Here is a 57,671-nt window from a genome sequence, read left to right as displayed (position 1 = left end):
GCTGGCAATTCGCAAGAACTATTGCAATCAAAAAAAGGGATGCGATTGATTGCGGGAGAAAAAGTCCCGATGGTGAGTGATAAGTTGTTTCTTCAACAGATGCAATCGGCTTGGGAGGCTTGCCAGGGTGCAGAAGTAATCATCTACACGCCGTTGACGAACTGGGGATATCACATCGCGGAGAAATTAGGTGTCCCCTGTTTCTTTGCATCAGTTGTGCCGTTAACTCCAACCGGGATGTTCCCATTTTTGAAATTCGCTCGACCAACAAAAAATCTCCTCAAGAAAATTATCAACTACACCAGCTACTTCATTGCAGAGTTCCTGTACTGGCAGAAACATCGGAAGCTACTGAATGAGTTTAGAACCGAAACGTTGAAATTGCCGCCACTGCCGTTCTTGGGCAGTCGGTTTAGGAGAAAGACCCCGGCTAACGTATCCCGAATCCCTGTTTTGTATGGGTTTAGTTCGCACGTTATCCCAAGACCAACAGACTGTCCAGAGTGGGCTTCGGTGACTGGTTTCTGGTTTATTGACTGTGCCGACGAATACGAAGATGAAGCCCCTAATGAACTGTGGGATTTTCTAGGATTCAAACAAGCACCCTTGTGTTTTGGATTCGGCAGTATGACTATGCCCAATCCAGAATACCTGACCTACTATATTGTGGAAGCCCTAAAGAAAACCCATCAAGGCGGCATTATATTGTCAGGCTGGGGTCAGGTGGGCAAAATAGTCAATCCCAAAGATTCAATGCGTGTGTTTGTGATTCCCGATGTTCCACATGACTGGCTTTTACCACAAGTGAAAGCAATGGGACATCATGGCGGTGCAGGGACAACGGCGGCGGTGTTAAAAGCAGGGATACCCTCAATCGTCGTACCCTTTGTTGCGGATCAGCCAATGTGGGGTGAGATGCTAATGCGGCTGGGACTTAGCCCCAAACCGATACCGTACAAGGAAGTATCAGAAAAAACTCTAGCGGCAGCGATTGAAGCTGTACTGGGTGATGAGGGAATGCAGTTAAAAGCCCAGGAGTTAGGCGAGAAAATTAGGGCTGAGGATGGTGTGGCAAATGCGGTTGAAGCATTTCATCGGCATTTGGGGTTGATGGGGTAGGTAGTGGCAACGTAAACCAGGAAATGATGGAAGAGAAATTGGAATACCGTTCTGGGATGAACATCCCGAAACCTGCTCAAAAATTCGCCATAGAGCAAAGTCTGGTGACACTTTATCTGAAAGCAGGTACAAAGATTGAGCTTTCAACCGATCCGAACTATTTATATATTCACCAGCCAGAGAATAATAGCTGTGCGGCATTGAAGACAATCAGATCGCTCGTGACAGTCGAACCAGTAGCAATTGAGCCGCAAGCGTTATCCACAATCATGAATTATCAAATCCCAGTAGTGATATTTTCACAAACTGGTTCCTTTATGGGAAAGATTGCTGTGACAAGCTCAATAGAAGAGAAGATTGACCTTGCCCAAGCCAACATGAGCCAGGAAATGAAGTTAAAGATAATGCGTCCCTCTGTGTGGGGAAACCTGCGGCGATGCCGTCGTTATCTGATGCGTTTGCGTGGTGAATCTAATAGTGCTGTTGATATTGCCTGTGAACAAATGGAACAAGTTATCAATCGGGTTTATCAACAAGAAAGCATTGCTGCACTTCTAGAAACGTTTCAACAAGGACAACAACTGTACTACAGTGTTTTTGGGCATTTGCTCAAACATGAGTGGGGTTTAAAATGCCATGAACCAAATTCAGTTGTCAGCAGGATGTTAGATTTTAGCTATAGATTGCTAGAAGAATCGGTAAAAATAGCAGTTGAAAATACCGGACTAAACCCCACAATCGGATTTTGGCATACGAATCGTCATCAACAACAAGCCTTGATTGCCGATTTAGCGAATGAGTTTAAGCTCTACAGTGAGTTAGTGGTGATCAGAGTTTTAAATAAGCAAGTGATTGTTAGGGAAGATTTTGATGGACATGGAGATAAATCGGGATTACCGCTTTCTGTAGTTCATGCGCTTCAATACTCATATATGCAAAAGATGAACGAGCAATTTACCTATCCAGGGACAAAAATCAAATGCTCTTATGAAGAACTGTTGTACTTGCAAGCCAAACAAATTGCTATGCTGTTATGCGGTAAAATTAATGAATACTACTCGCCGGATTTGCGTTGAATAGTGTAGGAATTAGCTAGAGAATTAATAGTCACCTGATAGGGATTAAGAGAAATTGCAATACTTGGCGATAATTGGCATCATTCCGAGTCACTAGTTTCAATCCCTGATAGGGATTAAGAGAAATTGCAATTTCAAGCCCCCTCAGCGAGCAAAGGCTCCCACTCCGCGATCGCGTTTCAATCCCTGATAGGGATTAAGAGAAATTGCAATCTTTGGGAAATTCCTACTTTAATCGTTGACTCTTGGCTAGTTTCAATCCCTGATAGGGATTAAGAGAAATTGCAATTTCACATCAATGCCTTGTTTCCGCGATCGCATTCTCATGTTTCAATCCCTGATAGGGATTAAGAGAAATTGCAATGTTAATATTGGCCCGTTGCATAAATCAGAGCTTGTTGTTTCAATCCCTGATAGGGATTAAGAGAAATTGCAATTCATAAGTTACATTAGCCATATCTAAATAAGCTCAAGATGTTTCAATCCCTGATAGGGATTAAGAGAAATTGCAATATTCCTGAAAATACTTTTTTTATCAGCCATTAATTAGTTTCAATCCCTGATAGGGATTAAGAGAAATTGCAATTTGGTTAGCAAAAAATATAGCAATGGCTTTTGTTGTTTCAATCCCTGATAGGGATTAAGAGAAATTGCAATGACAAGTTCACCATTGTATAAACTGCACTCGTACGTTTCAATCCCTGATAGGGATTAAGAGAAATTGCAATAAAAGCGGAGAACAAAATGAGAGTTACTTTTGCTAGTTTCAATCCCTGATAGGGATTAAGAGAAATTGCAATTGATTTTGGAGACAACTTTGCAAGGCTAAAGCTTGGTTTCAATCCCTGATAGGGATTAAGAGAAATTGCAATTTTTCATCAGATAGATTACCATCATCTATCATTTTTTTGTTTCAATCCCTGATAGGGATTAAGAGAAATTGCAATTGCGGGAGTCGGAAAGCTAATGTATATTCGGTTTTCAAGGTTCGATTCCGCCAGTGGCTCAATTGTAACACTCCTAAATTGCAATTGACTGACACAAAAATGCTGGAATGCAGACAGGAAAAGAGGCGCGGACTATTTTGCTCTATCACAAGCTCAAAAGCTTGCACCGAGAAGAACACAGCGATTTTTGGGAAAACCTAATTTTGTACACCTACCCATCCGCGCATTGAGCCGAAAAATTTTGTTGTGTTTGGGTGATGTTCACTTGGCATTATAACCGCACAAGATAACTGATGCTTTTTAAACTGGCATTGGTGCGATCGCTTCAACACCCGTTAAGACCGATCTTTCTCAACCGTACCAAGATAGCCTATAGAGCAACGTGATTCTGTGCGTTGGCGTTCATGAGAGCCGCGTCATTCAAATAGTACAATCAACCGCGTAGACGCGCTTCGCGGCTGATCGTCAGACATCGCGCTTATTGTGGGTTTGGGTTTAGACTAGTGCAGCAAGTGTAGAAAACAAGTGGCTCAAGCATCGAAATCGATGACTAGCCTTGTTTGTAGACATTGCAGAGCAAAATATTCCCTAAAACCATATTTTGCATAGTAATATTTTGATAAGTAATCCACAGCCATATTAGCAAAACACCCACGTTCACCCCAATAAGCAATGCTTGACAGCCCTGGTGATGAGCGTAAATATTAAGCTACAAGAAAAACTTAAAATTTGTCTGATTTCCTCTTCTTCATCGAAGACAATTGCAGATAACTCAACTTCACACTCACAAATGTCCCACATCAAAGTTGATACAGTTGTTTGCATCAACAACAGCGTCCTCATGGTTTATTACACGCCCGGCCAGTGCTGGCAGTTTCGCATCATCAGCAGCACAGGTGGCATATTTGGCGAAACGAAAATCTATTACAGTTCAGAAGCGGCACGGAGGACTGGGCTGGAATGGCTGAGGGATGAGGGGTAATGTGCGACTCTCCCATTTCCTTACCCTGCACCCAAAGCAAAACCTCACCGCAGTACAGAGGTATTGCAAGTTACGTAAATTAAACCCCACAAAATAGATTTCATGCTACAGTCCGTAAAAGCGCGGATTGTGAGAAATTCCACAGTGATTCAGTAGCAGGACTCTTGAGGGGATGAGGTAGTGGTAAAACTCAAGCAAGTTTGGCAACGGTGGTTTTCTGATAGGCAAGAGAGAGTGTCCATGCGAAGTACGGCTTGATTAGTTGGTTGAGTAGTGTTTCTAGCAATTGTTTAAAAAGGATGCCAATATGCGAGAACTAACGTATTTTGTGGCTTGCAGCGTTGATGGATATATTGCTCAGAGCGACGGTTCACATAACGGCTTTTCCTCAGATGCTAAATATTTTGCTTGTTTATCTGCCGACTTTCCGGAAATCTTTCCATCACAGTTTCGTGAGGTAATGGGTATTCATGCTGAGAACAAGTGGTTTGACGTTGTTCTCATGGGGCGAAAGACCTACGAGGTAGGATTGAAGGATGGCATCACAAATCCTTACTCACACATGAAACAGTATGTCTTTTCATGCAGTATGCTCTCTAGTCCAGATGAGAATGTTGAACTTGTTAGGGAAAATGCTGTTGAGTTAGTTACAAGTTTAAAGAATGAAACAGGTAAAGGCATTTGGCTGTGTGGTGGGGCGGATTTAGCCACAACGCTTTTTGCTCACAAATTAATTGATCAGTTAATCCTGAAAATCAATCCATTTTTGATGGGTTCAGGCATTCCACTGTTTTCAGGAGTAATCGAGCAAACTGCTTTAGAAGTTGTCAATAGCAATATTTATGAAAACGGAGTAGTGTTACTTGACTACAGGGTGAAGTAATTAAGTTATTGAGTCTCGATAGTTCTGTTGAGCCAGTAAAACTCCAGTAGCCTCAGCCGTCAATAATCTGTCGCTGCATCACATAACGCCGATGAACTTTATTTCCAAATTGTTGAGGTGGTGCTATGTGTACCACTTCAAAACCCAACTTCTGCCAAAAAGCAAAACCTAACTGATTTTCTTCCAGAACAGCTAAAAATACGAATTGGGCTTTTTGTTGAGCCACCCATTTTTCGTATGCTTTGTAAAATTGCGAACCATACCCTTTGGCTCTTTCGTCTGGAGCCAACATCATTAATCCTATCCACCAACTTTTCTCATTAGGATAATGCCGAATAGTTTCGAGAACTCCGCTCAGGAAATTATGTGAATCAAACAGACCAAAAATAAATTTATCTTCTAGATTTTTACCATTAGGTAAAGCGAGAAACTCATCAGCAGCAGCAGAGGCAACAGGCGGATGGCCATCGGATAAAAAGGCGTAATCAGTACATTGTTCGTAAAGATGCTGAAGAAGTGTTGCATCGCTGGGATTGAGTTTTTTTACTATGTACTCAGAATTTGGCAGTTCAAATTGTATGGAATTACTCATGGTATAGCATTTCACTAAAATAACCATGCTCTCGGTTTCAAGGGGCGATGAACGTGGGATTGGGAAGCATTGTCAATTAAGGATTTTAGCTGTTTTGAGCAACGAGTTGGTGGGATTATTTCAACTTCACTAAGTTGAAGCCCAGTCTATAATTTGTAATCTCCATCGCCACACCAAATTCACCACCGCAGAACATACGGAGCGCAAGTAAAGTAATGTAACCCCCACAAAATAGATTTCGTGCTACAGTCCGTAAAAGCGCATACTTTGTATAAAAAATCTACAGTGTTTTAGTAGCAGGACTTTTGAGGGGATGAGTCAGTGGTAAAAATCAGGGAGATTTGGCAGAGATTGTTTTCTAATGACGAGCAGTTAGAAAAAACTAAAGACAGCGTAGAACAGGGAACTTACTTTCCCAATTAACAGCACAATGTTATGTCCTGCGGTTTTTTCTTTTGGCGATTCACCCAGAGTTCAATAATTTGCTGCCGGGACGCTAGAATTTCCCTAAACTGCTGCTTGTATTCTTGTTGGGCTGAGGCATCTAGGGATGAACATTTCCACCACCGTAACAGTTCGAGAGTGGGGGCGAATACGGGAGAGTGCTTACCTTTCCCGCCCTTCGGTGGGTGGAGGGAAATCGACACAGCCTCGCCTTTGATTTGTCCAGCGTAGTACGAGGTAAAGATAGCCATACTACATTAATAGTTACATTGAGATTAAGGTGTTGATATTCACCATTTACTACAGCAATAAAGTTGTTGAGAAGCACGACTATAAGCCACATACAATAGTTTATTTCGTGTCAACAAATTACGACAGGTAAAAATATTTGAAGTATCAACAAAACAATGAGGAAATGTACCGCCTTGGGATTGATGAACAGTAATAGCATATCCATATTGTAATCGGTGCATTAAGCTGCCTTTGACAACGAGATTATAAGTTTCTAAAAGGGCAGGAGTACCAATCTTCGCTAAAATGCTCTCCATTGCTTGGGCAACTCTTCCAGGAGTCAAACTAACCAATAACTTCTGCCAAGGTAGAGGGTTATCTGCAACGATATCACGGGCTAACCACAATTCCCAAGTCATGATGGGCATTAAGTCACTCCAACGCTCACATTGTTTAGGGGTACTTAGTTTGGGAAGAGTCCAGTGTAAGCGTTGCTTCAAAAATCGATACCAATGGTCAACAGTAAAACGACGCAGATAAAGTTGCCAAACTTCTTCTAAAGGCGGCATTTGTTCTCCAAGCCAAGCCAACCACAAAGGTTTTGAAACTCTCAAAGTTCCTTGCTCATTCAAACGTTCAACCCGAATCAGGGACATCGAACGTGTAGCGCATAAGCGAAAGTGTAAATTTGACCACAAGCTCACCTTGATGCGTCCTAGTTTGGCATGGTTTACTTCTATACTTTGAGTGGCTTCACTCCATGTCGAAGCATCATTCAACTTAAATTTATCACCATGCTTCCTCGGTCGTCCCTTGCCAGAATATGGTGGTGGTGCGCCCCACAAACATAAATTTGAACGCAAACGGACGAGAATATCTGCTTTGATATCGGCTGTTTTCAACAGGAAAGGGGCGCAACCGTATTCACTATCCCAAACCGAAATTGGTCTTGTAGGTAAATTTTCACACACCTGTTGTAGTTGCCACGCTGCTTTCTGTATTGGGCTTTCCCAACTGGTAATTCTCTCATGTCTCAAAGGTAATGCCCAACTGCCAGAATCTTCCGGTATCCAAGCAATGGTGCTATAGCCTTGACCAACAGTAATTGGTTTGTCTCCTCCCATTGAGACACTACTGTGTTCAATTGTTCTTTCCTGTAGTGTTACCGCATCTGGCCTTGGCCAAGCTGTATGGTCGCCTGCTAACAATGGGCGACTCTGTAAAGGCATTTGTTTGATGTATAACTGCATCAATTTCTGCCGTTGTGGTCTGCTATCTTGTAATGCTTCGTAGATGCTTGGCCACTTACGCCTAAAGGCTGGTGATAGCGATAAATCTGCCAAACTGTAAGCGTTTCGCGTCAGCAATATTGCATCCATCAGTTCAAATGTTGCATCATGCGCTCTTCCTAGATAGTTATACGCTGCTTGACGAAATTCTTTTAATTTGGCACGGTTCATATTGGCAGATGAGAATTGGTGGTTCTTTTCTCAGATTCTGCTAATAGGGGGCCTGTGTTCAAGCACACCCCCTATTTTTTCTTTGATTGCCTGCCATTTAGTCTAAACTCCAGTTTTAGGCACTCCTACAGAAATCCCATGAGCCACCGTAAGAACTCCGGGTTGATAGCTTCGGACTTCAATAGACTGCCATACTTCCGCCACAGAAATACCGTGATGGCAGAGTCCACCAATGCCGGAGAATAGGGAAAGGACAGATATCATGCGACTGCCTCCAGGTGTTGGGAGTGTAAATCAATCTGGGCATTAAACAAACCTTGCTTGCCAGTGATGGGAATAGCCTGGATAATCCGCTTAATGTTGTCCAATTTCCAAGCAAACCGCCCAACTTGCCAATCCCCAGTATCAAGTTCAGCTTGCGGCTGCTGGTCAATGAAAGCCTGAGTCATCCTAATGCAAGCGGTTAAATCAACCAGAGCAACGGCATAGCCAAAGGGCAAATCATCCCACTCGATATAATTATCAGTGTGAGCTAGTATTTGTTGATACTTGCTAAGAAAGCAGCTATAAGTGAGTTTTTGGTGAATGCTGGTCTTCTTAGCAGCACAAATTAACAACGAGCCTCTGTAGCTGGTAGACCAAGAACGAGTTTCATGCTTTTTCAAACCCATTGGGATAAGAGTTGCCCAGGGCTGATGTAGGCTGATGGCTTTGATTATTTGGGTAGTCACAGTTTCAAAATTCCAATAACTGAATGTATGCGTCCAACGCTGCAATACCCGGATGAAGCTGCGGTTGAGACTGTAGCCCGTTGCAGATAACCGCAGTAACCCCAAGTTCAGTAAAAGTAAACCCGATGCTGGAGTGTCGAGCAGCGCAGTGGTTGATGATGGTCAGTAGAATGAAATTCAGTTGTTGCAGAGTAAAGTCTTGTGTATTCTCTAACCGCCAAGCAAAGTTTTCAGTAGTAATCAGCCGCCAAGCATCGGTTGATTCACACTTTTCAATTGTTGGTAGAATTCGGACTTTAAACTTAAAACTGTGATTAGTCGATTGGCATTCATCAGGGGCAAGAGTAGCCCAAGAGTGAAGCAGTTTTTGGTAAGTTGTACTCATACAGAAATATTGGTTTGAGCCACAATAAAAAACCCAAGAGAAGATGTGACAGAAACTGGTCAATTCACCTCGCTAAGTTCAAAAACCGAGAAGTGGAAAAATCACAAAGCATAGTTGCAGTACCCAGCTTGCCGTAAAGTCGATTTTTCTCAACAATCAACTCAATAGTTTGGTCGCTGGGGTCTTTGGTGTAGACAGCATCGCGGTAAAGCATAATCAACTGGTCGCAAACCTCGAAGATTTCGCCAGAGTTACGGAGTAAATGGCGGTTGGGTCGTTTGTCAGCAGTTGTCTGGTTGCCTCGATTGATTTGACAACCCAAGAAAACAGGGATTTTATGTTCTTTGGCGATCGCGCGAATCTGGCGAGTAATTTTACCGATCTCATGGGCCATATTTCCGCCGGACTCCAAAGGAATTTGCTGTAAGTAATCGACAAACACAGCACCAATCTCTCCTCCACTTTCAGTAATAGAGCGACGAACAGCCGAGGCGATCTCCGTGGGAGTAGGCGTTGAATGCTCAAAAATCTGCCAAGGCATTTGTGCAAGTTGATCGATGCCTTGAATGATTTGCGGCCAGTAGTGTTCGGTGCGGTTTTTGATATGGATGGAATCAACACCAGTAATTCGGGCTAATATTCGATTATTAACTTGAACTCGATCCATTTCGGGGGTGACATAAAGAACACCCTTGCCGAGATTCGTCATGATTTCATAAGCAGTTGAAATCATGAAGTGGGTTTTGCCCATGTGAGACTCAGCAGCCACTACCACCAAACTACTAGGGAAGATACCACCAGTGATTGCTTCCAAGTCATACCAGCCGAATTTTTCGCCTTGCAGTTGTCCCATCTCCAGTTTTTGGTAGAGTTCCATAGCCATGTCAGCAGCCTTGTGAACTTTGTACTGTTCGTCGGAGGAATTTTGGGTGACGCTGAAAACTTTTTGTTCGGCTTGCGAGAAGATTTGTGGTAAGTCGGTTTGGGTTTCGTAACCTAACTGCACAAGTTCATTACCAACTTTAATTAGTTGTCTTCGACGGTATTTTTGCATCACCAAATCAGCCAGAACATCGATGTTGACGGCAGAAACCGTGCGGTCAAATAGAGAAGCTAATTTGTTTCGTCCGCCGATGCGTTCCAGTTGATTGTGATCCTTAAGCCAGTTGGTCAAGCAAAGTAAGTCAGTAGGTTGTCTAGTAGCAGCAAGCCGAGTGAATGCTTGGTAAATAGTTACGTGTGCGCTCACATAAAATGCTTCCGGGACAAGGATATGGCTGATGCGGTCGAATGCTTGTGGGTCAAGCATGATGCCGCCGAGGATGGATTCTTCCGCTTCAATGCTCTGGGGCGGTAAACAATCCACTTCTTTGGGAACTGAAAAAGGAATGACGTTATCTTGATTAGAGTGCATAATTACGCTCCGAGGGCTTGTTTTAATTGGGCTTCGACTTCTAACAAGGCAGCAGCTGAAAGTGCTGAAGAAGTACGAGTTTTTTGAGAATTCACTCTTTGAAAAAGTTTTTCTTTGATGAGGAGTGTTTCACTGGTGTGCTGAGGTAAAGCAGAAGCCGTTTGATTCGCTTGTTCTTGTTGTCGGCGTTGTTCGTCTTGGGCAATGGCCTGTGCCAGGGATATCTGTGGTTTGGGTGCGGTGCGTGGATTTGGGCTAGTTGATGGGGTGGTTTGTTGTTTTTTCAGAAGAGCTTGTTGATAACGCTGCATCAAGTTCGTCCAGCCGCCTTTGGTTTTCTCCCAAGTATTCATCACGGAGACTGCATGGGTAATTTTTTCATCTTTCGTGCATGAGGCAGTGCTGGCTAATTCTTTTGCCACCAAATCCACAACGATCGGGTTGAAATTCTGGTATTGAGGGTGTAATTTCCGTTCCCCAGAATGCCAGGGCAACACCCAGCGATTCCATTTGATTTTTTCTCTGACAACCACTGGTACAAAATCCGAGGCGAAAGTAGTTGGGTCAGTAATCCAAGCCTCGATCAGTTCCTCCACGCTACGTGCGGATTTGTACGGATTATTGTTCGATTGTTCGTTTTTATCGAATGACCCCGCCGCCATAAAGAGTCTACATGAGGGATTGTCTGTGTGTTGCGAAGACTCTGATTGATTTGACAACGAAGTGAGAGATTCGGGAATTAGTTGTTCTTGGTTTGGTTGTGAAAACGAAGAATTGGAAATTGGTTCTTCTTGCTTTGGTTGTAAGTTCAGATCAGTTTTTTCACACACACACACATGAGTAAGAGATGCGTCTTTAATTAGAGGTGCAGTATGTGTAGTAATCTCTGAAGTATTCTTTGTATATATAGATATATTGCCCAAATGCGGCATTACAGTATGCCCATCTGGGGCATTACAGCCTGTCATATTGGGGCATTCTGTATTGGATGATTGGGGCAATATATATTGCTCTGTTAGGTCATTACATATTGCACTATCAGTGCTGTCTATATTGTCCGAATTGGGCATTATGCTGTGTTTTTGAGCAGCGTCATCCTGAGATTTTTTAGCTCTACGAGTCCAAGCTTTTGTAATTTCCGCAATTGGTAGCTCAAGATTGTTCATAAAAGCTGCCCAACGTTGATTTAAAGCATTCTTATCTAACCAAAACTCTAAGCGTCTTGGGCATCCGGTGTATTTTTCTTGGAGTAATCCTCTGGCTTTGAGAAATTTTCGGGCTGTTTCTTGTTCTTTTCGCGTCAGCCCAGTTTCTTTCTCAATCTCGGCTTGAGTTTTATAAATCCAGCCTTCAGGATTTTTTTGTTTACCTAGCCAGTAATACATTTGGCATAAAAACAAATTTGGTAAAACGCCACCAGTTACCGCAACTAATTTTGGATAATAAGCAACAGAATTGCCAATATCTATCAAAAAATCTGTTAATTTCATACAGCCCTCAGAATAAACTTACTAAAGTAATCTTGTTGTTGTAGAACGCCCTTTAAACTTTTAAATTTTCGACCATGAGTAATATTGCACCTCAAACTGAATACGATTCTCCGTGGAAGCAAATACTACAGTTGTATTTTCAAGATTTCATGTTGTTCTTTTTTCCTCAAGCGCACAGTGAAATTGATTGGAGTAGAGGCTTTGAGTTTCTTGACCAGGAATTGCAGCAAGTAGTCCGCGATGCCGAACTAGGAAAGCGACTGATTGATAAATTGGTGAAAATTTACCGTATTGGGGGCGAAGAGGAATGGCTGTTGATTCATATCGAAATCCAAAGCCAAGAAGAAAATGATTTTCCTAGACGTATGTTTGTATACAATTATCGAATTTTCGACCGTTACAATCGCTCTGTTGCATCCTTGGCGATATTGGGGGATGAAAACATCAAGTGGCGACCAAATCAGTTTGGTTATGAATTATTTGGCTGTACGGTTGATTTCCAGTTTCCGATAATTAAGCTGCTAGACTATCAACAAAGGTGGAAAGAGCTTGAAGCCAGTCTTAGCCCTTTAGCTACGGTAGTAATGGCTCACTTGGCAGCAACGCAAACCAGTGGTGACAGAGTACAACGCAAGCGGCAGAAACTAGTTTTAGTCAAAAGATTATACGAACAAGGGTTTGGGCGAGAAGATATCATAAATTTATTCCGGTTTATTGATTGGATGATGACCTTACCAACTCAACTAGAGTCGGAATTTTGGCAAGAATATCGAGACTATGAGGAGTCTAAAAGTATGCAGTATGTTACTTCGGTTGAGCGGTTTGGTATCCAAAAAGGATTGTTGAAAGGCATAGCTTTGGGGCTGAAACTCAAGTTTGGAACCTCTGGACAAAATTTATTACCTGAAATTGAACGAATTGAAGATGTCACTTTACTCGAATCAATCTTGTCAGCAATAGAAACAGCGAATAGTGTTGACGAATTGCGCTCTTTATATCAGTCAGCAACTGACACTCAGCCAGAGAATTAAAGTTTTGAAGAGTATTTAATTTTCAAGGTTCAATTAGTAATTATTCAGTTTTGTTGCTGACTAATAGGATTTAAAATTTGAATGCACAATTATGATCGATAACAGCAATTCATCTCTTCCCCCCAACGTGCGGTCGAAAAGTCAGATTAATTCGTGTACTCATAACCTTATTCGTCTTCGGAACTTGATGCAGATGAGTAGTCTGACAACCCGGAAGCATCACCAGCAAACTGCCGTGTTCCAACCAAAAATCAGTAGGCTTGCCTCCGATGGGTTTAATTTGGAATTTCCTCACCGCGCCGAGACTAATGGAAGCGATCGCCGGGTCAAGTCCCATCGAAGCCTCGTTATCGTTGTGCCACCCGCCCTTCGGGAATTCAAAATGCAAAATGCAAAATGCAAAATTAAAATTTGTCTCTTTCATTTTGAATTCTGAATTTTGAATTTTGAATTGAATACTGTACTGATTGCCAATGACGATGCGGAAACTGTAACCAGTAGTGGCGGTAATTTTATCTCGCAGTTGGGCCAGTGGTTCTGTCCAAGGTAGGGGTTTGAGTAGAACGCTTTTAGAATAAAGGTAGTCACAGCCTTCATCGCCGTAAATACATTCAAGTCGGGGAACAGGCATAGTTTTACCCAGCATTTTTATCTGATTCTGTTGCCATTGCAGTTCTTGGCAATGCTGGTAAAGTTCGTCTGCTTCTTGCTTGTTCAAGAACTCTGGATAATAACTGACTGGTAAAACGCTTGTGGGTTCATCAAATAGTGTCATCTGTTTCATAATTCCCCTATGGCGATCGCCCTTACAATTTCTTCTGCCCGTTCTTGAGAAATAGCCTGTTCAGGATTCTTGTAAAACCCAACAATTTGAGATTTGGGACGCACAATAATGCGCTGTGTGGTTACACGTTTATCCCACACAAAGCAAGAGATGGTGATGTTATCGGTAGCCCAACGAGTACCCCGTTTATCCTTGCGAAAACAAAAGCGGGGCAGAACCAGCACCAGCGAAGGCGGATATTGCATCATAAAATCCGCACGATCATCGCAAGGTTCGAGAAAGCTTGTCAGTAAAAATGCAGCAACACCAACACGGGCTTTGTGGTAAGCATTCTTGATAATAGGTGCAGCAAATTCGGCATAAGGTGGATTTGTGCAGATCCAGTCGCATTCGGGAAATTCTGCCCAGGATTCGGATAGTGTTACATCCAAGTGGTGATTAGCCTGTTTGTTCGGGTCGATGTCATTTGTCCAGATATGTTCTGTATGAGGCCACACGGATAGTAATGATGCGATCGCCCTATGCCCAACACAAGGTTCACCAATTACACCAGATAACGGAACATAGCGCAGGAGTTCGGTAGTGAACCACGATGGAGACTCATAGAAGTTGAGAGGGTGACGGGTAACTGGTTCAGTAACAGTTGTATGAGGTACTAATAATGGTGTGACTGTCATGTCGCTTTGCTCCAATTCAAAATTAAAAATTATTAATTCAAAATTAAAGATCATTAGTGTGAGCTTGTAACCAAGATTTTTAAATTCAAAAAAATTCTTATTCTTCATTTTGAATTTTGCATTTTGCATTTTGAATTCAAAAAGGTCATGCTGCTTCTTCCTCAACATTAAAAGAGTCTTGATTGTGGACAATCGTTGCGCTGATTGATTCAAAATCAACTTGAAAAATATTTAAATCTGGTGTTATTTCGCCGGAATTATATCGGTCTGTAATGATTTGTCTGATGGCTGCTTCTGTCAGTGCATCGGGTATATATAAGTGAGCTTCCTGATAAACTTTTTCTACTACTTGAACTACTATTTTCATGAATTGTTCTCCCAAAATTCAATTTGACTTATCGTTTGAAACTGTGCAGCCAGTGTGCTTAAGTATTCCTGTAGTTCTTCTGTTGCTTCTTTGGGGCTAATTTCTTTTTCAAAAACATAAATTCTCAACTTCTCTAAATAAACTTCCACACGCGTAGTATTTATTGCAGGTGAAGTTAATAGTGTTAAAGTAAATTCCTCATATTTGCAGAAATAGTATTGGAGGTCTTCGCTTAATGGCTGTCCTTGCTGCCAAGTAATAACTTCTTCATCGTCATTACCAGTTAGTTCAAATTCGACTTCTTCAATTGCAACTAACGCCATTGCTACACAGGCTTTTTCTGCCGGATGGGTAGAGTCTTGCATTTGATAGTCTTGTCGAACTACATAGCCTTGAAGTCGGTAGAATGCTTTGGCTAATTTTTCAATGAGTGCATCTGTTTGAAATAATCCGAGTTCTTTCATGTTTAAATCCCAAACTCAAAAACCATATTTCCATCAACATCAACAGGACTGATGTTAATTAATCCACCACCTGAATAGTCACAAGGAATTTTGCGTTTATCCTTGTCATCAAATGCTTCTTTATGCACTTCTAACCATCGCCCTACACAAGAAAATCCAACGCCTGATTCGGGTGCGCCAGCATTTTTATAATCTGCAACAGTGGCAATATGTCCGCAGTAAGGGCATTTAAATTTCCACTGCATCATGTTTTGTCCGAATAGTGTTTGTCCTTGTAAAAGCCATTCATCTTTGGTCATTGTTTTACCTTCTCAAAAGGAGAATAATCAGGGCAGTAATTGTGATTAAATCCATCAGGGTAAATAGCGCATATTAATCTTGCTTTTCCATAAAGCACCCCATGATAATTAATGCAGTTAGAGCAAATGCCTGGGTCAAAGTCATCTATTTGTTCAATCAGGTAATCATCAGAAAAGGATGCAGTACCGATAATTTCTGAAGGGTCAATGAATGAGTTTGCCCCTATAATTTTCACTAACAAACTATTTCGGTGTTTGTCTATCAACTCTAATCGTTGAATATGCCTTTCATTTGATGAATAAAGGAAACTCTCTTGAAATACTAAAAAGGACTTTAAAGAACTCTTGCCTGATAGTTCAAAATCTCGCTGTTCTCGGTATGATTCAAGCTTTGCTATTTCTAAACGGTTCATTTAATTGCCTATAATTTTATTATTTATTAAATAGTGTTTTGTTGTTTCATAGTTAATAATCTTCTTCATCTATAGAACAATCACAAGCAACATAAAGTGCTTCAAGTGGTATTTGATGTGTTCTTTCTGGGAAGATTTGCACGTATAAACTTCTTGTTAAATAGCCCTCGTTATTACAGATATTGCAGAGTGGCTGATTTTCAAAAATAACTTTCGCCATAACTTGAACATCACTATCTGATATTTGCCCTTGCGTTTGAATCAAATGCTGTAATATCCCGCCTTTTAATTTATCTATTTGTTCTGGTGACAAATCAATTCTGATATCGGCTGGTAGTGCTGAATTAATCAAATTAATAATCCAGGCTTCTTGTTCACTAAACTTTCGGTAACTCATTTGAATTTCTCTTGTTTATGAAAGGTTACGCTTGCTAATTAATTATCATTGACTAATGACCGATGACCAATAAACGATGACCATCAAGCCGTAACCACAGCTTTCTTCCGAAAAGCCCCCGCTTGCCTGAGCGCCGCCGCAGGATTTGGGTGGTCGAAAAACTCATCAATCGCTTTCGTTAACCCCACAGCCACCGCAGGGTCATGGCATGGGTACACATAAACTGGCTGTTGAGTGCCGTTCACTAATCGGTTTTCCTGGCGTGAACCCAGGTGTGGGTAGAATGTCCTTATCCAAGTACCTAAATGCCCCCGGCAATGAGAACCGCTAACAGGGACTTGTTTGTTAAGCTCAGACTCCGCAAAGTTCACCACGCCCATCCATTTCTCTTCTGAGCCGGTTAGCATTTTTCGGTTATGTTCCGCCAGCAGATTCGCTGCGAAGTCTTTAAATTGCTGCTCGGTGTACGGGTTGAGTTTACCACCAGTCAGTTCTGCGAGAGTTTTTATGGCTTGGACAAGAGTATGCAATCGCTGTTCAACTGGGGGGAGTGCTGGTGCTGGGGGTTGTTGGGGTGGTTGAGTGGTTGGTATGGCTGCAACTAAATCTAAAATGATGGTGCGTACTTGGGCGGCAATCTCAGATTCAGTCAGCAGCATTGCGATTCTCAAAGCACCCAAAGGACTAAAAACTCTCGCTTTTGGTGTTCTCGAACTTAGACAGAAGGTCTGTCTAACATCCCGTAAGTCTTTGCCAGTAAGGGTTTTGGTTTCCAATCCTCGAAATTCAGCCCCATTAACCCTGTAGAGTTCTTTGACAGCTGATTCGGTAACTCTAAAATACTCAGCGATTTGTGAGGTAGTCGCCCAGCCACTACCACCCCAGACTGCAAAGATAATCGCTTTAGCCTTGGTCAGAATTTCTAAAGCCTTGTCGTCAGAAAAATTGGTGATGGCTGAGGTTCTAAAAGATTTGGATTCGAGCAGTAGCGACTGATTTAAGGGTAAAGACATAGTTTGCTCCTTTTTAAAAGAATTCTTCACGCCTGAGATTTCGTGTGCCAACTATAAATTGTGGCGATTTCAGCTACTAATCTTTGCAAAGAGTTTTCTGAGCAATATTTGACATAATTTCTGACTAGAGTTTCGTAAATAGACCAATCCTTTGTTAAACCGTGATATTGCCTTAACCGAGAATAGTAGAGTGTGCGACAAACAGAAATTCTTAATACTTGCTCTGGTAGACGGCATATAAGTTCAGCGTGTTGATCAATCTGTTCAATAACAGATAGCTCTGTATTGTTAACTAATGGTTGAGCTTGAAAAACGGCATCTACCCCAAATAATTCACATATTTGAGATATTTCAAGATGAGCATGATTGTATACGTATGCAGCCATAGCAACTACGCAATCATCTTCTGTTCCGCCTGAACCAAGGATGAGTGAGTTAATTCCAAATACTTCTGCTAGGCGGTTATTTCTCTCCTGTTCAGGTTCTTGATCATCAAGACAATCAAAAAATCTTCTGGTTGCTTCATTTAGTGAAATTATCATTTTGACTCCTGATTAAAAAACGCTACACACTTAGTAAATACCAATATCACTGCTTGCAGTTAGCGGTGAGAGTTGTCACCAGAGGAATAAGCGATCGCAGTTAATTGCTGTTGAATATTTGTGATGCGCTGTTGATACTGCTCAAGTTCTTCTTGTAGTACTTTCTGAAGTTTGGATGTAGATAGTGGTTTGAGTTCGTCATCAAAGTAGTGGTGAAGTTCTTCAGAATTTTTGTTAGGAAGCACGATGTAGCGCCAACCAAAACAATTCAAAATTAAGAATTCAAAATTCAAAATTGAAGAGTAAGATAATTTTGCATTTTGAATTTTGCATTTTGAATTGGAGCAAAGCGACTTTCCGTATTCTTCGGCTAGTAGTGTGTCGGGAGGGCAGTATTCAACACCGACAATTAAACCTTGTTCTGTCCGTTGCCCTAGCCAGAATTTAGGTAATTCCCAGCCCTGGGGGATTGATGTATTGAATTGCATAACTGTCTTGATGTATTGATGACTTTGACAAAATTACGGAAGTTTATTCCCAGTTGGATAGTTATATTTGAAACTGGTACGCTATTGGTTTCGGTCTAGTGGGCATCAAAGCCCACTGTTTCCCTACACTGCGACTAACGCCGTAGCCTCAAACAACCCCTGCAATTCCCTCGGCGACAGTTGCTCCAACGGATGATATTGCAAGTATTCGTTAGCCGTTGGTAAATCATCTGGTATTTGTAGCAGCCACATGGCATCCTCAACAGAATCGCAAAAGGTTTGTTTTTGATTAACTCGCGCAAACCACCAGAGTCGATTGATAAAACCAACTTCGCCCAGCTTCTCGCCATCGCTGGTGTAAATCCCATCATCCAGCAATTCCAAACCATATTTGTCGCACTCACAGGCAATCTGCACCATGATTTCATTTCCTGTGGTGCATGGTTCCTCAAATGCCCGTTGCACTGGTAATGTTCCTTGCTGGTACTGCTGCTTGACATAACTGTGGCATCGAGCAGGTGTAGTGTCCCGGAAAATCTCAATGTCATTTACCAGCACTCGCCAGTACAAATCTTGGTAATTGTCTTGGTCAAAGCTCACACTTGCCACCAATTGACCGTCAACAGAGGCTTCTTGGTCGTAGAAGGAGATTTCTGTAACTGTCGGGAGTTCTGGAAATTGGGCTGATGCAGGTAAGGGTAATGGGAGTGTCCCGTCTTTGTAATGCCATTCGATGTAACGGAAGCATCGAGCTTGGGTGTTGTGTCGGAAGATTTCGTTACCATTTACCATCACTAACCAAGGCTGGGTGACGAACTCGGCGTTATCGTAGCTGATGTATGCGATTAGCTGTTTACCAGCAAAAATCTCGAAATGGTGGGGGTTGATTTCTTTGATTGTTAATTCTTCGGGTGCGATCGCATTGGCTTGATCTGCGATGTACTGGTTGAATTCGCCTTGAGCTATGTCCTGCTCGTCAATCTTCTGAAACTGGGCGGATTGATATTCTGCGATCGCGCTTCTCCATTCATCCTTGCAGCGTCTGTCGTTTACTTCGAGGGTGCAGCCGATTTCGCTGTAGATGCGCTTTAGCTGGGGTAGGGATTTGGAGCGCAGCTGTTGTTGTGAGTATATGGCATGGGTCATAATAAAGATTCCTTGAATATAAGGGCAGAGAAAGCACTTTAGATTCGCAGTCGGGGTGCTTTCTCTCTTTCTATGGTAGCACTACTTTAATGCTACTACAACATTTTTATTACGCTAAGGTAGCGTTACCCTCGTGTTACAATGAAGGGAGTATAGTTTTGGAGTAGCGTTATGGTGTTATCGGTGGTTACAGCCAAAAAGCGAATCTCGCTTTATTTGGATGAAGCATTAAAGTCTGACTTGGAACGGTTAGCCAAGATTCGGAAGCGTTCTCTATCTAATTTGATAGAAGTTATTTGCGAAGAAGAAGTAGAACGCGCCAAGAAGAGTGGAGAACTAAAGGATGCGTAACCTTCAACCATCGGTTTTAACGCTTTACCTTCATTTCAAAGTTAAATTCGGTGTCTACTTCAAAATCAAGTTTGATTCTCTCGCTCTGGGTTTCTAGCTTTTAATAAAAATTGATTGCAACGATCTGCAAAGCTTGGAATCTATTGGACTTAACTCTAAGCAAATACCAATAAACGGAAAGAGGTGGAATGATGAACACCCCACCCAATAAGCGCAAAAAAGCCACCTCTACCTCACCACTCAACTCAGACATTACCCCTTCAGAAAATCCAGCTTCAGCAACCATCGACGTTTCTGCCGTTGAAGTCCCAGAACTTACCGAAGATGAACAACGCGATCGCCTGCACCTGGAGCGAAAGGTAGAACGGGCATTTTTTGAGGCTGGCAAGGCTTTAATGGAATTGCGCGATCGCAAACTTTATCGTTCAACACACAAAACCTTCGAGGAATATTGCCGTGATAGATTTGGCCACAACCGTCGTCAGTCTTATCTTTTAATAGATGCGGCTGTTGTATTTGATAATCTGGCTGAAAAATGTGATCGTTCCGATCACATTTTGCCGACTAACGAGTGGCAAGTTAGACCGCTAACAAAACTAGATCCAGACATTCAGCCCGAAGCATGGCAACAAGCTGTAGAATCTGCCAAGGGTAAAGTACTATCTCATCGTATCGTCAAAGATGCGGTGCAGCGAATAATGGAACGTACCCAAGTACCCAATAGCTACCAGATTGGGGAGGTGTGCCAGATTTTAGTCAAAGACAATCCCGAACTCAGGGGTAAAGGTGGTTGTTGGGCGATTGTCACTCAAGTGAATGACTTTAGCTGTACTGTGAGAACCTGGGATGGCGAAGTGACGGTTGGGGTGCAGCATTTGAAGTCTTATGAATACTTGCCTCAAGAATGCGAACAGATGCAGCAGATTTGCGATCGCATCAATGCGGTGTATTCGAGTGGGCTGGAGGAGTCGGTGCAGAGATTTTTGGAGTCGTTGGGGAAGTTGAATCGGGCTTATTTGACGGACTTGGAGGAAAAAGTGTTGAGTGTGTTGGAGTTGGAAACTGGTAGCTTTTGAGTTATAGCTTAATTATCCCGTAGTTTTACTGTGAACAAATAAGTAATATTGAATACAATAATAGAAGTATAAGTCATATATACATAGAGTTTTAGCTTTTTACTTACGTTAATGGGTAAGAAGATAGCCAATATTTTTTGATAATCATACATGAGCATAAAAGAATATCAAATTAGTATTCTCTCTCAAGGTATTCGTATAGGACACGTAGATCCAGAAGATGCTTTTCCAAGAATTATTATTCCTCAAGAAAAGGTGTTAGATATTCCTGAGAGAACTTGGCTAGAAATAGCTGAGATGGCTAATTATACAAAATCTCGTAATTTTATAGTAGACCTATCAGACGAGCAGATAAATGAAATTAAGCAAAAGAATATTTTAACAAATAACTATCGTCCGCCTATTGAAAACGCGCCTGAAAGTCTAAAATGTTTAACTACTCATGCTCCTTTTGCTTATGCAATTGTAATGGGTAAAGAAGATATGGAGATTCGACGAAAAAACACCAATCACCGTGGATGGACATTAATCCAAGCTGGACTGTCAATGGACAGTGATGAAGCTTTTAAAGAATATAATATTTCACCTAATGTACAAAGAGGATGTATTATTGGCGCAGCTGAATTAGTTGATTGCCGATATAGTGAACCTTGTTATGTATATACATTTATTAACCCTACATTTTTTAAAAATTTTATTCCAATTAAAGGTAAGCAGTGTCCCTTGTGGGGTGCAAGCAGTTCTGTTGAAAAAGCTGCATTTACTCAGGCTTGGAATCAAATAGAGAGATAAATTAAAAAGAAAATGTGAATATTATTCTTCAATACTATTATTTAGTGTTTATTAAGATATAAGAAAAATTGATTGGGGTAAAATGGGACAAACAAACTATGCAATTGCTTTAGCACCAGACCAAGCCTACTATATAATGGTTGGGAGAATACCAACAATAATACTTAATACTTCCTATAACGATGCTAATTTTTTTCTAATTCATTCTGCTTTGTATATTGATGAATTAGACCAAGAAAGAGGAGAAAATAGACTTATTGCAGGTGGTGTAGCAAAAGATGTTGTTCCTGTAAATTCTATTCTTGCTACAGCAAAGGCTGAAATATTTGAATATGACGAAAGCCAATTTAAGGCAGATGCTAATAAGCACTACCTAGGTACAGACTTGTCTTTTTTCAAAGCTCAGAATGAATGGGGCGATGATCCTGTTGTTGGGTATGAATTTAAAGAAATATTTAAGCTACCTAAGCCAATACTAGGGATAGCAGATGACATAGAGGAATTTACGGTATGGGAACCGGAATCTCCATTTGAGGAACTGTGTTTTAAAGTTGCTTTAAATGCAAGATTAGTCAGACATTTAGTTAAGCAATAGTTTTGTAAATACGGAGATTTTGAAGAATACTGGAGTGAGCGTTTTGGCTTCGAGTAATATTAGCTGTATAGGTGAATAAAAATTCTGCAATCGCATCAGCCAGGTATATTTCAATAGGCTGGAGTAGCAGTACAGAGGTTTCTGAAGTCTTTGGGAATTTTAACCGGGCTTATCTTATGCTTTGAGAAAAGAAGCTCTTAGTTTGATAGAGAAAGAATACAAGATCATAGATGAAGTAGCATTCTCAATAAACTAAAGATTAAAAGAAAACACTAATACAGAGTGTTAAGTTATATTCTTATGTTGTTGACTGGAGTTACTAGGAAAACTATTCCTAACTGTATTTTTCGTCAAATTATGCTTTCACCGAAGCAATTGCGCTTAAACGGGTTACTTAATGCGCTCGCAGCAAAATTATGATGCGGTTTGCTGCTGTACTCATTAGTCTCTATGTAAATCTAACATTGACCGCCAGTTAGTAGTGGGTTATTACAGGTATAACCTATTACTTATATTATTTATTATTAATGCTTAATATTCTGCCCTTAGCCCCTGGAATGCGGGTTTTATGTCGTGATGCTGAATGGCTTGTACAGCGTATAAATGCCTCTAACGATGCAGGTACACAACATGCAGTGCAAGTAGTTGGAGTTGATGAACTGGTTCGAGGATATCAGGCAATTTTCTTGACTCAGCTTGACAAAATTGAGTCAGTAGATCCACGTAAGACTAGATTAATTGCTGATAATTCAAATGGTTTCCGTCGCTCCAAACTGTTCCTAGAAGCACAATTGCGGCAGATGCCTGCGGCGGGGGAAGAAGCTGATCTGGAAGGGTTAGGTGCATTTGACCCTATGCCTTTTCAGATTATCGCAGTCAAGCGATCGCTGGAACAACTTCGACCTAGATTGCTACTGGCGGATGCGGTTGGATTGGGCAAGACTATACAGGTTGGCATGATCCTGACAGAGTTAATCCGTCGGGGACGGGCAAATCGGATTTTAGTGTTAACCAAAAAATCCATGCTGACACAGTTTCAAGCAGAGCTTTGGAACCGTTTCAGTATTCCTCTGGTAAGGTTAGACTCTCAAGGCATTGCTAAATTAAGGTTACAGATTCCCACTAATAAGAACCCCTTTGAGGTTTATCATCGAGTCATTATCAGCATTGACACACTCAAGGATGTTGGACGCTATCGCCATTTCTTAGAAGATACTCGCTGGGATGTGGTGGTAATTGATGAAGCGCACAACGTTGCTGGGGCTAGTATTCCTGAGAATCATCAAGCCCATAAGTTAGCACGGTTGCTGTCAAGGCGCACAGATAGTATGTTGCTGACCACAGCAACACCTCATAATGGTAAAAGAGAAACTTTTGGGCGTTTAATTTCCTTACTAGATCCATCAGCAATCCCTGATCCTCGTTATCGAGAGTATGATGCAGATGATATTCGTGGCTTCTACTTGATGCGCTTTAAAGAAGATGTGCGTCATCAAGTTGGGCTGCAACTTACTGAACGACTTGTTGTACCCCTTCAGGAAACCACGGCGGAGGCGACAAGTGCAGAAGAAACTGCATATAGGATTTTGGGCGAACTGCGACAGGCAATCCAGAACCAAAAGGAGGAGTATTCAGAGTGGAGAAATCAGCGTTTAATTCAATATGGACTCTACAAACAGTTTCTTTCTAGCCCGGAATCTTGCGCTAGTACTGTTTCCAAACGACTGAAAAAACTGCAAGCTGAAAACCCTCAAAGTCCAGAAATACCTTATTTAAAAGGGCTAGAAACAGCCCTGAGAAAACTTGCATTAACTGATTCCTCCCGTTTTCAACTGTTGCTGAAACAACTGCAAGAAATTGGCTGGAATGGACAAGAGCGTTGTCCGCGTGTTTTGATTTTTACCGAGTATGTAGAAACTCAGAAGGCGTTAACTGCTGCGATCGCTCAAGCATTTAATCTTCAACACAGCGAAAAATTTGAAGACCAACCGCATCAGGCGATCGCTTCCATTAGTGGGGCTTTTCCAGATGTGCATTTAATGGCAGCAGTAGAAGCTTTTGGGACAAAATCTTCACCTGTGCGGATGATGATTGCCACTGATGTAGCATCCGAGGGAATTAACCTGCATCACCAATGCCATCACGTTATTCACTATGACTTGCCCTGGTCGATTATCACGCTAATTCAACGCAACGGGCGAGTTGACCGCATTGGGCAAACCCAAACGTCGATTCTTCGGTATTTGATGGTTGAGACAAAAAACGGACTGCTAAAGGGAGATTCAGCTATTTTTGAACGGCTGATAGACAAGGTAGAAGAAATTAACCGCAGTACTAGGTCTGGAGAGAGTTTGCTTCAGCTTTATGATCCGCAAAAGGAAGAAGAGTACATTGCCCAACAGGGCTTGTTGAAAGCAGATAGCAATGTTTTAGACAAGCGAGTGGGGCAGAGTGCAACTACATCCACAGAAGCCAACGACTTAGAATTAATCATTTCCGCAGGTAATCTCAAGGATGATGATGATTTGGTGGCGTTGTTGCTGGGCGGAGAAGAGAGCAGAGGAAGCAGGGGGAATAATGTTTCCTCTAAACAAGTAGAGTCTGTGGAGGCTAATAACGGACGTATTCGTTTTTACAAAGATTTTGATTTCTTAGTTGCAGCTTACCGATTATTGCAGGAATCAAATCAAGAGTATTTACCTCTGGAAGTTGAGGGGCGAATGCTGACACTGACAGCCCCTCCCGATTTGAAGCGGCGTTTGGGTGCGCCTTCACAGAAAAATGACATCATTTTTGGTGGAACGGCAATTCCTCAAGAGGCATGGCAGGAAGGCGACCAGTTTCGGCTGACAGACGATGTGGAACGGGTGAAGCTGGCAATTACGGCTGCTCGTAATACTTCTGGTTACTGGTCTAAGGAATTGTTGTGTAGTGAAACTCACCCGATTATGCAGTGGCTAGTAGAACGCTTGCTGATGCAGTTTGCACGGGGAGAAGCCCCTATAGTCACTTCTAGAGAACTCCAAGAAGGGGAATTAGCATTTTGTTTTATTGGACAAGTGCCATCCAAAGCAGGTACGCCGTTGGTTGTGGATACCCATTCCATCCGCATTCGCCCTGGTGGTCGTTGTGAAATGGCTCCTCTGCGGAATACTTTGGCATCTGCGGGATTTGAGCGACTGGCAAATAGCAAGACCCCAGCGCGAGTTGCTGCGGCTGAACTGTTAATACCTGCGGCAGTAGAAGCTAGTTTAGAACATTTGCGATCGCTCGAAAAACAGCGTCAGGAAAAGGTCAAACCTCTACTGCAACAAGAAGAACAACGGCTGCAACAGTGGAGTCAGAAACGGCGAGAAATTATTGACCAGCACCTTGCAGAAATTGACCCCAACAGCGCGTCGGCTAAACGCTTGCAGCGAGAGCGCGACGAAATGGACAAATATCTCAAAGACCGTCAGCAACATTGGCGCGATATGCACTTGCTACCAGGGGAATCGCCCATTACTCGGTTAGTTTTGGTTATCGAAGGAGTGAAATAATGGCTTTAGATTTTGCGATTCACAATGTTGGTGAATACTATTCATCTCACTACCTCGATACTACGTTTTCCAAAGACGCACAGAAGTTTACTTCTTCGTGGAAGGAAGCAGGCGCAGCCGCATCACCCCGGCAATTGCAGAAGTTAGCACAGCGATACTTTAAAGCCAAAGCCCAAGCTATTGAAGAATTGGACTGGAATCAGCGACGCAATGCTGGTGTAGAAATTCAATCTTGGCATTCCTACTTATTACAGGCAATTGGCTACAGCGACTTAGACGCGATGGATTTGCCTGTAGAAAGTGGCGATGTCTACATTCCGATTTTGGGACTATTACAGCGATTTGGACAACCTTGGTTGGTTGTCTGCGAGAGTGTGTTTTGCATTCCCGATGGCAGTTTGCCAGATGGCGCAGCCAGTGAAGACCCCCTAGAAGGAAAGCCATTATTAGAACAATTGGTTGATTCTAACCACAAACTGATACAAGGTGATTGGGGCCGGGCAATTGGTGAGATTTTTAAAACTGAAGAACCACCGCGTTGGGTGATGATTCTGGCAGGAAGTCGAATACTGTTAATTGACCGCAAAACTTATGCTAACGGACGCTGGTTGGCTTTTGATTTAGATGAAGCTTTTGGTCGCAACGAGAAAGCGACCTTTGAGCAAATCGCTACTTTCTTATCACGGGAGACGCTGGCTCCAGATAGTGAGTCTGTGGAATTATTGCATGATACCTTGGGAGAACAAAGCCACAAGCTGGCTCATGGGGTGACAGAAAACCTTCAGGTCGCAGTACGAGAAGCAATTGAGTTACTAGCAAATGAATGGGTGAGCGATCGCCGTCGTCGCAGTTTAGGTATGATTAACCTGCGCCCAGAGGAAGCTTTACCTGATGGTTCAACTACTGTCACCGCCGAGCAACTACGTCATGAAGCTTTGACCTTTGTGTATCGCCTAATATTCTGCTTCTACGCGGAGGCGCATGGGGCGGAATTGGGTGTTTTACCAATCAATGATGATGCTTACCGTTTGGGCTACAGCTTGGAAGCATTGCGCGATTTAGAGTTAGTCCCACTTTCTGAACAGTCTGCCGAAGGAACTTACTTTCAGACACATTTAAATAGACTGTTCACCTTAGTCCACGAAGGATTTCACCCTCTGCAACAGGAAGAAAATCCCGACCAGTTGCAATTGCAACTTGCCCAACAACAACGGACTTTTGAGTTACCACCTTTAACCGCCACACTTTTTGACCCGAAAGCTACCCCATTGTTGAGTCGGGCGCAACTTTCCAACCGATGTTTGCAACAGGTTATCCGTCTGTTGTCTCTCAGCTACGACGAAAAAACCAAAACTACCGGACGGGTAAACTACGCAGACTTGGGGATTAACCAACTAGGTGCAGTCTACGAAGGGCTTTTATCTTACAAGGGGATGTTTGCCGAGCAAGATTTTATCCAAGTAAAACGCGCTCAGGATGAATTTAGCAAGTCTAAAACCCAAACTTGGTTTGTCCCTAAAGAACGATTGGAAGAGTTTAAGAAAGATGAAGTAGAACGCCTCAATGATGGCAAACCCCGGATTTATGCTAAAGGCTCATTTATTTTGCACCTGTCGGGATTAGATAGAGAGCAGAGTGCTTCTTATTACACGCCGGAAGTGTTAACAAAATGCTTAGTTGAAGAAACTTTGCGACCATTGCTGCAAGGCTATACTCCAGAAGATGCCGACAAAATTCTGCAATTAACAGTCTGTGAACCAGCAATGGGAAGCGGTGCATTCTTAAATGAGGCAGCAAACCAACTGGCGCAAAAATACCTGGAATTGAAGCAGAAACAACTGAATCAATCGATTGAACCTGCGGATTTTCCTGATGAATTGCGTCGCGTTAGACACTACATCACTACCCGCAATCTTTACGGCGTAGACCTCAACCCCACGGCGGTAGAATTGGGCGCACTGTCCCTGTGGCTCAACTCCATGCACCGGGCGAAGTTAACTCATGAGGATGGTACGGAAGAATGGGTAAGGGGAGCAACGCCTTGGTTTGGCTTACGACTGCGAGCAGGTAACAGTTTAATTGGCGCACGCCGCGCCGTCTGGACAAAGGCGCAATTATTGGCAGGAGTGCATCTCAAAAGCGGTAATGAAGCCTTGGAACCCCGTCAACTCCAGCCAGGAGAACAGCGAGGCAAAAACGAAGTTTATCACTACCTAGTGTTTGACCCTGATATGGTTCCCACTGCTGGGGATGCTTTGGTCAAGCAGTTTCACCCCCAAGAGGTGCAGCAAGCTAAGGAATGGTTGAGAAAAGAAGTCAAAAGCAAATGGACAGAAGCAGAGGTAAACTTAGCCCTGGCTGTTAGCGATTTAATTGACCAACACGAACAGCAATATGCCAAGGAACGGTTAGCAGCATTAGAGAAAACAGCTTGTCCTGGTAGTGTGTGGCCTCAACCCCCAGCAACAGAACCCGGCCCCAGTTTGGCGTTACAGGAAGAGGTGAAGGCAAAACTAGAATCTACCTCTGGCAGTTTTCAACGGTTGAAGTTGTTAATGGACTCTTGGTGTGCGTTATTTTTCTGGTCGATGGATGAAGTGGAAGCATTGCCAAGGCGAGAAGATTATTTAGAAGCAGCGCAGATATTGTTAGCCCGGTCAGGAGATTTAAGTATTAAAGCCTTTCGCTGCAATTTTGATGGCGCGAATTTGCTTAAAGCTACTGCACAGACTGATTTAGATACAGATTTGCTGTGTGCGGCGGTGTCTTGGTATCGCGTGAGTCGGGATGTTGCAGAACAGGAGAGGTTTCAGCATTGGGAGTTGGCATTTTCTGAGGTTTTGGGGTGTGATGCAAGTCAGTCGAAAGGGTTTGATGTGATTTTAGGAAACCCGCCTTGGTTAAAAGTGTCTTGGGCAGATGCAGCATTATTGTGTGATTTCAATCCAATTTTAGGAGTTCGGGAAGTTAGAAGTGCAGAGTTTAATAAAGAACACCCTCAACTTTTAAAAGATGAATTCAACAGAAGAATTTATTTAAATGCTCAAAAATCTAGTTTGGGAACCGTTGCATTTTTAAATTGTCACCGACTTTATGAAGATTTGCGAGGAAGCCGAACGAATTTATATAAAAATTTTATTGTTAAAAGTTGGAGTTTATTAGGTAAAGAAGGCTTTGGAGGGTTGTTGCATCAGGAAAGCCCTTATGATGATGGAACTCATGGAAGATTAAGAAATACTTATTATCGTAGGTTGGTTGGACATTATCATTTTAAGAATGAGATGAAGTTATTTTCTGAGGTTGATAATAAAACAAATTTTAGCCTCAATATTTTTTCAGTTCTAAAAGAAAATGTAAATTTTGCACATTTAGCTAATCTTTATCTTCCTATAACTATAACAGCCTGTTACAATCACAAGGCTAAAGAAGAACCTGTTCCTGGACTCAAAACAGATAATGAAAGCTGGGAAACTAAAGGTCATTGTGATCGTATTGTTTACGTAACAGAAAAAACCTTAGAAACTTTTCATAACTTACTTGAAGATTTTTCTGTACCAATTATTGAGGCTCGTTTACCACAAGTTCATGCTCGTCAGCTAGTAACTGTTATAAACAAGATTAACAAAGCCTTAAAATTTCTTCCTGAATTGGGGGAAAAATACTTTTCTACAGTCATGTTTGACGAAACATCATCTCAACGGGATGGTATAATTACGCGACAAGATAACCCAAGCTTTCAACCACAACATACAAGCGATTGGGTTATTAGTGGCCCTCATTTTTATGTAGGAACACCTTTAAATAAAAATCCAAGAAATCACTGTAATCATAATAAGGCTTATGATGATGTTGACTTAACTACATTACCAGAACATTATTTACCAAGAGCAGTTTATAGACCTGGGAATAAAAAGAGCGATAGAGCTAATTACTATGCAGAAATTACTCAATCCAAAGATTTTAATCATATTAGAAATACATATAGATTTGTCAACAGAATTATGGCAAGTCTTAGCAATGAAAGAACATTAATTAGTGCTATCATACCACCTGAAGTAACTCATATAAATGCAATTTCTTCTATAGCTTTTGAGCAGGTTTATAACCTTGTAGCTTTCGCTTCTGTTTGTACAACAGTTATTTTTGATTTCTTAATTCGTGCAGCAGGTCGAACCAATATTTTAGAATCTGACCTGAAAATTCTCCCCAAAATCTCAGACCCCCACATCACCCCCATCATGCACCGAGGCTTACGCCTCAACGCCCTCACCAAACACTACGCCGACCTCTGGACATCCGTCGCCCTCACCCAAATCACTCAAGACAATTGGGCAGTAGAAAATCCAATGCTAGACTCCTTCGAGTCTTCCTGGCACGAACTCGACCCTCATCAATGGTCATGGCATTCACCCCTCCGCAGCGACTACTCCCGCCGCCAAGCCCTCCTCGAAATTGATGTCCTGGTAGCCCTCGCCCTCGGTTTATCCCTCGACGAACTCACCACTATCTACCGCGTACAGTTCCCCGTCATGCGGCAATACGAACTTGGCGATGAATACGACGCAAAAGGTCAACGCCTCCCCAGCACTAACCGTAAAGCCCCTGGAGGTAAAGAAGTCCGCGAAGCCCTCAAAAACTGGAACGGCACTTCACCTCTCACCGTAAGTTGGCAAATAAACGATGGTTTAGAAACAGTCACCAAAACCTTCTATCCGCCTTTTACCAAAGTTGACCGCGAAGCCGACTATGCCCAAGCTTACGAAGTCTTGCAGAAACGCTACGGAGGCGGAGTTTAATTATGCTACCAGCCCATATTGCCGAAAACATCCGCCGCCAGGTGCTTTATTACCTGCAATCTACTTTTGATTTTCGCGATCGCTCCGTCAGTCGTGCCTTTGAACAATTCCTCCAAGACCCAGAACGAGGACTGTTTAAAGGCCCGTGGGTACAGTTGCGCCGCCCTTTCCGGTTGGTAAATCAACCTTATACCCCTCCTTTTGACCTCAACGTTCTCTTCCTTCCCTTTCGCCATCAAGCTGTCGCCTGGAGACGGTTAAGTAGCAAAAACCACAAGCCAGAACCCACCCTCGTCACTACTGGCACAGGTTCCGGTAAAACTGAGTGCTTTCTCTACCCCTTACTCGATCACTGTCTGCGAGCCAAACAAGCCGGACAGCTTGGGATTAAAGCAATTGTCCTCTACCCGATGAATGCCCTGGCTGCCGACCAAGAACGCCGCTTCGCCAAATCTATTTGGGATGACCCAGCACTGAAAAAAGCAGGTGTTCGCGTCGGTACTTACACCGGACGTTACGACCCTGGCGATCCCACCTCCCAAGATTCTGGTACAACCAGCATGGGCAAAGACCACGGCATTACCAACCACGAAGCCCAACTAGAAAACCCGCCAGACATCCTGCTGACTAACTACAAAATGCTGGATTTTCTGCTGCTACGACCACAAGACCAGCATCTTTGGCGTTTCAACCAATCGGACACCCTGCAATATCTTGTCCTTGATGAACTTCATACTTACGATGGCGCACAAGGTGCAGATGTCGCCTGTTTGATTCGCCGACTCAAAGAAAGACTGAGTATTCCCAAAGGGAAACTCTGCGTTGTAGGTACAAGTGCCACAATGGACGACCGCGACCGCAGCGATCGCGCTCTTGGTTTAACAATATCAGTAGATACAGTCGAGACAGGAGGCGATCGCCTAGCTCGGTTTGCCAGCACTTTGTTTGAAGAAGAAATTCCCACAGAAGCCGTAATTGTCGAGGATCGGCTGACAGTTGAGGAAATTGTCAAACCAGAACAAGACCTGATTTCCCTAGATTTACCAACTTCTGAAGACTGCGAACCCCAAGCAGACGAAGATGCTACAGCCTACGCTATTCGCCAAGCAAAGATTTGGGGCGGGCCAGAATTTGCTGAACCAACAGCAGGCAATCGCAATACTGCTGTTGAGTGTTGGTCAGTTGCTTTAGGAGATTGGTTAAAAGGTACGCAACTATTCAAGCACCTGCTGGAACTTTTCGACGCTGCTGAACGTTCTTTGGAAGGCCCCTTGACTTGGACAAAGTTAGTAGAAAGGTTAGCAGCCAAAGATTTTTCCTTTATTGCTGTCGCTAACTTAGAAGACCGGAAGCGGATTATTACAGCCTTCTTTGCCCTTGTTGCCCACGCCAAAGAAATTCGCAGCAAACGTGCCTTTCCTCTAGTCCCTACTCAAGTGCAGCTTTGGGTACGAGAATTAGCGCGGATTGGTCGAGTCGTGGCAGAACAGCCGATTTTTGGTTGGCTAGATGAACCTTCGCCAGAACAGACCTTACTTCCCGCCTTCCAATGTAACGAGTGCGGTGCTTCTGGCTGGATTGGTATGCAAAATCGTCAATCCGATACCGCCGTTAATGCCAGAGGCGTTCAAGGTTTTAAGCTGACTAATGATATCAGTGCTATTTACCGGGGCTGGTTTGGTCGCAATGGTAGCCACGACCAACGCATTGTGCTAATTGTCCCAGATAGCGATGGCTCAATCAATTCAGGAGATTTGTTTGGAGCTTGGTATCTCCATCCCTCCAGTCTAGTCCTGCGCCAAGGACAGGGGGCTTGTCCTTTAACTAATGACACACGCCGCTTGCGGGTTGCCTTCAACCAAGATGGTGAAAAACTAGAAAATGGTTCCATGCGCGGAGTTCAGGCTTGCCCTTGTTGCGGTTCGCGGGAGAGCATTTTTATTATTGGTTCCCGTTCCGCTACCCTTTCAAGCGTTATGGTGGATGAGTTATTTGGATCTATGCTCAACAACGATCCAAAACTGCTGGCTTTCACGGATAGCGTTCAGGATGCTTCCCATCGTGCCGGGTTTCTCTCAGCCCGGACTTATAACTTCACCTTTCGCACTGCCCTGCAAGGGGTAATTAATGATGCTGGTATAGCAGGTTTACCCTTAACAGAAGTAGGAAAACGCTTATTGGAATGGTGGAGTCAGCCCGGAATTGGCAAACCAGGGACGATGAAAAAAGCGATTGCTGCTTTGTTGCCACCAGATTTACATGATTACCAAGATTACCTTAATTATCGCAACAATCCTAAACTCACAAATCCCCCAACTGCCCTAGCATCGGATATCGAAACAAGGCTAACTTGGCAAGCCACCAGCGAGTTTGGAGTCATGCTACTGCGGGGACGCACGATAGAAGCGAGTGGTTCAGCCTGTGTTGCCTGGGATTGGCAGAAGATAGATGAGACTGTGAAGCAAATTAGCGATCGCATCGAGTCTGTAGATACGCAACTGAAAAAAATTAGCGAAGACAACCTGCGTCGCTGGCTACTGGGAATACTGTATCGTTATCGATTACGCGGCGCATTGGGACATTCTTACCTAGAAGACTTAGCCCGCAAAAGCTACTGGGGGAAAGCTCCCTTTGGACGTGCAATTTTGAGCCGAGAAGTTCATCCGCCGATGAGTCGTTATCGACCTAAATTGATGGTTACTGTGAGCGATCGCAATCACGATTTTATCTTTGGCAACACTTCAGGGAATACCCAGCCTTGGCATATCCGGTGGACACATCGGGTACTGAACTATCCGATGAGTGAAGCAGAGACAGTAGACTTGCTCAGACTGTTATATCAAGCAGCAGAAACGACAAAACTTTTAATAAGGCTGCATACAGATGGTAATAAAGCTTACTACGCGATTAATCCCAAAGCCGTAAGTTTAGTACCAAACGGAGTCCGGTTAATTTGCTCGGAAACAGGCAGACAAATAATTCGTCCAGAACAGGAAGCAATTTTCTGGAATGGCGCGCCTAGCTTAGAATACAGTGCGAGGGCAGGCGCGTATCGTCGTGAAGACTTTACCAAAAGACAAATATACTACCAAGACCGCTATCGCAAAGGTGCTTTACGTCGAGTTGTCGCCAACGAACATACAGGACTTTTAGCGACAGACGAAAGAGAAACCCTAGAACGTACCTTTGCGCGGAACGAACATACAGACGACCCCAACGTGCTGACCTGCACCAGTACTCTAGAAATGGGGATTGATATCGGCGATTTATCCAGCACCATGTTATGTTCCATACCGCCCACCACAGCTAGTTATCTTCAGCGAATTGGTCGAGCAGGACGGGCAACAGGTACAGCATTAATTGTCTCAGTTATCAAGCATCAACCCCATGACCTTTTCTTTTATGCCCGACCTGTGGAAATGCTACGTGGTAAAGTTGACCCGCCTGGGTGTTGGGTGGATGCTTCAGCTGTCCTAGTACGTCAGTATCTTGCCTACTGTTTTGACTCGGCGGTAAAAACTGGAAATTTGTCAGAATTACCCCGGACTGGCACATTATTGATTCGGGATATCGAGAATTCCAAAGGCCATATTCCGCAAATGTTGCAATGGATGGGCCAAAATGAGACGCAATTGCAAGAGTCTTTCTTAGCACGTTTTCTGGATGTAATTCGAGACGATACAAGAACAAGATTTTGTAGCGAGACTATAACCGAACTACTCCAGCAACGGATTCGCAAAGTTGTTAACGAGTTTGACCGTCAGCGACGGGAAATAGAAAATGCCCGAAGAAGATTGCAGAATCAAAAGTCTCAGATTGAAGAACATGAGGAAGATGCACTGCGAGAAATTGAAGATGAACTGCGTGTCCTGAAAGGACGACAAAACAGCCTATCTCGCATCACCACCCTAGAGTTACTGACTGACCACGGACTATTACCAAATTATGCCTTTCCTGAATCTGGTGTGCGCTTTTATGGTTCAGTTTATAATCGCCACCGAGTTAGAGAAAATCCCGTTCCCCCAATTGAAGTTGTCAGACCTGCTGCTACTGCACTCAGAGAATTAGCTCCCCACAATCACTTTTACACGCATAAACGCCAGTTTGAGATTCAGCAAATTTCCATTGGTAGTAAAGAGGAACCGCTAACAGAAACCTGGGCAATTTGCGGACAATGTGGACATATGCGCTTGACCAGCAACATCAACCAAGAACCAGCTTGTCCTCAATGCGGTCATGACGGTGGTGATGATAGTCAAGCAGATATTGGTCAACACCGTTCCTTCATTGAATTTTCGCGGTCGGAAGCTATCTCGGTGATGGAACAATATGATAGTCTTTCAAGCGATCGCTCTGATGAACGAGAACATACTATTTATCAGAGGCGACGGAGTTTTGACCTCACTGTTGACGAGCCAACAGGAGCAGTAGGCGAAGAAACCCTACCCTTTGGGGTTGAATATCGTGCTGCTGTAGTCTTGCGTGAAATTAACGTCGGCTATTTTGATGAAGCTGGCACAGTGGCTTTCGGCCCAGAGGGACACGCCCCTGAGCGTGGCTTTCAAGTTTGTGCAGATTGTGGCGTAGTTGCCACACCAGGAAAATTCATCGACCAGGTAACACACCGCCGCAGTTGTTCTGCTCGTCGGCGACAAGAAAAAGCCAAAACAGAAGGTCGTTCTAGCAATCCTTTTAAAGCAGAGTCGGTGTACCTGTATCGTGAGATTCGTTCAGAGGCAATTCGGATTCTTGTTCCATCTTGGATTGATGACGACATCCCGACTTTGGAAGCCTGTATATTGTTGGGATTGCGGCTGCGATTTGAGGGCGATCCTAGTCACCTAACTATCTTTCCCCAGCGACTGCCCGATGGAGCAAAGAATGTACAACGCGATTATTTAATCATCTTGGATCGGGTTCCTGGTGGTACAGGCTACCTCAAAACCCTATTTCAAGAAACCGATGCTGCGGGAAGGACAGGGGAAGGCATCATGACAGTGATGCGCCGTGCCTTAGATGCTTTAGAAACCTGCCGTTGTGGGCGGCTGAGTGAAAAAGAAAGCGATCGCGATACAGATGGCTGCTATCGTTGCATCCGCACTTATGCTCAACAATACAGTGCTACATCCATCAGCCGAGAACGGGGCATTAAACTGCTAAAGCAACTAATTGCCGCAGGCGAACGGCGAGTGGAACACAAAGCCCTCACTGAAATTCCTGATAATTCCTTGCTTGGCAGTGTTTTAGAGCGCAAGTTTGTCAGCAAGCTGGAAGAATGGGTGAATGAGCATAACGGCATTTGGGAGAAAACCTTAGTACATGGTAAGGCAGGTTTTCGCTTTAATTTACCCAACGCCAGCCGCACCTGGGAGCTTGAGCTACAGCCGCAGTTGGGATTAGCCCAAGGGGTTGCGATCGCCTGTCAACCAGACTTCCTGCTTAGGTGTGCTGATGACGAGTCGATTAAACCAGTCGCTATCTTCACTGATGGCTTTGAGTTTCATGTAGAAATTAATCGACTAGCCGATGACATGGCAAAGCGACGAGCTATTCTCGCTTCTGGTCGTTATCACATTTGGAATCTAACATGGGATGATTTGACAGCAACAAAGTTAGAAGACTTTTTGGTTGTTCCTCAAGCAATAGCAACAAAAGTAGAGATTTTTGCGAATGCAGGCATTCACCAAGGCATACCTTCAGGAAGATTAGCAATTGGTAACGCTTGGCAACAAATCACAGGATTTATCCAATGTCCTCAAGCTAGTGGTTGGCGACGTTTAGCAGAGTTTACAGCCGCATTTCCTTTAGAAATACTAGCCGAGAAATATGCTTATGCTGAATCTGCTTTGCGTATTGCCTTGAATAATTGGCGCAGTGGTCAGAATTTTATTGTTCCCACCAGCATCGATAATGGCGAGTGGATCTGCTACGACAAAATTAGCGGTGGAACAGATGTTATCGCCCTTTCAACCATTGCTGATTGCTTGACAAATAGACGCGATCGCGTGCGGGTAACTGCCCGCTTAGATGACAGTGAAACTGAGCGATTAGCCACCCAAACCTATCGTCCTCGCTGGCGCAAGTTTCTGTCTTGCCTCAACCTGTTGCAGTTTTGTGGAGCGTTCAGCTTCTTCACTACCTCAGAGGTAGAAACTGGTACTGCACCGGATGTACTTCCTGATACCAGCTTTGCCCAAGCAAGTGGAGAATGGGTGCAAGTGCGATCTGAGGTAATTTCATCACTGCGATATGTCGTTGACGAACTGGCAGCAGCAGGAGTGCCAGTACCGCAAGCTGCTTATGAAGATGAGGCAATTGATGAAAACGCCGTAGCAGAGTTGGCATGGTTAGAGACTCGAATTGCAGTTTTAGGGGGAGACCAAGCCTTGTTGGTTTCGGCTTGGCAAGCCACTGGTTGGACTGTTGTCACTGCGAATGAAATACAAGCAAAAGGTACTGCTTTTTTAATTGAACTAATTGCAACCAGGGAGAATAATTGATGGCTTACCTCATGATGCACGCCCAAGTGCTGAAGCATTTTCACAAACTGCCCAAAAAAGTGCAAAAAAAAGTTCCAGAACTAATTGAGAAGTTTCAAAATAATCCTTGGGACACAGCAATTGGATTGCATGGGCTAAAAGAATCCATGCTCGATCCCAAAGTTCGCGGAGCAGACTTACCAGATGGCTATCGGGCTATTGTCATTGCCCCAGAACAAGGCGATACCTTTCTGCTAGTTCATATTGATTCCCACGACCGTGCTTATGCTTGGGCAAAAAACAAGCGTTTTGAAGTACATAGCAGCACTGGGGCGTTCCAAATCTTTGACGTTCAAGAAACCACAGCAGCATTGCAAGATGCTGTAACTCCAACACCAACAGTTCATGATTATCCCCTGCAAAATCTTGCCGATGATGAACTATTCCATGCTGGAGTACCGCAGCTACTGATCCCAGCAGTTCGACAAATTAAGAGTGACCAAGAGTTAGAAGTGTTGAGCGAATATCTCCCACCAGAATGCTATGAAGTTCTTGTAGGGGTTATAGCTGGTTTATCTTTAGACGAAGCCCTAGCCCTAGCACTAGGAACCCATGTAGAAAATGAGCAACCTGTAACTATTCTTGGCCCCGGAGATTTCTCAGGGCTTACCCAGCGACCAAACCGAGATTTAGTAGTAGTTGAAGGGGAAGAAACCCTCAAAGCAATGCTGGAAGGTGGCTCGTTAGAAGAGTGGCGAATTTTTCTCCATCCCCAACAACGGAAGATTGTTGAGTGGCGAACTAATGGAGCTATGAGTATTACAGGTGCGGCAGGGACTGGTAAAACTGTTGCTTTAATGCACCGCGCTGTTTACCTTGCCAAGCATCTCAAAAATCCCAAGGAACGGATACTGCTAACTACTTTTACAACTAACCTATCTGTGACTATCAAAAGTTACTTACGCCGCCTCGACCCAATAGCAGCAGAACACATTGAAGTTACTAATTTAAATCAGCTTGCCCGCACTATTTGTTCTCGCAGTGGATGGAAAGGGCGAATTGCTTCACCTGAAGAACTCAAAGAGCTTTGGGATGAGGTTTGGGCAGATCCAACTATAGTTAATTTACCAATGTCCAAAGCAGAACTCCAGAAGGAGTTTGAGCTTGTAATTGATGCTAATGGAGTTGATTCTGAGGAAGCTTATTTAACTACCGTCCGTACAGGTCGGCCTCGCATGGGAAGAAAAGAACGACGTGAGGCATGGCCAATATTTCAGGCTTTCAGGCGTTTACTGCTCAAGCGAAATCTATTAACTTTTGAAGGTGCAATTCATCAAGCACGATTTGCTGTTGAGCAAGGTAATTTTCCCCCTTTTAGACACGTATTAGCAGACGAAGTGCAGGATTTCAGCCTGGAAGCTTTAAAATTAATTGCCGCTCTGAGTCAGGTAGATCGGGGACTTTCAGATCCTCTATGCGTTGCAGGAGACGGACATCAACGTATTTATCGGGGAAAAGTACCTTTAAATTTAGCTGGTATATATGTCAAAGGACGTTCCAGACAATTAAAAGTAAATTATCGTACCAGTGAACAAATTCGGCTTTTTGCTCAATCAATCCTCGAAGGCACTATCATTGACGATTTAGATCAAGGACAAACCACAATTGTAGGCGATCGCTCTGTGTTTACAGGCCCAAAACCAGAGATTGTACAGTGCGCGGATGAAAAAGAAGAGGCAAAGCGTATTGCTAATTGGGCAAAGGAATTGATTGAGCAACATGGTTTTGCTTCCCATGAAATCTGCGTCACACCTTATAAACCAGCAATCCGCGCAGCAATTAAAGCAGAGAATATTCTGACTGTTGAACTCATGCCTAGACGAGAAGATCAAGGCCCAGAGGAACCTGGGGTTCGTCTAGGAACAATGAAGCGAATTAAGGGCTTAGAATTTCGGGCGATCGCAATGGCGTGTAGCAATGAATCTGATGCAATGAATAATCTGGCAAACGCTGAACTACTTGAACGCTGTGAGCGATATGTTGCTGCTACACGTGCTAGGGAACGTCTTCTAGTTTGTATTTTATGACCCAAGCATTATCGTACTTAATGATCCTTGAAAGATATTGGACTATATTTTGCAAAATCTGGGCATTAAGTGAATTAATTTTTATTTAATTGTTAGTAAGCAAAAACTCCAAAAATCATGGATATTAACTACCCAGTTAAACTAAAAGCGATGTCAGTTCACCCGCCTTATGCTTATGCAATTGTGCGTGGTTTGAAAGATGAAGAGTACAGAAGTAAACCTACCAATCGGAAGGGATGGATACTAATTCATGCCTCAAAATCAACTACCAGCGATGAATGTTTTGCGGAGTATGGTATCCATCCAGGCAGTATTAAACGTGGTGCAATCATCGGGGCCTGTAAGATTACGGGCTGTAGACAAGCTGGATATAACAACTATATTTATCAATTAGCAGAGGCTTTTGAATTTCAAACTCCGATAGATTGTGCAGGTTCACAATCAGTTTTTTGGGGTGCAACTAACGAACAGAGAAAAGTCGTGTTTACATTGGCCAGCAATCAAATCAGAGAATATTTATTAAATTAAAGTTATGTCTACATTCGATTCTACAAAAACAAGACTGCAAACTCTGTTAAATAGTATTGTAGCGGGTGAAATTCAACTGCCTGATTTTCAAAGAGGTTGGGTTTGGGATGATGAACACATCCGTTCGCTGTTAGTTAGTATTGCGCGTGCTTTCCCTGTGGGAGCAATTATGTTACTTGAAGCTGGTGGCGATGCTAAGTTTAAAGCTAGACCTGTTGAGGGAGTAGAGCCAACACAAGCAACAATTGATAAATTGAAAAAGCTGCTTCTTGACGGGCAACAAAGGCTGACTTCATTAACTCAAGTATTAATATTTCAGCAACCTGTACAAACTCGTGATTTTAAAAAGAAGGTAGTACAGCGTTATTACTATATCGATATTGAAACAGCCTTACTGGGGGCAGAACATTACGAAAGCGCGATTATTAGCATTGATGCAGATCGCATTCAAAAGGAAAACTTTGGGCGTGATGTCAAGCTTGACCTTAGTACGCCAGAGAAAGAATACGAACACTTTTATTTCCCTTGTAATCAAATACTTAATGCAGGTGCTTGGGAAGTAGGATTAAACCAGTACGACTTCACTCATAAGTCAAATAAATTGAATCGCTATATGGACTTTCGTACCCAAGTTCTTGATGCGTTTCGTTATTATGAATTACCAATCATCGAGCTTAACCGCAACAACACAAAAGAGGCAGTATGTCTTGTATTTGAAAAAGTAAATACAGGAGGCGAACCATTAACAGTCTTTGAACTAGTGACAGCCAGCTATGCTGCTGATAATGTTAACTTGCGGGATGAATGGTTTGGTAATAGTCAAGAAGGGATTGAAGGTATTCAGTCACATCTGAAAAAGCAGCGTTTGTTACGTGAAGTCCAGCCTACGGAGTTTTTACAAGGGCTGACACTGCTGTACACTTTGGAGAAACGCCAGCAAGACTTAAAAGCAGGTAAAACAGGTAAACAAGTAACAGGTGTGACTGCCAAGCGCGAAGCTGTTCTGTCTTTGCCCCTAGATGCTTTCCAAAAATGGAAACAACCTCTTATGCAAGGTTTTTGGAAAGCAGCTAAATTGTTGCGTCAGGAATCGTTTTTCTCAACTGGCGATTTGCCTTACCGCACGCAACTTATTCCTCTTGCCGCAGTCATGGCATTGTTAGGCGATCGCTGGCTAGAACCGAAAGTTTATGAAAAAATTGCTCGTTGGTTTTGGTGCGGTATCCTCGGTGAATTGTACGGCGGGGCAGTTGAAACTCGTATGGCTTTAGATATTCAACAGCTTATCGACTGGATTGAGGATGGCAAGGAAGAACCTAATACGGTTCGGGATGCCAATTTTCAACCTGCGCGTTTAGGCAGTTTGCGTTCTCGAACCAGTGCTGCATATAAAGGTGTTAATGCTTTAATTCAGCGTGAAGGAGCTAAAGACTTTTTCTGGAAGTCCACTATTCAGGAGCTAGATGAAAGCGATTGGGAAGAACGCAAGCTTGACATCCATCATATCTTCCCGAAGAGTTGGTGTGACAAGCAAGGGATTCCCGCATCTCGTTATAACTCTATTCTCAACAAAACTCCCATATCCTATAAAGCAAACCGGATGATTGGCGGTAAAGCTCCGAGTGAGTATCTAATTCAGCTTCAACAGCAGAAAAATGTTCAGCTTGATGATGCAGGTATGGATGCAATTTTGGCGACACACCAAATTGATCCGATAACACTGCGAAAGGATGACTTTGAGGGGTTTATGGTATCGCGTCAGCGCATGATACTTACCAAAATTGAGGCTGCTATGGGCAAGCCAGTATTAGTGGTAGACGATTCGGCATTTAGCGATGTTGTAGATGAAGACGAGTAATCAAAAATTAATTTAACAACATGACATATTGGCTATTTCAAGGAAACCCCAAGTATTACCGCATCATTGATAGCATCCGCGACTTTGAGCAGATGCCCTGGCTGGCCACACGCTATGCCAAAGAAATGGCTGCTGGTGACGGAGTGCTGATCTGGAAATCTGGGGAGCAATCAGGGATATATGCGATCGCAGAGATTACCGAACCACCTAAGATTATCGCTAGTCCACCTGACATTGGTTATTGGATTGATACAAGTCGTGTTGGTATTAAACCCTGTGCCAGGATTCGATTCACTAGCAAGTTGTTAGAAAAACCTTTGCTACGGGAAAACTTAAAACAAGACCTTGTGTTGAAAAATCTGATTGTTATTCGTCAGCCGAATGCTACCAATTACAAGATTACTCAGCAGGAATGGCAGCGTGTACATGAGTTGAAAGGTAATTAATTCATGAGTGAACCTATTTCCTTAATGACCCTTTTTGGAGCTTCTAAAGGGATCATTGATATTTCTATAAAGTTTGCTAAAGTTTTAAAACTAATAGAAAGTATTGAAAGTAAACTTGATATTTTGCTGCAAGTAGAATTTAATGCTGCTTGGAAAACACTTATTCAGGGGTGTAATTCTAGCTCTTCTTATGAACAGCAGTTATTTCTAATTAACGATGCCAGAAATGGTTTTACTAAAGCTACTTGTATTGAAAAGTGTGAACGACTTTTTTATGCTTACCTAGGGTTAGCAATTTGCCACTATTTGCTTGATGATTTAAATAACGTCAAAATATGCTTAATAGAAATTGCCAAAATTAGTATATATAAGGATATTTATCAACGCAACATAGAATTAAATTTAGGGTTCAATAGATATGGTATGAGTTCAGTTATAAATTGTTACAATCCTATCAATATACTAAATCTTGCAAAAGCTGTTCTTACATATCCATCACTTTTATTACATAAAGCAGCAATTCAAAAATACAATAAATATAGAAGTGATTTAATTGACGATATTTTAAACAAAATAGATGCTGAAGAAAAAATAATTACTATGGTTACAAAAACTAATCAGCCAAGTCTTACATTTAAAAAATTAGAATCTAAATCCTTAGAATTAATAGATTTACAAAAACAGTCTTTAGAAGTATTAACTGCTATTTAACCTCATTAGCTTTTATTATACTGATTGCTTTATTTAATAAGAAAGGAATTCTTATAATTATATGAGTGTTGCAACCCAAAATATACAAAATAAATTTGACCCATCAGGAGAAGAAAAAAGCCTTGATAGGACTGCTCTTGTATCGACAAATTCAGTCTTAAATTACTTTATAGAGTTACGAACCTCTTCCCTAATTGATTATATCTCAAAGCTATATTCAAATAATGGGCATAAATATACAAGGCAAAGTATTAATGATTGGCTGTTTATAAGAACTAAGACAGGGTTTTATAAAGAACTATCTTCTGGCTTACATTTAGCTTATGCAGATCAACGAGATGGACATAAAACTCAACATTGGTGGACATTATTTTTTAATGACGATTACAAGCAAGATATATTGCGTTGTATAAAAATTGAGATTGGATTGGTTAAAAGTAAAACTTCACCCAATGAGAGTAATTCAACACATCAATGGGGTGGGTTGAATTTTAGATCGAAAACAGAAGTAAGAATAGCACACGCTTTACATAGCCAACCTGTTCTATTCTTTGCTAATAGTCGTGCTTTTATGGATTTAACCGATCTACCTATTTCTAATATTGATAATAGATTAAAAGAAAGAATAGAAGTAGATTTTTTAGTATTCTACAAACAAAAATGTATGATTTTGGAAGTTGACGGTGAACATCATCAGCAAGCAGCACAACAAGCTAGAGATTATAGGAGAGACAGAGTTTTATTGCGTGATGGTATTCAGACTGTTAGATTTAATGCAAATGAGTGTTACAGCCGTCCTTTAGAAGTTGTTGCTGAATTCTTGAATCTTTTTTAAGGTATAAAATTAGCTGATTTTGGTATTCATAGTTGCGATCGCCAAACTCAAGCGTAATATCCCGTTAACCGATGCCGATCTACTGTCCCTAGAAGAATTGCTGTTCAACGCCGAAGCAGTCGAAAGCCGGGAGAGATTTGAGGAGGTCTGCGGGAAGAACCTTAACCTTAAGCTGTTCATTCGCCAGTTGGTTGGGCTGGACAGAAATGCAGCGAAACAAGCATTTGGTAGATATTTGGAGGGCAGTAGTTTCAATGCTACTCATTTGACGTGATTGGGTCTGAATAACCTGATGCTTCCTTTGCAGGGATCGGCTGCATCTGCTCAGAATTATCTATGGACTGATTCTTTTTTAGTTTTTTATTTAACACATCAGTTCTACAGGTTAACATATATAGGTTTTTATATTGCTTTAAGTCGTTATTTCCCTTGAGAATTTTTAGAAGATCATTAATTAATATATAGTTATTAAATACATTTTCAGTTTCATTTTTAAGTTTTAACGTGTAATTTTCTGATGGTACAAAACCAGCTAGGACAGCAATCGATCCAATGCCAATAGATGTTTTAACAATTTTACCAGCTCTTTCCTCATAATCTTTATTACTCCATTCCTCATGAGCTCCTAAAACCATATTAGGTATTTTAGAAGTTTTATATGGATTGTCTTCATTGTCTTCATTTACTTGATTTTTAAACTTTACAAGTGATTCACTAGCATTTTTTGCAACGCTGTCTGAATTGACAAATGAGAGATTTTCACCTTTTTTAACTGCAAAAGAAAGCCCCATTTCCTTATCTAATTTATCTTCTTTTTCCAGATCAATCTCTGGTTTATCTCTAAGCCAAACTCCATGAGACATCCAGGCTAAAACATTATCTTCGCTCTCTTCATTGACTGTTTTAAAGAGTAATATTTGTATTTTTCCGATATCAGGTATATTCAATAAAATTTCTTGGGGTTTAATTTCCTTTTCATCTTCTGTCTTAACCATCTCTATAGGTGGACGATAGAAAATTGGCATCATCTCGTCATCGATGTATTCTTTAGCCAGTTCTGCTAGGCGCTTAATTAATGCTATGTCTTCCGAGTTATATAGTTTCTTTCTTTCCGTATCATCTTCTAGAAATTCGTTATAATTATTGTATTCAATAAAATTTTCTTCATTAATTGTCAAATTTGGCTTGGTCAATGGGCGAAATTGTGAATTATAATTGAATTGAGTTGCTTTTGGGCGTTCTTTTGGCCTTTGTCCAAAAGGAATTTTTTGATAATTTCTTTCTGCTTCTTCAAATTTTGCCTTTGCTAGTTCATTTTCTTTGTACTTTGTTAACGATAAATTATATTGATCCCATTGTTCCTTTATTTTCTTAAATTGTTTTTGTCCTATTAAATTTGCCTGTTTTAGTGCATCTTCTGGTGTTCTTTGAATGATACTTGCACTAGGCATAGTCTTTGTGGAACTGGACTGCTGCACTACATGGGTCAACTCATGCGCCAACAACTCCTGACCCCCACGACTCCCCGGCTCATACGCCCCCTGCCGAAAGAACACATCCTGCCCTGTAGTAAACGCCTTCGCCTGAATCGACTGATTCAACTGGTCAGCCTGAGAATCCGTATGCACACGCACGCCACTAAAATCAGCGCCAAACGCCTGCTCCATCGGTTCTCTGATGCTGTCGGTGAGGGGCTGTCCACCACTTCTTGCCCGTTGTATCCCCGCTTCGACATCGGGTGAGGCTGCCATTCCTCCGATATTCACACGCTGAATCAATGGCTGTGCTGGGGTGGTCTGTTGATGGTCTAATGTGGGTTTTTGTTCTTCTCCTGGCTCTCGAATGCTCAATTTCATTTGCAGACGTGGGGGTACTGGAACGGGCTGAAGTGGCACTCGTTCTATGGACATCCTCGACAAGAAATTCTGTCCTTGCCCAGATGTTTCAATTGACTCTTCTTTCTCCTGTTGAACCTGATTGTTGGGTGAGTTAATTCTTTGGACGACATCTTTGGCAATCTGATCCGCCTCGACCTCATACTTGTCTCCAGGCTCACCAATTGTCAGCTTAGGTTGCAATAGTATGCGTTGTTCAAATGGCTGTTCTAGAGTATCACTGTAAACATCTTGTTGATAATTAGGGTCAATTTTTAACTGTAGTCTTGGTGCAAATCGCTCTGGTTGCTCATGATTTGGTGCAAAAACTGGGATGTCACGATATTTGGGCGCAGGTGGTCTTTTTTGTGATTGAGTATCTAGATTTTCTGTTTGAACAATATCTTGGGCTGGGGAATCTTCCACTTTGAATGGTCGCGGTGCAAACTGATTGGTTGTAGAGGAATCAGATGCAGATTTATTAGATGGCCTGTTTTGCTTGAAGTACATACAAATATGTTAGCCAAATCTTATATGTAGAGGATAAAGCAAGAAACCATTCGATTAATACTAGATGAAAGTCTGTTGCATTTTGAATAAAAGTATGTGTATTCAGCTAATTTCAAATCTTCCCGCAGTATGATCACTTAAAATGGTTTTTTGCTATTTCAAAATGGGATTATTCTCTAGTTAGTCGCCACTTGCAGCAGGTTGAGGAATTTTCTGAGCGATCGCGTTTGGCACTGATTATCAAGCAAAGAGCAACGTTGAAAGAATTTCAGCAAATGCTGCGATTCTTGTAAGAAACTAAAAGACAGATTTTGTAATGGCTAAAATCTGGAAATCTGCTCAAAAATAGTGATGCTTAATATAAACTGAGATGCCATTTAAATTTTATGCAGTTAATAAATCGCTTTCGGACATTGATTGCTGTTACTGGGCTAGTTACATTATTGGGGTGTTCACCAGCGATCATTCAATCACTTTCAGCACAAAAGCCTCCACAGCCGACAACCACAACACCAGCCCAACCGAGAACCAGCACACATTTACTGTTGGGAAATCCCAGTGGAGCAGTCAACAGTACTGCCAACCCAGACAACTATTTAATCATTAGACCACAATACGCTTTATCGTATAACAGAGATAAAGGAATACCAAATTGGGCAGCTTGGCAGCTAAACAAGAATTGGTTAGGAAATTTAGCTCGTCCAGGATTTACACCTGATACTACATTGCCGAATGGCTGGTATCGAGTCACGCCAAATGACTACAGTGGCAGTGGTTTTGACCGAGGTCACATGGTTCCTGCCGCCGACAGAAACAAGACACAACAAAATAGTCAGGCAGTATTTTTCATGACCAACATCATTCCTCAAGCCCCAGACAACAACCAAGGGCCTTGGGAACGACTAGAAAGCTACAGCCGAGATTTAGCAAGACAAGGTAAAGAACTTTACATATACGCTGGTAGTAGTGGTGTTGGGGGTACAGGGAAAAATGGCGCAAAAACCACAATTGCTAATGGTAAGGTAACTGTTCCGTCCAGAACTTGGAAAATAGTTGTTGTCCTGGATAAACCGGGGTTGGGTTTGAATGGAGTGAACAAAAACACTCGTGTAATTGCCGTAGATATGCCGAACCAGCAGGGAATTAAAAATGATAAATGGACTAAATATAGAACTTCTGTGAAGAAACTAGAAGAAATTACAGGCTACGATTTTCTCAAGAATGTCCCAACAGAAATTCAGCAAGTTATCGAAGCTAAAGTTGATAATGTTAGCGTTAATTAACTCAAACTCAAATAGTTAATTCTAAGTTTCGATAAGTTTAGTAGAAAGTCCAGCTAAATCACCTGTGGGAGTTTCGCCGAGGATGTAAGCATCAATCTCGATGTGTCCGACGCGATACACCTGCGGGTTTTTTAAGGTCGATTTGATAGTTTGTACAAGGTTTTGGAATTTAGTAACTGTAGCCTTTTCTTGCTCACTGTGCCAGTCTTGGGGAGTAGTAGCAACAGTAAAAAAATCATCAACCGATAGCATTTCTACAGGTGTATCCTGTGGATGCTCACTCTGTTGTACAACTTTTTCGGGCGTTATGGGTGCAGCATCTTTCCAAAGAAAAGTTTCAAATGGGTAATCAGACTCACTCATCATGAGTAAGCTATCAGATGCCTTGCGAAGCTGCTCTAGGATTTGTGAAGTAGTTTCAGTTTGGCTCATAGAACCACATCATAGAGCAATTTCATCATCAACTGTATCACCCTAAAAGCTGAATCTGTAATCCTAATTCTTATGTTCGTGATTAGAATAAAATTTACCTTTGTGAGAGAAAAGAAACAACCATGTCTGCAACAGTAAGCAATAAAATACTGCCATATCATGTCTTTGATGGTGGCATCTCTGTGTGCAAAGAAAGCCATGATCAAGAAGGAGACTGGTATCCACCGATTGTGCTGCCCTATTTTTGGAGAGATAACGCACTCTGGGTCAGCCGTTCTCTACCAGAATTGGGTTATGAAAAAGCAATTCCAATTGATGCGAATAAGAGATTTCCGAAGCATACCGACTTTTTCATAGTTGTAGGAGTGCTATTGTGTGGTTATGCTCAGGTAGACGGTTATATGCCTGTATTTCTCAAAGAACTTCAAGGGGATGAGGCAATACTTAGGTAATTATGAGATAACTAATTTTTGAATGTAGCAAAGACTCAGTATTAAATTAGCCCGGATATGACTTCAATCACCAGAACAATTACGATTAACGTGCAGACTGACGAGAATAATCAGTATATTTGTCAGTTATCGTCCCCTGTTGAGTCAAGTGCCAATGAAATTCGCTGCGGTGGACAAAGCGAAGAACATGCCATAGCTATGGCATTGGAGCAGTTAGCCAGCCAATATCGCCAGATTGCCGAGGAACGTCAAAATACCGATTGGGAAGCAGTAGAGTATTCGGCTGCTGGGGAGCCAATTCAAAAACGTTACCATGTAATTCTGCATTATGAACGCATTAGAAAAGCCGAATCAAAATTTGACGCGTTGCAAGACACACTGCTAGGAAATACAGTGGTTGAGAATGCCAAAGTTAACTTGATAGAAATTGATGACGATCTGCCACTTTAGCCAGTAGCTTGAGCGTCTTAATTATTGTTCAGTTAGTTTGTTTAGCCGTTTTGACTGCGTTAGCAATTTTTTCAACTAGTAATTTCACAAAATTGGTTGCGCTATGTACTACAAAATAATGCAACTCGAAAATAACTTTTCTCAGAAGCCAGGGATTTATGAGCAAAAATAGAAATACTGGATATATTCTTGTATGTGTGGGAGCTATTGGTATATTTAGCTTAATTTTAGGGAGCATATTCGGGATACAGACTCTACTTTTCTTATGTTCGTGGAGTACAAATCAAGGTAATTGCTTCCTGCCAATAGCGATATTATTATTTATTACTTGTGCCTTGTTTGTGATATTCATAATGATATTAAAACATGGGCTAAAAAAGCTGAAATCTAGAAATGTTTCTCCTGACCAAGATACCTAAAATTTCAGATTTTTCTCAATATATCGATACTCGGATGGCGATCAACCGCTTTGTTTGTATTCAACAGATGCTCTGGTTTGGAGCCTCAGAAAACGAGGAAAACCTTTCTTGCCTGGAACTATCTAGCAGATGAATACGGTGAAGATGTGACTAAGTATTGTTAAATACAGTTTAAGCGATGAATTTAGTATTTAGTTAAAAACTATCTGCATCGTTAGGAAATTAAAAAATTATCAGTTGAAAAATCAATTGCGGTTTGAGCCACAACCTAAACAACGCATACAAACAGAAAAAGCCGCTAGAAGTGAGACAATTTCAATCAGTAATTGAAGTGATAAGGGAGCGAGAGTCAAACCCCAAATTAGAGAAATTGTCCCGCTAAACATTGCCGTAATGCGATTAATTTCATCTTGAGTTTTCCAAGCTAAGAAAAAAATTCCCAAGCCTATTAATAGTAAAAGCAAACTACTCATAAATTTATTGCCAGTTGATGAACTGCTAGTGCATTAGGGGGATAAATACTAGCCAAGGCAATCATACAGCAGTAATTGCAGAATAGAAAACGTAAACAGAAAAAACTATCTAGAAAAAAGGATAAAACCTCTAACAAGCGTCGTAAAGCTAAACGCTTAGTGGCTAAAGTTTCCAGTAAAATCTCTAGAGTTAGAGAAGATTTTCTACACAAGCTATCTCGCAAAATAGCATACGAAAACAAAGTTATTTGTGTAGAGGACTTGGCAGTAAAAAACATGGTTAAAAATCCTAACTTGGCAAAAGCTATTAGCGACCAGGGGTGGGGAATGTTTCTCACCATGTTGAAATACAAAGCTGAAAGATTTGGGCATACCTATCAAGAAGTCAATCGTTTCTTCCCCTCATCTCAGCTTTGTAGCGAAACTCTACTGCCAATCCCAATGCTGCAAAATGGTTATGATTCATTGGGGGTTAGGTTTGTAGATTGCCCACACTGCCAGAAGCAGCATGATAGGGACATCAACGCTGCGACCAACATAAAAAATGAAGCTTTGCGACTTTTGGTGTTAGGAACTACCACTTCTGCCCAAGGAGGGAATGTCAGACCAAAGACTTCTGGACGTAAAAAATCCACCAAGTCTGAGGCAGTTCCCAATGATTTGGGAAGCCTACATCGTACCGCAAGGTCGATGTAGGTAGTTCACTAAAAGATGCGAGTGCAGATCAATTTACTTAAACGGTTGCCCCCACAAATCCCAATTCTCCTTATTGAAGGGACTACGCCACTTTAGAATCAACTTCAACTCCAACTGTTGCCGTGCGCGTCGCTCAACTGGAGCATTCCACCAGAAAGCTGCATTCACAGCCGTCGTCAACTCATACCGAGAATGCAAATCCTGGTAACTAGCGATGTAGTCTTTGCAAGCATGAATCCCTTTCCACCGCTTGTCACTGCGGCAAGTTTCTCCAACATACAGCACTAACCCAACCGCCGAATCCAAGATGAAATACAAACAAGCCTCACCAGGACTATCAGCAGGTTTTCGGTAGAAAGACATTGGTACAAGCTGTAGGGTCAGTGGGTCAATAGAGTCAGGATCGCAGTGGTTGAGAGTGAGATCGAATAAGCTTGTTTGCTGTGGTAGTTGAGCTTGCCTTACTTGTTGTTGATGAGCAAGTATGCGCGATTTCCACTTCAGCAGAGCATCGGCACTCATCACCATCTGTTCTGTTCTGGGTGCTGAGGTGGGTTTTACTTCTGGGAATAGGTTCAGCTGATTCGGTTCCAAGGAAATACAAAATGTGTGACCGACTAATTGATTATCGCCCTTAACTAAAACTAAGCCAATCATGACTTTTGATATTCAATTCGCACTTGCTTAACATCAAATTGTTCAGACTCTTGTTTTTGGTAAACAATCTTTTCTACTTGCCGTAATCCGAGACTTTCAAACTGTTTTAATTCTGAGTCTGATAAAATTACATAATTAACCGAAGAATCAGGAAACCATTGCTGACACCAGGAAATCGCAGTTGGAGAAATATCAAAAGCTGTTACCTCAAAACCTAGTTTTGCTGGAGCTTCAGCATCATCTCCCAAACCGCAACCGATGATTAATGCTTTTTGTCCCAGAGCGAACGGTTGATGATGAGCTAATGTTTACATTCAAAGCTGGGGCTAGATTTTTCTCTTTTCGTAGTAATAAAAGAGGGTTAATTTTCTGATGTCTGTGTAAACTGTGCAAACAACTCTGCTCCTGTCATGTTTTTAGTTTCATTAGCAAAAGAGTAATATTCGGGCTTCTCATCGATAAAAACCTGATGTTCAAAAATTAGACCTTCTGTGTTATCGAAGATTCCAGCAGGTATAAAATATTGGTTATTTTGTTTCAATCGGAAAAATAGATGGCTGCCACACTTCTGACAGAATCCACGTTCTGCCCATTCGGAAGATTGATAAACGCCGATATTTTCTGCACCCTCAAAAGTAACATTACTGCCACACTCAATAGCAAACATTGCTCCTCCGCCCCACTTTCTACACATACCACAATGACAAGCTCCTACGATATTACTCATATTTGTTGTGGATATGCTCACCGCTTTACATAGACAGCTACCTTTGACAAAATTAGACATCTTCTTTACTCCTATAGCTTAAATCATCATGCAGATTAATTATTCTCAAACATTCAAAAGTCTCTGCCGTACCGCCATCGCCGCCGCCGAAGCTATTTCTTCCCAATCTTCATGATTCAAAATTTTATGTAATAAATCGCGCAAAACTTCATGATTTTGGATATATTGCTCTGTATATAAATCGCTGCGTGCCAATATACCTTCTAATACAGGGATCGCTGTTGGTAGGGGTGATTGTAAGCGAGATAATAAACGCGAGTGGGCAACTTGAAACGCAGCATCTTCTCCTACTCCTAAGTTGCATTCAGCTAGTAAAATGCGGATTTCACGGTTGAGTGACACTCGCAAACAAGTTAACCGGACTTTGAGAGCAGGATTTTTTAAGAAAGCTAAAAATATCGTTTCACTGCCCCAATCTAAGCCAGCAGATACATCGCAATCAGAGTCTTCTTCCGCTTGAATTGCTGCTTGTATCGAAGAGTGGTTAAATAATAGTTCAATTGCTTCAGAGACGCTGATGCTTTCTTCCTCCATATTCCATCCCTCTTCTATAATTGTCACCGCAATAGTCCGTATTCAAAATAAACTAAATCGTCGTTTTCTTCATCTGCTCCGTAGTTTGTCATCATTTGGTCGTCATAAAACCTGACACTTCCTGGTAACGAGTGCAATCCTACCCTCCCACCATATCCTAACTCGACACTTCGGATGCGTGCATACCGTAATAAGTTACTTCCAACTCCACGATACCTTGGTAAACGCTGGATTTCCTTTCGATTCCACGGTGCAGTCGTCAAGTATTCAATATATACTAGTTTTCGTCCCAAGGCGGCAATTGAACCGTGACGCTGCGTGTCTATCTTCATTAATCCCTGCGTACAACCTTCTGCTTCTAAAGCATAACCTTCCGATTCTTCGGTTCTATCAATAAAATCACGCTTGAAAGCCCAATCCCAGAATTTATCGTCGGCTTCAACTATACGCAGTTGCTCAAGCCATAAATTAGCAAAGTCATCTACATGATTTGCTGCTAAATCAACAATAAAGGCCTCAATTAATAGATTATCAATACGCCTGATTAATTCAACTTCTAGCCGCACATCGTCTCTCAAAACTTTCCTAATTTTTCTTAAATAGTAACTAAAATTGGTTAAATTAGCTTCTTGGAGGTAGGGAAAGATAGCGATGCTTGCTTTGGGCAGGTACGTCAAACTAATTCGCAATTATTTGAGTCACCCCATCCACGTCACCCACTCAGGAGCCTGTGCTACCAACTCCCCGAACACCTCTGGCTGCGCCTCCTCAAACGCCAGCATCACGCCCCACCGTTCATCACTCGTGAGGGTGGAGAGGAACTCTTTGATTGATTCCACATCATCTTTCACTCGTTCCATAAACCCAGCAGCGTAAGATTTAACCTGCCGCCACCAAGAATCCGTAGAACTTTCCTGTCCCTCCATATCCTGATTACTGGGGAGTGGTGTTGTGTCAGTGATTGGTGTTGGTACATTTATATTACTAGTGACTGACACCAACTCCCGATTTAACCACTTCTCAAAAATCCCATCCCGCCCATCATCAGGCCCAACAAACTTATAAACACACTCCCGTTTCCCTCTTTCCCCCAACCGACCAACATACGACAACCGCAGGTCAATTTTATTCAATAACTTCTGTGCGATCGCCACAGGTGTCAACTTCTCCGAAATAGTCACGTTCAAATAATTCTTGATCAAGTACCGATGCTGTAGCGCGTGAGCCTTAAACTCCTGCATCTGCTCATCAGATCCCCGCAACTGCTCCCCAGAAGTAAGCAACTGCAACAGCTTCAGTTCTTCCAGCAACCGCACAGAAGACAACATCTGCCCTTTGTTAAAATCTGGTTTCCAAATCGAATTCTCCCCAGCTTCAGCCAAACCCTTAACCCGTTTGCTATCCCTGCTGGTCAAAAACTGCCGTCCCACAGTCAAGTAATAGTGCAGCCGCAGTTGGGGATACCAGCCGTCATCGTCCTTCTCAACCAATTCGGGTGTCACTTCAACTTCGTAACGCCGGGATAACTCACCCTTACGCTGTTGATACCGTTCTTCTTGCGTCTTCACCCGCTTTTCTTGCAGCTTTTTTAACTCAGCATCAGACACATCATCAGATTTAGAAACCCCCTGGCATTGACCAGCGTATAATTCCTTAGACGCTGCTTTTACCTCCTGAACAACTTCCTTGGTTTCGTCAGGGTCGCAATCATCCGCATCAATCACAGTGTACCCATCAGCCGCCAAACCCTTCAGCACAAATTCTTGATAGCGACGCATTTCGACGTTAATGACAGCACCCCGCTTACCCCAAGTCTGCAAAGATTCGGGCTGAAAGTTCTGGTCAATGAACGAGTAATCGTCGTTATCAGCCGCAGATAACAGAGCAATATTCGCCTGGGTTGCAATATCCTGACTCCGCAATAATCCACCCATAGAAGTGGAGCCATTGCCCACAGTCCCCATCCCGTACTGACTAACCCAAATGTGACGGTCAACAGTTTCGCGCAGTCGTGCCAACATCTGCCGTACAGAATCCACAGGCTGAACTCCCTGGAATATCTCCCAAACCGAATCAAAATGGCCTGTGATATTAATGGAAATACAAATTTCTAAATTCTGTTCGCCTCTTTAATTGTGCAACCCATTGACTGATTTGGTTACGTTTATCTGGAGGCACACGGTCAATGGCTGCTTTAATAACTAATTTGTGATAAATTTCACACAAAGAAGAAATCATGTTTATGTCTTGGCAATCTGACAAATAATCTGCGACTAATGCTAGATTTTCTTCGGTTAGCCATTCCTGAATTTCATTAATTTCATTTTCATAATCTGCCTTCATATTTTTAAACTTATTTTTTTCGTAATTAGAAAATCTACTCCAAATAAGTTTTTTTATACTTTCAGGACGCTCAGACATAATTTTAGTGATGTCTGTCCATTCTTTGGCATAGCGAACACGGTAAACTAAAGATTCAATACTGGATTCAAATATTTCTTCTGAACAACCTAGTAATTCAATAGCATAAATTAGCTCATTTTCATTTAGTTCTTGGCAATTTAAAAACCAATCTCTAATCGTAAAATTATAAAAAGCTAATTGTTTTTCTAGATTTTTAAATTTACGCTTTTTAGCTTCAATAATTGGTGTGAAGAAAAATAAACGAACTTCGGGCGGTACTTCTTTAAACTGAATATCAAAATCAGAAATAATCATTGGTATTTTAGGATGTTCTGCCACAGAATGTTCTTCTAATACCCACTTAAAAGATTTACCACAATTGGGACAATCAACTTCATATTGAATGACAAATTCAGCTTTTTCATAACTAAAGCAATCTTTGGTGCGAATTAGATCAGGCATTGGTTTGAAGACATGGTGGCAGTAAGGACAACACCTGCTTCCTTGAGTATCTGGGTCGCAAGAAACTGGCTCAAGGCTCCATTTTCTGTTGTCACATGGACGGCCAAGCCGAAACCAATTATCAGTCATGTCTAAAATAGTTGCATAATCTTTTCCTGGCGCAGGACGTAATACTCTACCAATCATCTGCAACCACAAGGTAACGCTGCTAGTCGGTCGAGCAATGACGGCGGCACTGGAATCAGGACAATCAAATCCCTCAGTTAAAATTGCACAATTACTGATAACCTGTGTTTGACCACTACGGAATCTATCTAAAATTTGTTTACGTTCAATGTTGCTCGTTTCGCCATCAAGATGCTCACAAGTGATTCCATTCGCACAAAAAGCTTGTGTAATATCTTGAGAGTGCTTGACGTTGACAGCAAAAATTACTGTCTTTTGACCAGTACAAAAATTCTGCCACTGCTTCAATACCTCAGTTGGCTTGTAGTCAGAAGCAACTTCCTCTAATTCTTTACGCGTAAAGTCGCGTTTTAGCGGAACTTTGTGTCGAGAATATTTAAAGCCAGCAATTAATTTGTAATCTGTTAAGTGGCCTAAAGCAATTAATTCCTTAGTAGAAATCGAGCTGATCAGGTGGTCAAAAACATCTCGCAATCCATAGCCATCTTCACGTCTGGGTGTGGCAGTTAACCCTAAAATCAATGCTTCTGGGTAAGCATCTAATAATTTGCGGTAACTATTCGCACTAGAATGATGAGCTTCATCAATAATGACAAGCTGCGCCTTTGGGTAAGTTTCTCGTCGTGAAAGAGTTTGAATACTCGCTACCTGAATTAATGAATCATTCGGCTTGTATCCAGCTTTAATAATTCCTGGTTGTAATTTTGTCACTGCCGCTAGTTTCTCGGCCGCCTGGAGAATTAACTCTTCTCTATGAGCAACTACCAAAACACCTTCACTTTGGGCAGTCATCTTAGATGCTATGGCGGCAAAGATAATTGTCTTGCCACCACCCGTGCTTAGTTGCAGTAGTACCTTTCTAATTCCACTATTCCAAGCAGCAAAAGTTTTGGAAACTAAATCTTGTTGGTAATCGCGCAGGCTAAACATTCTTAGCTAATTTCTACTCCTAATTAGAGAAATATTTCTACCTATTTTAAAATCAGGAACCTCTATTTTAAAGTAATCTGTAGATGATGATTACCTAAATTTATATGAGTGCAACTATTCCCCAAAAAACACGAAAAAAACTCAAACAAGCGATAGGTGCTAAAATTTTTCATTCTGTTAATATCATAAGCGTCTTCCTTTTACTCACCAGTGGATTACGAATTTATAACGCAAATCCTGTGTTTGGTGGACGTTCTGGTTTACACATTCCGCCCATATTTACTTTAGGAGGTTGGTTGGCAGGAGGTAGAAACTGGCATTTTGCTGCTATGTGGTTATTTTCTTTAAATCTATTATGGTATGGACTTTATATTTTAATTACTCGACGTTGGCGACACCGATTTGTGGGTACTAATGACCTGAAAGCATTACAAAAAAGCCAAAATCCTCAACGCCTAATTTATGCTTGGCATCGAATTGTTTATACATCTATTATTCCTGTTCTGTTATTGGCATTATTCACAGGTATAGGTATGTATAAACCTGCTCAATTTCCTGGAATTGTAGATATGTTTGGCAACTGGCAAGCACTAAGAATTGTGCATTTTGCTTCAGTGCCAATGGTAATTGTATTTATAATAATTCATTCGACATTAGGGCGACAAGCTGGCGGTGAGCAACTACCAGAATCAATGTTTTGGAAGATATAGCCCTTTGGAAAGATGAGTTTAATCCATCAGGAAATGGGTAACAAACTTATTCCTCAGCACGACCTCTTCCTCAACAGGTGCAACTCAACCCATCCATTCCACCCAATCGGGAGCCTCAGCCACCAATTGAGAGAACATCTGAGGTTGGTTTTCTTCCATTTGCACCATCACCCCCCATCGCTCATCCGAAGTGAGTGTAGAGAAGAATTCTTGAACCGTATCAACACCCATTTCTACCTGTTCTATTAACCTTGCAGTATAAGATTTAACCTGTCGCCACCATGAATCAGTGGGATTTTCCTGTCCGTCCACACCCTCCCAATTATGACTGCCATCTTCAATAATGGGGGGTGTGGACGGGGCAGAATTAGGACGGGGGGCAAGGGTGCGGGGGTGCAGAGGGGAGGATGGATGTAAGTTTGCTCCCCTGCTCCCCTGCGCCTCCGATCCTCTGCTTTCAAGTCCATACATAGACTGCATCCTAGCCGCATACGCCGCATTCTGCGCTTGCTCTTGTTGCCGCCGCCGTTCTCGTTCTTCCCTCTGTGCTTGCCGATACACCAACACATTCCGAGCAAAAGCAACATCATCAGGGTCAAGCCGATAGTAACGCACCCGTTGACCATTTTCGGTAGGTCGTCGGGACAGGGTAGTTAAAGCCAGTTGACCCAAGTATTGACTCAAAATCCATACCGGGGACTCATCGAGTGGGATGGTCAAGTTGAGGATACCTTTAATATGGGGTGCATTGCGTTTAGAAAAATCCGCCAATGCCTGAATCATTGGTTCATCGCCTTTAATCTCCACCCCATCCATAAAATCAGTTAAGATCGCGCGTAACCCCAATCGGTGGCGCATTAACCAAGAAGTGGAATGATTACCCCAGTCGGTGCAGATGGGCAAGCGATCTCGTTCCGTCCTATCTCGTTCTGCCACAACAAAAGG

General features: G+C 42.2%; 51 protein-coding genes, 2 pseudogenes and 1 CRISPR repeat array (1 of these 54 running past the window's edge). Of the genes and pseudogenes, 23 read left to right on the top strand and 30 right to left on the bottom strand.

Going from position 1 to position 57,671, the window contains the following annotated elements; all coding sequences use genetic code 11:
- From H6G79_RS25705 to H6G79_RS25695, 3 genes are all read left to right on the top strand, one after another.
- Nucleotides 1-1,119: the 3' portion of a glycosyltransferase gene (locus H6G79_RS25705; protein ID WP_242048548.1), read on the top strand. 186 nt of this gene lie to the left of the window's left edge; the window shows 1,119 of its 1,305 coding nt (coding positions 187-1,305); the start codon falls outside the window, past its left edge; it ends in the stop codon at nt 1,117-1,119.
- Between the two features lie 23 nt (nt 1,120-1,142).
- Entirely contained in the window at nt 1,143-2,195 is a 1,053-nt protein-coding gene (gene cas1, locus H6G79_RS25700) for a CRISPR-associated endonuclease Cas1 (RefSeq protein ID WP_190592974.1), read from the top strand.
- Between the two features lie 25 nt (nt 2,196-2,220).
- Nucleotides 2,221-3,142: a CRISPR direct-repeat array (repeat unit 37 nt; unit sequence GTTTCAATCCCTGATAGGGATTAAGAGAAATTGCAAT).
- A gap of 1,289 nt (nt 3,143-4,431) precedes the next feature.
- Nucleotides 4,432-5,007: a dihydrofolate reductase family protein gene (locus tag H6G79_RS25695; protein WP_190592973.1), complete on the top strand. Its 576-nt coding sequence runs from the start codon at nt 4,432-4,434 to the stop codon at nt 5,005-5,007.
- Nucleotides 5,008-5,059: 52 nt separating this feature from the next.
- Here the strand turns inward: H6G79_RS25695 and H6G79_RS25690 are convergent, their stop codons facing one another.
- From H6G79_RS25690 to H6G79_RS25655, 8 genes are all read right to left on the bottom strand, one after another.
- A complete protein-coding gene (locus H6G79_RS25690) occupies nt 5,060-5,599 on the bottom strand; it encodes an N-acetyltransferase (RefSeq protein WP_190592972.1) in 540 nt (179 codons plus the stop codon).
- A gap of 419 nt (nt 5,600-6,018) precedes the next feature.
- Nucleotides 6,019-6,294, bottom strand: a complete 276-nt coding sequence (locus tag H6G79_RS25685) for a hypothetical protein (RefSeq protein WP_242048546.1) — start codon at nt 6,292-6,294, stop codon at nt 6,019-6,021.
- A gap of 39 nt (nt 6,295-6,333) precedes the next feature.
- Nucleotides 6,334-7,734, bottom strand: a complete 1,401-nt coding sequence (locus H6G79_RS25680) for an NF041680 family putative transposase (RefSeq protein ID WP_190592971.1) — start codon at nt 7,732-7,734, stop codon at nt 6,334-6,336.
- Nucleotides 7,735-7,836: 102 nt separating this feature from the next.
- Nucleotides 7,837-7,998: a DNA cytosine methyltransferase gene (locus H6G79_RS25675; RefSeq protein ID WP_190592970.1), complete on the bottom strand. Its 162-nt coding sequence runs from the start codon at nt 7,996-7,998 to the stop codon at nt 7,837-7,839.
- Nucleotides 7,995-8,465: an ASCH domain-containing protein gene (locus H6G79_RS25670; RefSeq protein WP_190592969.1), complete on the bottom strand. Its 471-nt coding sequence runs from the start codon at nt 8,463-8,465 to the stop codon at nt 7,995-7,997. Before H6G79_RS25670 ends, H6G79_RS25675 begins: the two co-directional genes overlap by 4 nt.
- Nucleotides 8,466-8,469: 4 nt before the next feature.
- Entirely contained in the window at nt 8,470-8,850 is a 381-nt protein-coding gene (locus H6G79_RS25665; RefSeq protein WP_190592968.1) for a hypothetical protein, read from the bottom strand.
- 64 nt (nt 8,851-8,914) lie between these two features.
- Nucleotides 8,915-10,264 (bottom strand): DnaB-like helicase C-terminal domain-containing protein, encoded by a 1,350-nt coding sequence (locus H6G79_RS25660; protein WP_190592967.1) that lies wholly within the window; start codon nt 10,262-10,264, stop codon nt 8,915-8,917.
- A gap of 2 nt (nt 10,265-10,266) precedes the next feature.
- Entirely contained in the window at nt 10,267-11,754 is a 1,488-nt protein-coding gene (locus tag H6G79_RS25655; protein WP_190592966.1) for a hypothetical protein, read from the bottom strand.
- A 74-nt stretch (nt 11,755-11,828) separates the two neighbouring features.
- Between H6G79_RS25655 and H6G79_RS25650 the strand changes: the two genes are divergently transcribed.
- Nucleotides 11,829-12,785, top strand: coding sequence for a cytosolic protein (locus H6G79_RS25650; protein ID WP_190592965.1), 957 nt, complete (start codon nt 11,829-11,831; stop codon nt 12,783-12,785).
- Between the two features lie 109 nt (nt 12,786-12,894).
- Here H6G79_RS25650 and H6G79_RS25645 read toward each other — a convergent pair whose 3' ends face one another.
- The 11 genes from H6G79_RS25645 to H6G79_RS25595 all read right to left on the bottom strand — a co-directional run bounded on the left by H6G79_RS25645 (nt 12,895) and on the right by H6G79_RS25595 (nt 19,375).
- Nucleotides 12,895-13,569, bottom strand: coding sequence for an alpha-ketoglutarate-dependent dioxygenase AlkB (locus tag H6G79_RS25645; RefSeq protein WP_190592964.1), 675 nt, complete (start codon nt 13,567-13,569; stop codon nt 12,895-12,897).
- The gene (locus H6G79_RS25640; RefSeq protein WP_190592963.1) at nt 13,566-14,246 is read right to left on the bottom strand and encodes a hypothetical protein; all 681 of its coding nucleotides are present in this window, start codon (nt 14,244-14,246) and stop codon (nt 13,566-13,568) included. Before H6G79_RS25640 ends, H6G79_RS25645 begins: the two co-directional genes overlap by 4 nt.
- Before the next feature lie 145 nt (nt 14,247-14,391).
- On the bottom strand, nt 14,392-14,613 hold the full coding sequence (locus tag H6G79_RS25635; protein ID WP_190592962.1) for a hypothetical protein: 222 nt from the start codon (nt 14,611-14,613) through the stop codon (nt 14,392-14,394).
- Complete coding sequence (locus H6G79_RS25630; protein ID WP_190592961.1) at nt 14,610-15,077, bottom strand: hypothetical protein; 468 nt, start codon at nt 15,075-15,077, stop codon at nt 14,610-14,612. The genes H6G79_RS25635 and H6G79_RS25630 overlap by 4 nt, the downstream gene beginning before the upstream one ends.
- A gap of 2 nt (nt 15,078-15,079) precedes the next feature.
- Entirely contained in the window at nt 15,080-15,376 is a 297-nt protein-coding gene (locus H6G79_RS25625; protein ID WP_190592960.1) for a VVA0879 family protein, read from the bottom strand.
- Nucleotides 15,373-15,789 (bottom strand): hypothetical protein, encoded by a 417-nt coding sequence (locus tag H6G79_RS25620; protein ID WP_190592959.1) that lies wholly within the window; start codon nt 15,787-15,789, stop codon nt 15,373-15,375. The genes H6G79_RS25625 and H6G79_RS25620 overlap by 4 nt, the downstream gene beginning before the upstream one ends.
- A 52-nt stretch (nt 15,790-15,841) precedes the next feature.
- Nucleotides 15,842-16,186 carry a hypothetical protein gene (locus H6G79_RS25615; RefSeq protein ID WP_190592958.1) on the bottom strand — a complete coding sequence of 115 codons (345 nt, stop codon included), beginning with the start codon at nt 16,184-16,186 and terminating at the stop codon, nt 15,842-15,844.
- Between the two features lie 83 nt (nt 16,187-16,269).
- Complete coding sequence (locus tag H6G79_RS25610) at nt 16,270-17,199, bottom strand: hypothetical protein (protein ID WP_190592957.1); 930 nt, start codon at nt 17,197-17,199, stop codon at nt 16,270-16,272.
- A gap of 26 nt (nt 17,200-17,225) precedes the next feature.
- On the bottom strand, nt 17,226-17,741 hold the full coding sequence (locus H6G79_RS25605) for a hypothetical protein (RefSeq protein ID WP_190592956.1): 516 nt from the start codon (nt 17,739-17,741) through the stop codon (nt 17,226-17,228).
- Between the two features lie 59 nt (nt 17,742-17,800).
- Complete coding sequence (locus H6G79_RS25600) at nt 17,801-18,229, bottom strand: hypothetical protein (RefSeq protein ID WP_190592955.1); 429 nt, start codon at nt 18,227-18,229, stop codon at nt 17,801-17,803.
- A 123-nt stretch (nt 18,230-18,352) separates the two neighbouring features.
- Nucleotides 18,353-19,375, bottom strand: coding sequence for a hypothetical protein (locus tag H6G79_RS25595; RefSeq protein WP_190592954.1), 1,023 nt, complete (start codon nt 19,373-19,375; stop codon nt 18,353-18,355).
- 171 nt (nt 19,376-19,546) lie between these two features.
- On the opposite strand from H6G79_RS25595, the gene H6G79_RS25590 reads away from it, so the two are divergent.
- From H6G79_RS25590 to H6G79_RS25525, 14 genes are all read left to right on the top strand, one after another.
- Entirely contained in the window at nt 19,547-19,726 is a 180-nt protein-coding gene (locus H6G79_RS25590) for a ribbon-helix-helix domain-containing protein (RefSeq protein WP_190592953.1), read from the top strand.
- A gap of 191 nt (nt 19,727-19,917) precedes the next feature.
- Nucleotides 19,918-20,802 carry a hypothetical protein gene (locus H6G79_RS25585; protein ID WP_190592996.1) on the top strand — a complete coding sequence of 295 codons (885 nt, stop codon included), beginning with the start codon at nt 19,918-19,920 and terminating at the stop codon, nt 20,800-20,802.
- A 150-nt stretch (nt 20,803-20,952) separates the two neighbouring features.
- Nucleotides 20,953-21,594, top strand: coding sequence for a hypothetical protein (locus H6G79_RS25580; protein WP_190592952.1), 642 nt, complete (start codon nt 20,953-20,955; stop codon nt 21,592-21,594).
- Between the two features lie 82 nt (nt 21,595-21,676).
- Nucleotides 21,677-22,189 (top strand): hypothetical protein, encoded by a 513-nt coding sequence (locus H6G79_RS25575; RefSeq protein WP_190592951.1) that lies wholly within the window; start codon nt 21,677-21,679, stop codon nt 22,187-22,189.
- A gap of 527 nt (nt 22,190-22,716) precedes the next feature.
- Nucleotides 22,717-25,728, top strand: a complete 3,012-nt coding sequence (locus tag H6G79_RS25570; protein ID WP_199334072.1) for a DEAD/DEAH box helicase — start codon at nt 22,717-22,719, stop codon at nt 25,726-25,728.
- Nucleotides 25,728-30,524, top strand: coding sequence for a hypothetical protein (locus H6G79_RS25565; RefSeq protein ID WP_190592950.1), 4,797 nt, complete (start codon nt 25,728-25,730; stop codon nt 30,522-30,524). Before H6G79_RS25570 ends, H6G79_RS25565 begins: the two co-directional genes overlap by 1 nt.
- 2 nt (nt 30,525-30,526) lie before the next feature.
- Nucleotides 30,527-37,024 (top strand): DEAD/DEAH box helicase, encoded by a 6,498-nt coding sequence (locus H6G79_RS25560; protein ID WP_190592949.1) that lies wholly within the window; start codon nt 30,527-30,529, stop codon nt 37,022-37,024.
- Complete coding sequence (locus H6G79_RS25555) at nt 37,024-39,090, top strand: UvrD-helicase domain-containing protein (protein ID WP_190592948.1); 2,067 nt, start codon at nt 37,024-37,026, stop codon at nt 39,088-39,090. The genes H6G79_RS25560 and H6G79_RS25555 overlap by 1 nt, the downstream gene beginning before the upstream one ends.
- 117 nt (nt 39,091-39,207) lie before the next feature.
- The gene (locus H6G79_RS25550; RefSeq protein WP_190592947.1) at nt 39,208-39,618 is read left to right on the top strand and encodes an ASCH domain-containing protein; all 411 of its coding nucleotides are present in this window, start codon (nt 39,208-39,210) and stop codon (nt 39,616-39,618) included.
- A 4-nt stretch (nt 39,619-39,622) separates the two neighbouring features.
- A complete protein-coding gene (locus H6G79_RS25545) occupies nt 39,623-41,476 on the top strand; it encodes a DUF262 domain-containing protein (protein WP_190592946.1) in 1,854 nt (617 codons plus the stop codon).
- Nucleotides 41,477-41,496: 20 nt separating this feature from the next.
- Nucleotides 41,497-41,922, top strand: coding sequence for an EVE domain-containing protein (locus H6G79_RS25540; protein ID WP_190592945.1), 426 nt, complete (start codon nt 41,497-41,499; stop codon nt 41,920-41,922).
- Nucleotides 41,923-41,925: 3 nt separating this feature from the next.
- Nucleotides 41,926-42,633: a hypothetical protein gene (locus H6G79_RS25535; protein ID WP_190592944.1), complete on the top strand. Its 708-nt coding sequence runs from the start codon at nt 41,926-41,928 to the stop codon at nt 42,631-42,633.
- Nucleotides 42,634-42,694: 61 nt separating this feature from the next.
- Nucleotides 42,695-43,468, top strand: coding sequence for an endonuclease domain-containing protein (locus tag H6G79_RS25530; RefSeq protein WP_190592943.1), 774 nt, complete (start codon nt 42,695-42,697; stop codon nt 43,466-43,468).
- 19 nt (nt 43,469-43,487) lie between these two features.
- Nucleotides 43,488-43,742 (top strand): type I restriction-modification enzyme R subunit C-terminal domain-containing protein, encoded by a 255-nt coding sequence (locus H6G79_RS25525; RefSeq protein ID WP_190592942.1) that lies wholly within the window; start codon nt 43,488-43,490, stop codon nt 43,740-43,742.
- Here the strand turns inward: H6G79_RS25525 and H6G79_RS25520 are convergent.
- Nucleotides 43,726-45,852 (bottom strand): DUF4157 domain-containing protein, encoded by a 2,127-nt coding sequence (locus tag H6G79_RS25520; RefSeq protein WP_190592941.1) that lies wholly within the window; start codon nt 45,850-45,852, stop codon nt 43,726-43,728. The two genes, H6G79_RS25525 and H6G79_RS25520, sit on opposite strands and share 17 nt — an antisense overlap.
- A gap of 386 nt (nt 45,853-46,238) precedes the next feature.
- On the opposite strand from H6G79_RS25520, the gene H6G79_RS25515 reads away from it, so the two are divergent.
- On the top strand, nt 46,239-47,135 hold the full coding sequence (locus H6G79_RS25515) for a DNA/RNA non-specific endonuclease (protein WP_190592940.1): 897 nt from the start codon (nt 46,239-46,241) through the stop codon (nt 47,133-47,135).
- A 21-nt stretch (nt 47,136-47,156) separates the two neighbouring features.
- On the opposite strand, the gene H6G79_RS25510 is transcribed toward H6G79_RS25515, so the two are convergent.
- Nucleotides 47,157-47,567: a nuclease A inhibitor family protein gene (locus H6G79_RS25510; RefSeq protein ID WP_190592939.1), complete on the bottom strand. Its 411-nt coding sequence runs from the start codon at nt 47,565-47,567 to the stop codon at nt 47,157-47,159.
- Between the two features lie 122 nt (nt 47,568-47,689).
- Between H6G79_RS25510 and H6G79_RS25505 the strand changes: the two genes are divergently transcribed.
- Nucleotides 47,690-48,019 (top strand): hypothetical protein, encoded by a 330-nt coding sequence (locus tag H6G79_RS25505; RefSeq protein WP_190592938.1) that lies wholly within the window; start codon nt 47,690-47,692, stop codon nt 48,017-48,019.
- Between the two features lie 57 nt (nt 48,020-48,076).
- Nucleotides 48,077-48,469, top strand: a complete 393-nt coding sequence (locus H6G79_RS25500; RefSeq protein ID WP_190592937.1) for a hypothetical protein — start codon at nt 48,077-48,079, stop codon at nt 48,467-48,469.
- Nucleotides 48,470-49,133: 664 nt separating this feature from the next.
- On the opposite strand, the gene H6G79_RS25495 is transcribed toward H6G79_RS25500, so the two are convergent.
- Nucleotides 49,134-49,361: a hypothetical protein gene (locus H6G79_RS25495; protein WP_190592936.1), complete on the bottom strand. Its 228-nt coding sequence runs from the start codon at nt 49,359-49,361 to the stop codon at nt 49,134-49,136.
- Nucleotides 49,362-49,439: 78 nt separating this feature from the next.
- Between H6G79_RS25495 and H6G79_RS25490 the strand changes: the two are divergent.
- Nucleotides 49,440-50,057, top strand: a pseudogene (locus H6G79_RS25490) (RNA-guided endonuclease TnpB family protein); the annotation flags it as partial.
- Nucleotides 50,058-50,090: 33 nt separating this feature from the next.
- On the opposite strand, the gene H6G79_RS25485 reads toward H6G79_RS25490, so the two are convergent.
- From H6G79_RS25485 to H6G79_RS25455, 7 genes are all read right to left on the bottom strand, one after another.
- Entirely contained in the window at nt 50,091-50,714 is a 624-nt protein-coding gene (locus H6G79_RS25485) for a GIY-YIG nuclease family protein (protein WP_313934262.1), read from the bottom strand.
- Complete coding sequence (locus tag H6G79_RS25480; protein ID WP_313934260.1) at nt 50,711-50,962, bottom strand: hypothetical protein; 252 nt, start codon at nt 50,960-50,962, stop codon at nt 50,711-50,713. The genes H6G79_RS25485 and H6G79_RS25480 overlap by 4 nt, the downstream gene beginning before the upstream one ends.
- Nucleotides 50,963-51,075: 113 nt before the next feature.
- Nucleotides 51,076-51,501, bottom strand: coding sequence for a GFA family protein (locus tag H6G79_RS25475; protein ID WP_190592935.1), 426 nt, complete (start codon nt 51,499-51,501; stop codon nt 51,076-51,078).
- 45 nt (nt 51,502-51,546) lie between these two features.
- Nucleotides 51,547-52,062, bottom strand: coding sequence for a hypothetical protein (locus tag H6G79_RS25470; protein ID WP_313934258.1), 516 nt, complete (start codon nt 52,060-52,062; stop codon nt 51,547-51,549).
- Nucleotides 52,059-52,601 carry a GNAT family N-acetyltransferase gene (locus H6G79_RS25465; protein ID WP_190592992.1) on the bottom strand — a complete coding sequence of 181 codons (543 nt, stop codon included), beginning with the start codon at nt 52,599-52,601 and terminating at the stop codon, nt 52,059-52,061. The genes H6G79_RS25470 and H6G79_RS25465 overlap by 4 nt, the downstream gene beginning before the upstream one ends.
- A 132-nt stretch (nt 52,602-52,733) precedes the next feature.
- Nucleotides 52,734-54,074: a hypothetical protein gene (locus H6G79_RS36955; protein ID WP_191049375.1), complete on the bottom strand. Its 1,341-nt coding sequence runs from the start codon at nt 54,072-54,074 to the stop codon at nt 52,734-52,736.
- A gap of 52 nt (nt 54,075-54,126) precedes the next feature.
- On the bottom strand, nt 54,127-56,016 hold the full coding sequence (locus tag H6G79_RS25455) for a DEAD/DEAH box helicase (RefSeq protein ID WP_190595317.1): 1,890 nt from the start codon (nt 56,014-56,016) through the stop codon (nt 54,127-54,129).
- Between the two features lie 104 nt (nt 56,017-56,120).
- On the opposite strand from H6G79_RS25455, the gene H6G79_RS25450 reads away from it, so the two are divergent.
- Nucleotides 56,121-56,726 carry a cytochrome b/b6 domain-containing protein gene (locus H6G79_RS25450; protein ID WP_190595316.1) on the top strand — a complete coding sequence of 202 codons (606 nt, stop codon included), beginning with the start codon at nt 56,121-56,123 and terminating at the stop codon, nt 56,724-56,726.
- A gap of 84 nt (nt 56,727-56,810) precedes the next feature.
- Here the strand turns inward: H6G79_RS25450 and H6G79_RS36950 are convergent.
- Nucleotides 56,811-57,671: pseudogene (locus tag H6G79_RS36950) on the bottom strand (bifunctional DNA primase/helicase); the annotation flags it as partial.

Source organism: Anabaena sp. FACHB-83 (assembly GCF_014697485.1).
Classification (GTDB): Bacteria; Cyanobacteriota; Cyanobacteriia; order Cyanobacteriales; family Nostocaceae; genus Nostoc_B.
This window is presented reverse-complemented; position numbering and strand designations above follow the sequence as displayed.

Coding starts and splice junctions, on each gene's coding strand:
- cas1 (WP_190592974.1), top strand. CDS start 1,143: ATGATGGAAGAGAAATTGGAATACCGTTCTGGGATGAACATCCCGAAA.
- H6G79_RS25695 (WP_190592973.1), top strand. CDS start 4,432: ATGCGAGAACTAACGTATTTTGTGGCTTGCAGCGTTGATGGATATATT.
- H6G79_RS25690 (WP_190592972.1), bottom strand. CDS start 5,599: ATGAGTAATTCCATACAATTTGAACTGCCAAATTCTGAGTACATAGTA.
- H6G79_RS25685 (WP_242048546.1), bottom strand. CDS start 6,294: ATGGCTATCTTTACCTCGTACTACGCTGGACAAATCAAAGGCGAGGCT.
- H6G79_RS25680 (WP_190592971.1), bottom strand. CDS start 7,734: ATGAACCGTGCCAAATTAAAAGAATTTCGTCAAGCAGCGTATAACTAT.
- H6G79_RS25675 (WP_190592970.1), bottom strand. CDS start 7,998: ATGATATCTGTCCTTTCCCTATTCTCCGGCATTGGTGGACTCTGCCAT.
- H6G79_RS25665 (WP_190592968.1), bottom strand. CDS start 8,850: ATGAGTACAACTTACCAAAAACTGCTTCACTCTTGGGCTACTCTTGCC.
- H6G79_RS25660 (WP_190592967.1), bottom strand. CDS start 10,264: ATGCACTCTAATCAAGATAACGTCATTCCTTTTTCAGTTCCCAAAGAA.
- H6G79_RS25655 (WP_190592966.1), bottom strand. CDS start 11,754: ATGAAATTAACAGATTTTTTGATAGATATTGGCAATTCTGTTGCTTAT.
- H6G79_RS25650 (WP_190592965.1), top strand. CDS start 11,829: ATGAGTAATATTGCACCTCAAACTGAATACGATTCTCCGTGGAAGCAA.
- H6G79_RS25645 (WP_190592964.1), bottom strand. CDS start 13,569: ATGAAACAGATGACACTATTTGATGAACCCACAAGCGTTTTACCAGTC.
- H6G79_RS25640 (WP_190592963.1), bottom strand. CDS start 14,246: ATGACAGTCACACCATTATTAGTACCTCATACAACTGTTACTGAACCA.
- H6G79_RS25635 (WP_190592962.1), bottom strand. CDS start 14,613: ATGAAAATAGTAGTTCAAGTAGTAGAAAAAGTTTATCAGGAAGCTCAC.
- H6G79_RS25630 (WP_190592961.1), bottom strand. CDS start 15,077: ATGAAAGAACTCGGATTATTTCAAACAGATGCACTCATTGAAAAATTA.
- H6G79_RS25625 (WP_190592960.1), bottom strand. CDS start 15,376: ATGACCAAAGATGAATGGCTTTTACAAGGACAAACACTATTCGGACAA.
- H6G79_RS25620 (WP_190592959.1), bottom strand. CDS start 15,789: ATGAACCGTTTAGAAATAGCAAAGCTTGAATCATACCGAGAACAGCGA.
- H6G79_RS25615 (WP_190592958.1), bottom strand. CDS start 16,186: ATGAGTTACCGAAAGTTTAGTGAACAAGAAGCCTGGATTATTAATTTG.
- H6G79_RS25610 (WP_190592957.1), bottom strand. CDS start 17,199: ATGTCTTTACCCTTAAATCAGTCGCTACTGCTCGAATCCAAATCTTTT.
- H6G79_RS25605 (WP_190592956.1), bottom strand. CDS start 17,741: ATGATAATTTCACTAAATGAAGCAACCAGAAGATTTTTTGATTGTCTT.
- H6G79_RS25600 (WP_190592955.1), bottom strand. CDS start 18,229: ATGCAATTCAATACATCAATCCCCCAGGGCTGGGAATTACCTAAATTC.
- H6G79_RS25595 (WP_190592954.1), bottom strand. CDS start 19,375: ATGACCCATGCCATATACTCACAACAACAGCTGCGCTCCAAATCCCTA.
- H6G79_RS25590 (WP_190592953.1), top strand. CDS start 19,547: ATGGTGTTATCGGTGGTTACAGCCAAAAAGCGAATCTCGCTTTATTTG.
- H6G79_RS25585 (WP_190592996.1), top strand. CDS start 19,918: ATGAACACCCCACCCAATAAGCGCAAAAAAGCCACCTCTACCTCACCA.
- H6G79_RS25580 (WP_190592952.1), top strand. CDS start 20,953: ATGAGCATAAAAGAATATCAAATTAGTATTCTCTCTCAAGGTATTCGT.
- H6G79_RS25575 (WP_190592951.1), top strand. CDS start 21,677: ATGGGACAAACAAACTATGCAATTGCTTTAGCACCAGACCAAGCCTAC.
- H6G79_RS25570 (WP_199334072.1), top strand. CDS start 22,717: ATGCTTAATATTCTGCCCTTAGCCCCTGGAATGCGGGTTTTATGTCGT.
- H6G79_RS25565 (WP_190592950.1), top strand. CDS start 25,728: ATGGCTTTAGATTTTGCGATTCACAATGTTGGTGAATACTATTCATCT.
- H6G79_RS25560 (WP_190592949.1), top strand. CDS start 30,527: ATGCTACCAGCCCATATTGCCGAAAACATCCGCCGCCAGGTGCTTTAT.
- H6G79_RS25555 (WP_190592948.1), top strand. CDS start 37,024: ATGGCTTACCTCATGATGCACGCCCAAGTGCTGAAGCATTTTCACAAA.
- H6G79_RS25550 (WP_190592947.1), top strand. CDS start 39,208: ATGGATATTAACTACCCAGTTAAACTAAAAGCGATGTCAGTTCACCCG.
- H6G79_RS25545 (WP_190592946.1), top strand. CDS start 39,623: ATGTCTACATTCGATTCTACAAAAACAAGACTGCAAACTCTGTTAAAT.
- H6G79_RS25540 (WP_190592945.1), top strand. CDS start 41,497: ATGACATATTGGCTATTTCAAGGAAACCCCAAGTATTACCGCATCATT.
- H6G79_RS25535 (WP_190592944.1), top strand. CDS start 41,926: ATGAGTGAACCTATTTCCTTAATGACCCTTTTTGGAGCTTCTAAAGGG.
- H6G79_RS25530 (WP_190592943.1), top strand. CDS start 42,695: ATGAGTGTTGCAACCCAAAATATACAAAATAAATTTGACCCATCAGGA.
- H6G79_RS25520 (WP_190592941.1), bottom strand. CDS start 45,852: ATGTACTTCAAGCAAAACAGGCCATCTAATAAATCTGCATCTGATTCC.
- H6G79_RS25515 (WP_190592940.1), top strand. CDS start 46,239: ATGCAGTTAATAAATCGCTTTCGGACATTGATTGCTGTTACTGGGCTA.
- H6G79_RS25510 (WP_190592939.1), bottom strand. CDS start 47,567: ATGAGCCAAACTGAAACTACTTCACAAATCCTAGAGCAGCTTCGCAAG.
- H6G79_RS25505 (WP_190592938.1), top strand. CDS start 47,690: ATGTCTGCAACAGTAAGCAATAAAATACTGCCATATCATGTCTTTGAT.
- H6G79_RS25500 (WP_190592937.1), top strand. CDS start 48,077: ATGACTTCAATCACCAGAACAATTACGATTAACGTGCAGACTGACGAG.
- H6G79_RS25495 (WP_190592936.1), bottom strand. CDS start 49,361: ATGAGTAGTTTGCTTTTACTATTAATAGGCTTGGGAATTTTTTTCTTA.
- H6G79_RS25485 (WP_313934262.1), bottom strand. CDS start 50,714: ATGATTGGCTTAGTTTTAGTTAAGGGCGATAATCAATTAGTCGGTCAC.
- H6G79_RS25475 (WP_190592935.1), bottom strand. CDS start 51,501: ATGTCTAATTTTGTCAAAGGTAGCTGTCTATGTAAAGCGGTGAGCATA.
- H6G79_RS25455 (WP_190595317.1), bottom strand. CDS start 56,016: ATGTTTAGCCTGCGCGATTACCAACAAGATTTAGTTTCCAAAACTTTT.
- H6G79_RS25450 (WP_190595316.1), top strand. CDS start 56,121: ATGAGTGCAACTATTCCCCAAAAAACACGAAAAAAACTCAAACAAGCG.